The 56392-nt window shown below is 68.1% G+C and carries 53 protein-coding genes, 1 tRNA gene and 1 pseudogene (2 of these 55 running past the window's edge); 30 read left to right on the forward strand and 25 right to left on the reverse strand.

Features of this window, described 5'->3' with window-relative positions; genetic code table 11:
- Positions 1–428, forward strand: partial view of a TetR/AcrR family transcriptional regulator gene (locus GNX95_RS15470; protein ID WP_163508132.1) — the 3' portion only. It extends 169 nt beyond the left edge of the window; only the last 428 of its 597 coding nucleotides appear in the window; the start codon falls outside the window, past its left edge; the stop codon is at positions 426–428.
- A 76-nt stretch (positions 429–504) separates the two neighbouring features.
- Positions 505–1020 carry a hypothetical protein gene (locus tag GNX95_RS15475; protein WP_163508133.1) on the forward strand — a complete coding sequence of 172 codons (516 nt, stop codon included), beginning with the start codon at positions 505–507 and terminating at the stop codon, positions 1018–1020.
- Here GNX95_RS15475 and GNX95_RS15480 read toward each other — a convergent pair.
- The gene (locus GNX95_RS15480; protein ID WP_163508134.1) at positions 1010–3073 is read right to left on the reverse strand and encodes an ATP-binding protein; all 2064 of its coding nucleotides are present in this window, start codon (positions 3071–3073) and stop codon (positions 1010–1012) included. The two genes, GNX95_RS15475 and GNX95_RS15480, sit on opposite strands and share 11 nt — an antisense overlap.
- 176 nt (positions 3074–3249) lie before the next feature.
- Positions 3250–4410 carry an FAD-dependent monooxygenase gene (locus tag GNX95_RS15485; protein WP_163510046.1) on the reverse strand — a complete coding sequence of 387 codons (1161 nt, stop codon included), beginning with the start codon at positions 4408–4410 and terminating at the stop codon, positions 3250–3252.
- Positions 4411–4520: 110 nt separating this feature from the next.
- Here GNX95_RS15485 and GNX95_RS15490 point away from each other — a divergent pair.
- A pseudogene (locus GNX95_RS15490) lies at positions 4521–6140 on the forward strand (NAD-dependent malic enzyme).
- Positions 6141–6618: 478 nt separating this feature from the next.
- Positions 6619–7353, forward strand: a complete 735-nt coding sequence (locus tag GNX95_RS15495; RefSeq protein WP_246281652.1) for a class I SAM-dependent methyltransferase — start codon at positions 6619–6621, stop codon at positions 7351–7353.
- Here GNX95_RS15495 and GNX95_RS15500 read toward each other — a convergent pair.
- Positions 7324–7776: a nuclear transport factor 2 family protein gene (locus GNX95_RS15500; protein WP_163508135.1), complete on the reverse strand. Its 453-nt coding sequence runs from the start codon at positions 7774–7776 to the stop codon at positions 7324–7326. The two genes, GNX95_RS15495 and GNX95_RS15500, sit on opposite strands and share 30 nt — an antisense overlap.
- A 64-nt stretch (positions 7777–7840) precedes the next feature.
- On the opposite strand from GNX95_RS15500, the gene GNX95_RS15505 reads away from it, so the two are divergent.
- Positions 7841–8239 carry a hypothetical protein gene (locus GNX95_RS15505; protein ID WP_163508136.1) on the forward strand — a complete coding sequence of 133 codons (399 nt, stop codon included), beginning with the start codon at positions 7841–7843 and terminating at the stop codon, positions 8237–8239.
- Here GNX95_RS15505 and GNX95_RS15510 read toward each other — a convergent pair.
- From GNX95_RS15510 to GNX95_RS15520, 3 genes are read right to left on the reverse strand one after another with little or no spacing between them, the layout of a single operon-like run.
- A complete protein-coding gene (locus tag GNX95_RS15510) occupies positions 8224–9906 on the reverse strand; it encodes a right-handed parallel beta-helix repeat-containing protein (RefSeq protein WP_222853688.1) in 1683 nt (560 codons plus the stop codon). The two genes, GNX95_RS15505 and GNX95_RS15510, sit on opposite strands and share 16 nt — an antisense overlap.
- The gene (locus GNX95_RS15515) at positions 9903–10556 is read right to left on the reverse strand and encodes a helix-turn-helix transcriptional regulator (protein ID WP_163508137.1); all 654 of its coding nucleotides are present in this window, start codon (positions 10554–10556) and stop codon (positions 9903–9905) included. The genes GNX95_RS15510 and GNX95_RS15515 overlap by 4 nt, the downstream gene beginning before the upstream one ends.
- Positions 10553–12052, reverse strand: coding sequence for a hypothetical protein (locus GNX95_RS15520; RefSeq protein ID WP_163508138.1), 1500 nt, complete (start codon positions 12050–12052; stop codon positions 10553–10555). Before GNX95_RS15520 ends, GNX95_RS15515 begins: the two co-directional genes overlap by 4 nt.
- A 166-nt stretch (positions 12053–12218) precedes the next feature.
- Here GNX95_RS15520 and GNX95_RS15525 point away from each other — a divergent pair, with 166 nt between their 5' ends.
- Both GNX95_RS15525 and GNX95_RS15530 read left to right on the forward strand, forming a co-directional pair.
- A complete protein-coding gene (locus tag GNX95_RS15525; protein ID WP_246281653.1) occupies positions 12219–12905 on the forward strand; it encodes a response regulator transcription factor in 687 nt (228 codons plus the stop codon).
- A complete protein-coding gene (locus tag GNX95_RS15530; RefSeq protein ID WP_222853689.1) occupies positions 12902–14170 on the forward strand; it encodes a sensor histidine kinase in 1269 nt (422 codons plus the stop codon). Before GNX95_RS15525 ends, GNX95_RS15530 begins: the two co-directional genes overlap by 4 nt.
- A gap of 4 nt (positions 14171–14174) precedes the next feature.
- Here the strand turns inward: GNX95_RS15530 and GNX95_RS15535 are convergent, their stop codons facing one another.
- Positions 14175–15839 (reverse strand): serine/threonine protein kinase, encoded by a 1665-nt coding sequence (locus GNX95_RS15535; protein WP_163508139.1) that lies wholly within the window; start codon positions 15837–15839, stop codon positions 14175–14177.
- 136 nt (positions 15840–15975) lie between these two features.
- On the opposite strand from GNX95_RS15535, the gene eccD reads away from it, so the two are divergent.
- Genes eccD through GNX95_RS15585 form a run of 10 tightly spaced genes read left to right on the forward strand, consistent with a single transcriptional unit; the run spans position 15976 to position 29939 of the window.
- A complete protein-coding gene (eccD, locus tag GNX95_RS15540; protein ID WP_163508140.1) occupies positions 15976–17358 on the forward strand; it encodes a type VII secretion integral membrane protein EccD in 1383 nt (460 codons plus the stop codon).
- Between the two features lies 1 nt (position 17359).
- On the forward strand, positions 17360–18775 hold the full coding sequence (gene eccB / locus GNX95_RS15545; RefSeq protein WP_163508141.1) for a type VII secretion protein EccB: 1416 nt from the start codon (positions 17360–17362) through the stop codon (positions 18773–18775).
- Complete coding sequence (locus GNX95_RS15550; RefSeq protein ID WP_163508142.1) at positions 18772–20796, forward strand: fibronectin type III domain-containing protein; 2025 nt, start codon at positions 18772–18774, stop codon at positions 20794–20796. Before eccB ends, GNX95_RS15550 begins: the two co-directional genes overlap by 4 nt.
- Before the next feature lie 54 nt (positions 20797–20850).
- On the forward strand, positions 20851–22728 hold the full coding sequence (locus GNX95_RS15555; RefSeq protein ID WP_163508143.1) for a fibronectin type III domain-containing protein: 1878 nt from the start codon (positions 20851–20853) through the stop codon (positions 22726–22728).
- 2 nt (positions 22729–22730) lie between these two features.
- Positions 22731–23696, forward strand: a complete 966-nt coding sequence (locus tag GNX95_RS15560; RefSeq protein WP_163508144.1) for an AAA family ATPase — start codon at positions 22731–22733, stop codon at positions 23694–23696.
- Positions 23697–23698: 2 nt separating this feature from the next.
- Complete coding sequence (locus GNX95_RS15565) at positions 23699–24841, forward strand: DUF58 domain-containing protein (protein WP_163508145.1); 1143 nt, start codon at positions 23699–23701, stop codon at positions 24839–24841.
- Positions 24838–26979 (forward strand): transglutaminase domain-containing protein, encoded by a 2142-nt coding sequence (locus GNX95_RS15570; protein ID WP_163508146.1) that lies wholly within the window; start codon positions 24838–24840, stop codon positions 26977–26979. Before GNX95_RS15565 ends, GNX95_RS15570 begins: the two co-directional genes overlap by 4 nt.
- A complete protein-coding gene (locus tag GNX95_RS15575) occupies positions 26976–27329 on the forward strand; it encodes a YbaB/EbfC family nucleoid-associated protein (protein ID WP_163508147.1) in 354 nt (117 codons plus the stop codon). The genes GNX95_RS15570 and GNX95_RS15575 overlap by 4 nt, the downstream gene beginning before the upstream one ends.
- A complete protein-coding gene (locus tag GNX95_RS15580; protein WP_163508148.1) occupies positions 27329–27649 on the forward strand; it encodes a hypothetical protein in 321 nt (106 codons plus the stop codon). Before GNX95_RS15575 ends, GNX95_RS15580 begins: the two co-directional genes overlap by 1 nt.
- Positions 27642–29939 (forward strand): TPR repeat domain-containing protein, encoded by a 2298-nt coding sequence (locus tag GNX95_RS15585; RefSeq protein WP_163508149.1) that lies wholly within the window; start codon positions 27642–27644, stop codon positions 29937–29939. The genes GNX95_RS15580 and GNX95_RS15585 overlap by 8 nt, the downstream gene beginning before the upstream one ends.
- A 93-nt stretch (positions 29940–30032) precedes the next feature.
- On the opposite strand, the gene GNX95_RS15590 is transcribed toward GNX95_RS15585, so the two are convergent.
- Positions 30033–30407, reverse strand: a complete 375-nt coding sequence (locus tag GNX95_RS15590) for a YbaB/EbfC family nucleoid-associated protein (RefSeq protein ID WP_222853690.1) — start codon at positions 30405–30407, stop codon at positions 30033–30035.
- A 19-nt stretch (positions 30408–30426) separates the two neighbouring features.
- Between GNX95_RS15590 and mycP the strand changes: the two genes are divergently transcribed.
- Positions 30427–31683, forward strand: a complete 1257-nt coding sequence (gene mycP / locus GNX95_RS15595; protein ID WP_163508150.1) for a type VII secretion-associated serine protease mycosin — start codon at positions 30427–30429, stop codon at positions 31681–31683.
- Between the two features lie 48 nt (positions 31684–31731).
- Here mycP and GNX95_RS15600 read toward each other — a convergent pair whose 3' ends face one another.
- Positions 31732–32028, reverse strand: a complete 297-nt coding sequence (locus tag GNX95_RS15600) for a hypothetical protein (protein WP_163508151.1) — start codon at positions 32026–32028, stop codon at positions 31732–31734.
- An 11-nt stretch (positions 32029–32039) separates the two neighbouring features.
- Entirely contained in the window at positions 32040–32357 is a 318-nt protein-coding gene (locus GNX95_RS15605) for a WXG100 family type VII secretion target (RefSeq protein ID WP_163508152.1), read from the reverse strand.
- Positions 32358–32530: 173 nt separating this feature from the next.
- Here GNX95_RS15605 and eccCa point away from each other — a divergent pair, with 173 nt between their 5' ends.
- The 3 genes from eccCa to GNX95_RS43200 are packed head-to-tail and all read left to right on the forward strand — an operon-like array spanning position 32531 to position 38195.
- On the forward strand, positions 32531–36511 hold the full coding sequence (eccCa, locus tag GNX95_RS15610; protein WP_163508153.1) for a type VII secretion protein EccCa: 3981 nt from the start codon (positions 32531–32533) through the stop codon (positions 36509–36511).
- A 34-nt stretch (positions 36512–36545) separates the two neighbouring features.
- Complete coding sequence (locus GNX95_RS15615; RefSeq protein WP_163508154.1) at positions 36546–36881, forward strand: hypothetical protein; 336 nt, start codon at positions 36546–36548, stop codon at positions 36879–36881.
- The gene (locus GNX95_RS43200) at positions 36882–38195 is read left to right on the forward strand and encodes a hypothetical protein (RefSeq protein ID WP_163508155.1); all 1314 of its coding nucleotides are present in this window, start codon (positions 36882–36884) and stop codon (positions 38193–38195) included.
- A gap of 42 nt (positions 38196–38237) precedes the next feature.
- On the opposite strand, the gene GNX95_RS15625 is transcribed toward GNX95_RS43200, so the two are convergent.
- From GNX95_RS15625 to GNX95_RS15635, 3 genes are read right to left on the reverse strand one after another with little or no spacing between them, the layout of a single operon-like run.
- Positions 38238–38894, reverse strand: a complete 657-nt coding sequence (locus GNX95_RS15625) for a response regulator transcription factor (RefSeq protein ID WP_163508156.1) — start codon at positions 38892–38894, stop codon at positions 38238–38240.
- Between the two features lie 41 nt (positions 38895–38935).
- Positions 38936–40108, reverse strand: a complete 1173-nt coding sequence (locus tag GNX95_RS15630; RefSeq protein WP_163508157.1) for a cytochrome P450 — start codon at positions 40106–40108, stop codon at positions 38936–38938.
- Between the two features lie 9 nt (positions 40109–40117).
- Positions 40118–40807, reverse strand: a complete 690-nt coding sequence (locus GNX95_RS15635) for a TetR/AcrR family transcriptional regulator (protein WP_163508158.1) — start codon at positions 40805–40807, stop codon at positions 40118–40120.
- A 165-nt stretch (positions 40808–40972) separates the two neighbouring features.
- Between GNX95_RS15635 and GNX95_RS15640 the strand changes: the two genes are divergently transcribed.
- The gene (locus tag GNX95_RS15640) at positions 40973–41632 is read left to right on the forward strand and encodes a sensor domain-containing protein (protein WP_163508159.1); all 660 of its coding nucleotides are present in this window, start codon (positions 40973–40975) and stop codon (positions 41630–41632) included.
- 90 nt (positions 41633–41722) lie between these two features.
- On the forward strand, positions 41723–42208 hold the full coding sequence (locus GNX95_RS15645; RefSeq protein WP_163508160.1) for a pyridoxamine 5'-phosphate oxidase family protein: 486 nt from the start codon (positions 41723–41725) through the stop codon (positions 42206–42208).
- On the opposite strand, the gene GNX95_RS15650 is transcribed toward GNX95_RS15645, so the two are convergent.
- Together GNX95_RS15650 and GNX95_RS15655 are read right to left on the reverse strand one after the other, a co-directional pair.
- Positions 42209–42838 carry a hypothetical protein gene (locus tag GNX95_RS15650; protein ID WP_163508161.1) on the reverse strand — a complete coding sequence of 210 codons (630 nt, stop codon included), beginning with the start codon at positions 42836–42838 and terminating at the stop codon, positions 42209–42211.
- Positions 42839–42957: 119 nt separating this feature from the next.
- Positions 42958–43527 carry a TetR/AcrR family transcriptional regulator gene (locus GNX95_RS15655; protein WP_163508162.1) on the reverse strand — a complete coding sequence of 190 codons (570 nt, stop codon included), beginning with the start codon at positions 43525–43527 and terminating at the stop codon, positions 42958–42960.
- An 86-nt stretch (positions 43528–43613) separates the two neighbouring features.
- On the opposite strand from GNX95_RS15655, the gene GNX95_RS15660 reads away from it, so the two are divergent.
- The gene (locus GNX95_RS15660) at positions 43614–44378 is read left to right on the forward strand and encodes an SDR family oxidoreductase (protein WP_163508163.1); all 765 of its coding nucleotides are present in this window, start codon (positions 43614–43616) and stop codon (positions 44376–44378) included.
- Positions 44379–44398: 20 nt separating this feature from the next.
- Here GNX95_RS15660 and GNX95_RS15665 read toward each other — a convergent pair whose 3' ends face one another.
- Positions 44399–44716 (reverse strand): hypothetical protein, encoded by a 318-nt coding sequence (locus GNX95_RS15665; protein WP_163508164.1) that lies wholly within the window; start codon positions 44714–44716, stop codon positions 44399–44401.
- A gap of 118 nt (positions 44717–44834) precedes the next feature.
- Between GNX95_RS15665 and GNX95_RS15670 the strand changes: the two genes are divergently transcribed.
- Both GNX95_RS15670 and GNX95_RS15675 read left to right on the forward strand, forming a co-directional pair.
- Entirely contained in the window at positions 44835–45707 is an 873-nt protein-coding gene (locus tag GNX95_RS15670) for a DUF5753 domain-containing protein (RefSeq protein ID WP_222853691.1), read from the forward strand.
- A gap of 20 nt (positions 45708–45727) precedes the next feature.
- Positions 45728–45940, forward strand: coding sequence for a DUF397 domain-containing protein (locus GNX95_RS15675; protein WP_163508165.1), 213 nt, complete (start codon positions 45728–45730; stop codon positions 45938–45940).
- A 217-nt stretch (positions 45941–46157) separates the two neighbouring features.
- Here the strand turns inward: GNX95_RS15675 and GNX95_RS15680 are convergent, their stop codons facing one another.
- Positions 46158–46784: a TetR/AcrR family transcriptional regulator gene (locus tag GNX95_RS15680; RefSeq protein ID WP_163508166.1), complete on the reverse strand. Its 627-nt coding sequence runs from the start codon at positions 46782–46784 to the stop codon at positions 46158–46160.
- A 100-nt stretch (positions 46785–46884) separates the two neighbouring features.
- On the opposite strand from GNX95_RS15680, the gene GNX95_RS15685 reads away from it, so the two are divergent.
- Complete coding sequence (locus GNX95_RS15685; RefSeq protein WP_163508167.1) at positions 46885–47562, forward strand: hypothetical protein; 678 nt, start codon at positions 46885–46887, stop codon at positions 47560–47562.
- Here the strand turns inward: GNX95_RS15685 and ligD are convergent.
- The 3 genes from ligD to GNX95_RS15700 are packed head-to-tail and all read right to left on the reverse strand — an operon-like array spanning position 47559 to position 49743.
- Positions 47559–48572 (reverse strand): non-homologous end-joining DNA ligase, encoded by a 1014-nt coding sequence (ligD, locus tag GNX95_RS15690; protein WP_163508168.1) that lies wholly within the window; start codon positions 48570–48572, stop codon positions 47559–47561. The two genes, GNX95_RS15685 and ligD, sit on opposite strands and share 4 nt — an antisense overlap.
- Before the next feature lie 50 nt (positions 48573–48622).
- On the reverse strand, positions 48623–49003 hold the full coding sequence (locus GNX95_RS15695; RefSeq protein WP_425483899.1) for a VOC family protein: 381 nt from the start codon (positions 49001–49003) through the stop codon (positions 48623–48625).
- A complete protein-coding gene (locus GNX95_RS15700) occupies positions 49000–49743 on the reverse strand; it encodes an arsenate reductase/protein-tyrosine-phosphatase family protein (protein ID WP_163508169.1) in 744 nt (247 codons plus the stop codon). The genes GNX95_RS15695 and GNX95_RS15700 overlap by 4 nt, the downstream gene beginning before the upstream one ends.
- Before the next feature lie 28 nt (positions 49744–49771).
- On the opposite strand from GNX95_RS15700, the gene GNX95_RS15705 reads away from it, so the two are divergent.
- Positions 49772–51004: an APC family permease gene (locus GNX95_RS15705; protein ID WP_163508170.1), complete on the forward strand. Its 1233-nt coding sequence runs from the start codon at positions 49772–49774 to the stop codon at positions 51002–51004.
- Between the two features lie 4 nt (positions 51005–51008).
- Entirely contained in the window at positions 51009–51890 is an 882-nt protein-coding gene (locus GNX95_RS15710; RefSeq protein ID WP_163508171.1) for a TIGR01777 family oxidoreductase, read from the forward strand.
- Here the strand turns inward: GNX95_RS15710 and GNX95_RS15715 are convergent.
- The 3 genes from GNX95_RS15715 to GNX95_RS15725 are packed head-to-tail and all read right to left on the reverse strand — an operon-like array spanning position 51808 to position 55177.
- Entirely contained in the window at positions 51808–52908 is a 1101-nt protein-coding gene (locus GNX95_RS15715; RefSeq protein WP_163508172.1) for an SGNH/GDSL hydrolase family protein, read from the reverse strand. The two genes, GNX95_RS15710 and GNX95_RS15715, sit on opposite strands and share 83 nt — an antisense overlap.
- On the reverse strand, positions 52905–54290 hold the full coding sequence (locus tag GNX95_RS15720) for a DHA2 family efflux MFS transporter permease subunit (protein ID WP_163508173.1): 1386 nt from the start codon (positions 54288–54290) through the stop codon (positions 52905–52907). Before GNX95_RS15720 ends, GNX95_RS15715 begins: the two co-directional genes overlap by 4 nt.
- Positions 54287–55177, reverse strand: a complete 891-nt coding sequence (locus tag GNX95_RS15725; RefSeq protein WP_163510054.1) for an alcohol dehydrogenase catalytic domain-containing protein — start codon at positions 55175–55177, stop codon at positions 54287–54289. The genes GNX95_RS15720 and GNX95_RS15725 overlap by 4 nt, the downstream gene beginning before the upstream one ends.
- 71 nt (positions 55178–55248) lie before the next feature.
- On the opposite strand from GNX95_RS15725, the gene GNX95_RS15730 reads away from it, so the two are divergent.
- The gene (locus GNX95_RS15730; RefSeq protein WP_163508174.1) at positions 55249–55860 is read left to right on the forward strand and encodes a TetR/AcrR family transcriptional regulator; all 612 of its coding nucleotides are present in this window, start codon (positions 55249–55251) and stop codon (positions 55858–55860) included.
- 91 nt (positions 55861–55951) lie between these two features.
- Here the strand turns inward: GNX95_RS15730 and GNX95_RS15735 are convergent.
- Positions 55952–56028 (reverse strand) — tRNA-Thr (locus GNX95_RS15735).
- Between the two features lie 248 nt (positions 56029–56276).
- Positions 56277–56392 carry the 3' portion of a hypothetical protein gene (locus GNX95_RS15740; protein WP_163508175.1) on the reverse strand. It continues 241 nt past the right edge of the window, so the window shows 116 of its 357 coding nt (coding positions 242–357); the start codon falls outside the window, past its right edge — the gene reads right to left on this strand; its stop codon occupies positions 56277–56279.

Here is a 56392-nt window from a genome sequence, read left to right on the forward strand (position 1 = left end):
CGTCCAAGGAGAGGATGGTCCTCGCGGTGCTGGCCGACCTGGTCGTACCACTGGCGGAGGTGCCCGATACCGGAGCGCTGTACACCGACGTACGTGCGACCGTGGAGGCGGTCACCGCCTGGATCACCCACCCCAAGTTCGGGCCGATACTGCTCGACCTGGCCGCCGAAGGCACCAGGAACCCGGCGCTGGCCGCGGCCGTCACCGAGGCTATCGGTGGTCCCCGCCGAGAGCGCGCGTTCGCCACGCTGCGCCGCGCGATCGACCGCGGCGAGCTGCCGGCAGACCTCGACCTGGAGTTGGCGGCCGACTTCCTCGCCGCGCCGATGGCCTGGCGGATCGTCGTACGGCGCGCGCCCACCGGACCCAGCTATCTGGACGACGTCACCGAGATGATCGTCCGTGCGATCGGCGGCACGGCGCCGTGACCGAACGTGCAGGTTGACAGCCATTCGAACGGGTGTTCTACAGTCGTGGCGGGGCTGTGCGTTGGGGGAGAGCGAAGTGGATCCAGAGTTTGTGGCGAAGATCGCCGGTGCCGGTTGGGTCCGGCAGCGGCAGATCGCCGAGAGCGTGGTCGGTCTGGTGCTGTCGCGGCCGGCGGACGACACCGCGGCGGGGTTGGCGGCGTTGGCCGCTCACGAATACGGCGACACCGGAGCGTTGAGGGCCAGGATCGAGGAGCTCGGCGACCACCCGCGGGCGCAGCAGCTGCGCGTGTTGGCGGCCGCGTTGGACGACGATCCGGCGCGAGCGGCGCGGCGCAGCGTCGAGCTGGCGGTCGAGTTGCTCGGGCCGATGCGGGTCGAGCAGATGGTGGAGCGGATGTTCGCGTTTCCGCCGCGGCTGCTCAAGCACACGCCGCCCAGCGCCTGGTACGTGGCCGATCGCGAGCCGACCCAGCAGGAGATCGTGGTCGCCTTCCAGAACAACGGCAAGTTCTGGTACGACGCGTCCGGCAACGGTCCGTACGGCGGCGACCCCACCCAGGCGATGGAGATCTACGCGCTCACTCAGTAGTGCGGACCAGGCTCGCCAGCGTGGCGCGAGCCTTCGCATCACCGAGCTCGGTGCTGGTGGCCAGCGCACTCTGCCAGGCCAGCCGCGCGTCCGCCGGCCGGCCGAGCGCGCGCAGCGAGCGGCCGGCGTGCATCAGCGTCAGGGTCTCGTTGCGCCGATCATGGCTCGCGCGGTGCAGCGCGAGCGCCTGCTCGTAATAGCGGACCGCTCTGGTGTGCCGGCCGAGCGAGCCGTACGCGCGGCCGAGGTTGGCCAGCGAGATCGCCCGTACGGCCGGCTCGGCCCGGCGCCGGTCGCGGCCGAGCTTCAGCGCGCGCCGCCAGCAGGCGATCGCCTTGCCGAAGTCGTGCCGCTCGAAGTGCAGCGTGCCGATGCTGTCCAGGATGTAGACGGCGGTCCGCCGGTCGTCCAGCCGTTGCGACAGCGCGAGGCCGGCGGTGCAGTGCGCCAGCGCCGGCTCGTACGCACCGGTCTCGGCGTAGAGCAGGCCGAGGTTGCCGAGCACCTTGGCCTCCCCGAACAGGTCGCCGGCGGCTCGCAGGTCGGCCAGCGCGGACACGTAGGCCTGCTCCGCCTCGGCGGTGTGGCCCATCTCGGCGTAGGCGTTGCCGAGGCCGTTGCGCAGCAGGCCGCGCAGGCCGCGGTCGCCGAGCCGGTCGGCCGCACGCAGCGCCGCGTCGTGCAGGTCGCGAATCTCCCGCAGAGTCCGGCAACGCCGCAGGTATGGCTGCAGAGCGACGACGATCGCGCACGAGTGCTCCGGCCAGCCGTGGTCGGCGGCCCAGCCGACGATCGCGGCCAGTGTCGGGTATTCGTCGTCGCACCACTGCCGCGCCGCCGCCTCGTCGGCGAAGGCGAGCGGCTCGACCGGCTCGGCCGGGGTGATCCGGTCGAGCACGCGGCCCGGCGAGAACAGCGCGTCGGCGGCGTAGACGGTCCGCAGATACCAGCCGAGGATGCGGTCGAATGCCGCCGACCGGTCCCGTGGATCGCCGTCCTGGTGTGCCTTTTCCAGCGCGTACGCGCGGAGCAGGTCGTGCAGCTCATAGCGTCCTTCGCCACGCTGCTCCAGCAGATGCGTGGTGACCAGTCCGTCCAGCCGCGGCCGTACGTCGGCGACCGGTTGGCCGACCAGCGCGGCGGCGGACAGCAAGGTGATCTCCGGTCCCGGATGCAGCCCGAGCAGCCGGAACACTCGCGCGGTGCCGTGGTCGAGGCTGTCGTAGGACCAGGAGAACACCGCACGCAGGTCGGTGCCGTCACCGTCGCCGGCGTCGAAGCCGTCCAGCAGGTTCTCGTGCTCGCGCAGCGTGCTCACCAGGTCGGCGAGCCGGATCGACGGATGCCGGCCGGCGCGTTCGGCGATGATCCGCAGCGCCAGCGGCGTCTGTCCAGCCAGTGTCGCCAGCGCGGCGGTGGCGATCGGCTCGGCGGCCGTACGGTCGGCGCCGACGACCCGGCGTAGCAGCGCGATCGAGTCGCGGTCGGTGAGCTGGCCGAGGCTGATCCTGGCCACCGAGTCCCTGGCCGCCAGGCCGCGCAGCTGGTTGCGGCTGGTGACCAGCGCCATGCAGCTGGACGCCGGCAACAGCGGCCGCACCTGGTCGGCGTCGTAGGCGTTGTCCAGCAGCACCAGCATCCGGCGGCCGCTGGTGGCGGCCTGCAACAGGGCCCACCGTGACTCCACGTCCGGCGGCAGTGTGCCGGCCTGATAGCCGAGGCTGTGCAACAACATCTCCTGCGCGAGCACCGGCGGCAGCGGCGGCGTCATGCCATAGCCGCGCAGGTTGACGTAGAGCTGGCCGTCCGGAAACTCGGCGGCGGACCGGCGGGCCCAGTGCACCGCCAGCGCGGTCTTCCCGATGCCGCCGCTGCCGTCGATCACCGCGACGGCCGGCCGGCGCTGCGAGCGGTCGGCGAGCAGCCCGGTCAGGGTCGCGAGATGTGGCGTACGGCCGACGAACGGCGCCACGTCGGCCGGCAGCTGCCGCGGCGGTTGGCAGACGTCGAGGGACGTGCCGTCGAACCAGCCATCCGGCATCTGTCCGTCCACCGATCTCGTCCTCGCATATCCTCCAGGCACCATAGAACCGGTGCCCTTTCGTCGTCCTGTCATCCGCGCGGAAATGACGTACGTAATGTTTCGCTTACATCCTCGGCGGACCCGCACGGCGCAGCAGAGCGCCTGGACTCCGTTGTCCAGGCGCTCGCTGTTTTAGGGCTAAAATGCTACCGCGCCAGCAGGCTCGGACGCGGATATTCCGGCAGATCGATGTCGGACGCGAAGTCGTCGGTCATCTTCATCATCATCGCCATCATGATCTTCGAGCGGAAGGTGAGGTTGCGCAGCCAGATCCGCAGCCGCGACCTGGGTGCCAGGAACGGACCGGCGCTGCCGAGCTTGGCCACCTTCGCATACCGGCGAAACTTCTCTTCGTAGTTGGCGAAAGCGGCCACGTGGTCGCCGCCGGCCGCGGCCAGCTCACCGGCCAGGACGTACGCGCCGACGATGGCCAGGCCACTGCCGAACCCGCCGAGCGTGTTGCCGTAACCGGCGTCGCCCAGCAGCACGATCCGGCCTTTCGCGTAGCTGTCCATCCGCACCTGGCTGAGCGAGTCCAGATAGAAGTCCGGCGAGGCCGGGACTTTGGCCAGCATCTCAGGAATCCGCCAACGGCCTCCCTGATATGCGCGCAACAGCACGGCTTTCTGTTGGTCGGTGTCGTAACGGTCGTAGTTCACCTCCGGTGAGCCGAAGACGAAGAACGCCGGCGCTTTCGTGCCGCCGATGGCGACCATCCGGCCGGGCTCGTTGTACATCAGGCCGTCGCCTTCGATGCCCAGGTTGGCCAAAGCGTAGTAATAGCCGAGAAACTTCACGTACGACGACTCCGGTCCGAAGGCCAGCCGGCGGACGTTGGAGTGGATGCCGTCGGCTCCGACCACCAGGTCGAAGGTGCGCGGTGCGGACTTCTCGAAGGTCACCTGCACGCCGGTGGCGGTCTCGGTCAGCGAGGTGATCGAGTCGCCGAAGACATACTCGCAGTCGTCCTTCGTACGGTCGTAGAGGATCTCGGACAGGTCGCCGCGCAGGATCTCGACCTCGCCGCTGATGAACTCGGCCGGCATGACCGCCAACCGCTTCTCGTCGGCGTCGATCATGGTCAGGGACTGGCCGCCGGTCTGCCGGCGCAGGATCTCGTCGAGGATCCCCATCCGCTCCAGGACCTTGCGGTGTGTGTGGCTCTTGAAGTCGACGGCCTGGCCGCCGCGGCGCAGTTGCGGCGCCTTCTCCACCACGGTGACGGTGCAGCCGTAGCGAGCGAGCCAGAAGGCGATTGCCGGGCCGGCGATGCTGGCACCCGACACGAGGACTGTGGTGTTCTTCATGGCGGTGTTTGTCATGGCAGGAAGCATCGACCGCGGCGCTGACAGTCCGTCGACAATCCGCTGACAGTCGCGCGGGCCCCTGTCAGCGCGGGCTGTGGCAAGGTCGTGCCATGAGCGAGCAGCGGATGACCGGACAGGCGCGGCTCTACGACGCGCTGACCACCAAGGGGACGGCCTTCACCCGGGATGAGCGGCGTGAGCTCGGCCTGCTCGGCCTGCTGCCGATCGCGGAGAAGACGATCGACCAGCAGGTGGCGCACTGCTGGGACGAGTTCGGCCGCAACTCCACCGATCTGGACAAGCACGTTTACCTGCGTGCCCTGTAGGACCGCAACGAGACGCTTTTCTACCGGTTTCTGAGCGAGCACATCGCCGAGGCGATGCCGATCATCTACACGCCGACGGTCGGTGAGGCGTGCCAGCGGTTCAGCCAGATCTATCGCCGGCCGCGCGGACTTTTCGTGGCGTATCCGGATCGCGCGCAGTTGCGCGAGGTGCTGCGCAACCGGCCGCAGCAGGATGTCGACGTCATCGTGGTGACCGACGGCCAGCGCATTCTCGGCCTCGGGGACCAGGGCATCGGCGGCATGGGGATCCCGATCGGCAAGCTCTCGCTCTACACGCTGATCGGCGGCATCGACCCGGCGCGTACGCTGCCGATCGTTCTCGACGTCGGCACCGACAACGCCGACCTGTTGGAGGATCCCCAGTATCTGGGCTGGCGGCACCGGCGGATCGGCGACGAGGAGTATGACGCGTTCGTCGACGATTTCGTCGCGGCCGTACGCGACGAACTGCCCGATGTCTTGTTGCAGTGGGAGGATTTCGCGACCGCGCACGCGTTGCCGATCCTGGACCGCTATCGCGACCGGTTGCTCACCTTCAACGACGACATCCAAGGCACCGCCGCCGTCGCGCTCGGCGCCTTGTACGGTGCGACGCGGGTCGCCGGCCGGCCGCTGGCCGAACAGCGGGTCATCATGCTCGGCGCCGGGTCGGCCGGCATCGGCGTACTCGACATGATCCGCAAGGAAATGTGCGCGCAGGGACTGACCGACCAGGAAGCCGCCGACCGGATCTGGGTCGTCGACATCAACGGCCTGCTCACCACGGCCCGGACGGACCTGTCCGAAAGCCAGCGTCTTTACGCCAAGGCACAGGAAAACTGGGATCTCGCCGAGGTCGTACACCAGGTCGACGCCGGCATCCTGCTCGGCCTGTCGACCGCCGCTGGTGCGTTCACCGAGCCGATCGTGCGTGAGCTGGCGGGAAAAACCGATCGGCCGATCATCTTTCCGCTGTCGAATCCGACCAGCAACGCCGAAGCGCGGCCGAGCGAGCTGGACGAGTGGACCGGCGGTCGCGCGCTGGTCGCCACCGGCTCGCCTTTCGCTCCGGTCGTGCGCGATGGTGTCGCTCGGCGGGTGGCGCAATGCAACAACGTCTACATTTTCCCGGCCATCGGCCTGGCCGTGACCGCCGCGCAGGCGACCCGGGTCACCGACGAGATGATGCGCGTCGCCGCCCGTGAGCTCGGCGAGGCCTCGCCGGCGCTGGTCGATCCGGCGGAGCCGTTGCTGCCGGCCTGGCAGGACGTGCCGGACATCGCCGTCCGGATGGCGCACGCGGTCGCGATGCAGGCGGTCGCCGACGAGGTCGCGCCGGAGCGTACGCCGGAGGACCTGGCCGAGCGCATCAACGCGACCCGCTGGACACCCGCCTATCGCTGAGAGCGGGTGGATTCCGTCACTCGCCGACTGCCGCCTTTCCTGTGGCGTTCATCGACCGCCGTGTTTTTGGTGTCGTTGAGCGTTGAGCGGCGTGTTTTCCGTGGTGTTCGTTGGGCGCCGCGTTTTCTTCGTCGGTCGCCGAGTGCCGCCTTTTGGGTGTCGTTGAGCGTTGAGTGGCGTGTTTTCCGTGGCGTTCGGCGAGTGGTGTGTTTTCTGCGTGGTTCGTTGGGTGTCGCGTTTTCTTCGTCGGTCGCCGAGTGTCGTGTTTTTGGTGTCGTTGAGCGTTGAGTGGCGTCTTTCCTTCGTCGCTCGGCCAGTGGCGGAGTTTGGTGGGGTTCGGCGGGGTGGTGCCGTGGAGCGCTGGTCGGCCGGGGTACGAGCGCAACGACTCCGGTCAGACCGCGAAGCCGGACGTTCGACGTCCAGCGCTGCCGATCGTGGAGGATAAATCGGTGGACAGGCGGGTTATGTTGGCGCCGTGCGACAAGAGGACATCTGGGACAGCGTGGCGGCGCAGGCGTACGACACTCCCGGCACCGGCATGTTCGCCGCCGACGTTGTCGGCGCGACGGTCGACCGGCTGGTGGAGCTGGCCGGCGGCGGCGAGGCCCTGGAGTTTGCCATCGGTACGGGCCGGGTGGCCGTGCCGCTGGCCGAGCGTGGCGTCAAGGTGACCGGCATCGAGCTGTCGACCGCGATGATCGAGCAACTGCGCCAAAAAGTCGACGAGGCGACGATCCCGGTGGTCGTTGGCGACATGGCGACGACGGCGGCGCCAGGAGAGCACGCGCTGGTCTATCTGGTCTTCAACACGATCGGCAACCTGCTGACCCAGGCCGAGCAGGTCGAGTGTTTCCGCAATGCCGCGCGGCATCTGACGCCCGGCGGCCGGTTCGTCGTCGAGCTCGGCGTGCCGGACCTGCGCCGGCTGCCGCCTGGCCAGCCAGGCGTGGTTTTCGCGACGGACGAGGGATACATCGGCGTCGACTCCTACGATCCGTTGCGCCAGCATCTCGTGTCGCATCATTTCCATTTCGGCGACGACCGGCAGGCACGGGTTTTCCGTACGCCACAACGCTATGTCTGGCCCGCCGAGCTCGACCTGATGGGGCAGCTGGCCGGTTTCCAGCTGGAGAGCCGGCACGCCGACTGGCGCGGCGCGGAGTTCACCGCGGAGTCCCGGTCACACGTCTCGGTTTACCGGCTCGCCTAACGTGATGTTGGGCCGCTCGTTGTCCCAGATCATGTTCATGATGTGCCAGTCGCCGGCCTGGTCGCGAAACAGCTGGATGCTGTTGATGCCTTTGCGTTCCGGCGCCGGGCCGGCCGGCGTGTGCCGTGCCTCGTACGCACTCCAGACATGTGCCATGTTGCCGAAAACGTCGATCCGCCGGCTCGTCTCCACCTCGTAGAAGTCGACGCCGGACAGAAACGCCGCGGTGCTGTCCACATAGTCGTCCACCGACATGATCGCGACGGCCGGGTTGCCGGCCTGGTCGACGGACGTACGCATCAGCCGGCCGTCCGGGTGCAGGAACGTCCGCAGCCGGTCCCAGTCGCGCGGTCCGGCCGGCCCGGAGATCGTCGCATAGAGGTCGGTGACCAGCCGGCCGATCTTCTGCTCGTCGTCGCTCATGCCGGCGAGCATAGATCTCCCGCGTTCGGGACCGCTCCCGGGAGCGATCGGTTACTGTCCGGGTATGTCCGGGAAGCGTGGAGTGCCGAAGGTCCTCTGGGCCGCCGGCATCATCATGTATCTGCAGGCCGTGACCTCGATGTACGTCGCGTCCGTGCAGCTGGGCGAGGTGATGCGGCAGGTGCGCGGCGGCGAGGAGCTGTCCGGGCTGACCTATCTGGCCTTCGTCCTCGACCCGGTCGTCGCCGTGCTCCTCGCGGTCGCGGCGACCGCGTTGATCACCTCGCAGCGGTCGGTGGTGCGGTTGTTCGCCATCATCCTGGAGGCGGTCGGCATCGCGGAGGCGGCGATCAACCTGTTTTCCGGACGGTTGCAACCAATGCTGGCGATCGTCATCGCCCTCGTCGTCATCGGCCTCCTGCTCGCTCCCAACATCCGCGGCGCGAGCTACGACACGCGGTGAGCTGACCTGGCGTATTCGGCGGCGGCCGCGATGTCGGCCGGCAGCAGCGTACGCAGTTCGGTCGCGTCCGGCATCCGGCCGAGCGAGCGCAACCGTTGCGACTGCGATTTGCGTGCCGCCTCGAAAAGTCGCCGCGCCTCGCGCGCGTTGCCATAGTTGGGACTGTTGGCGATCGCGGCGAAATGCCCGGTCAGGATCGGCTGTGTCGCGCCGTCGAGCTCGTAGTCGCCATCGCCGGCCATCCGTCCGATGATCTCCACCAGGTCTGCCGGCGAGTAGTTGTCGAACTCGATGGTTTTGGAGAAACGCGAGGCAAGACCGGGGTTGGCGTCCAGGAAGTTGACCATCTCGGCGGTGTAGCCGGCGACGATCACGGCCACCTCGTCGCGGTGGTCCTCCATGAGTTTCACCAGCGTGTCGATGGCTTCCTGACCGTAGTCGTTGCCGCTGCCGATCTGCCGCGACAGTGTGTACGCCTCGTCGATGAACAGCACACCGCCTTTGGTCTCCTCGAACACCGTGGCCGTTTTCTCCGCCGTGTGACCGACATACTGGCCGACCAGATCGCGCCGGGACACCTCGCGGAACTGCCCGCCGGTGAGGACTCCGAGCGACTGCAACAGTTTCCCGTACGTGCGCGCCACCGTCGTCTTACCGGTGCCGGGAGCGCCGGCGAAAATCAGGTGGTGGCTGACCGAGCCGACCGCGAGGCCGGCGCTGCGCCGCCACTCGTTGACCTGGATTTCATCGATCACGGCACGCACTTCGGCCTTGACACCGGCCAGGCCGACCATGTTGTCCAGATCGAGCAGCAATGCCTCCAACTCGTTGCCGATGACCGTGCTCGCCGCCGCGGCCTGCTCGATCACCTCCGGCGACGCGCCAGGTGCGATGCGGATCGCCGGCGACGCGGTGTTGTCGATGCGGCAGCGGTCGACGACACCGGCGCAGCCGGTGCCGAAGTCGATGCCGACGCCGCGTACGTCATGGATCGTCGTCGAGCGGATCGTTGGATTGCTTTGCTGCGCGACGGAAATCCCGTCCCGGCCGGTACGTGACACGTCGCAGTTCTCGATGACCGGCTGCGCGTACTGGTAGACATAGACGCCGCGCTGACCGCAACCGCTGATCGTGCAGCCGGCGATCGCCGGATCCGCACCGAAACCGACGACCACGCCGTCGCCGGAGATGTTCTCCACCGACGTGCCGCTGATCCGGCCGGAGGTGCTGTCCAGCACGATCCCCTCCGCCGCACCACTGATCGTGCAGTCGCGCAAATCCGTCTCCGGACAGTTGCGAACGCTGATCGCAGGGCCGACCGGTGCGCTGACGGTGCAGCCTTCCATGGTGAGTTTCGCGCTGTCAGCGTGGATCCCGCCGACGCGGCCGCGCAGCTCGATGCTGCGCAGGGTTAAAGAGCCACCGCGTGCGCACAGCACCGGCCAGTCGCAATCGCGGCCGTCGAGCACGACGGTCGCGCCGATCGCCGCACGCAGCGTGAGTTTACGGTCCAACAGCTCGAAAGTCTCCGCGTACGTGCCCTCCGAGATGGTCAGCACACCGCCGTCCGGCGCGGCCTGCATGGCCTCGCCGATCGTCTGGAAGGTGCCGTGTTGGTTCGGTGCCACCAGAAGATTGCGTGGAGCCTCGTCCACCGTGGAGGTCACCGGTCGGTCCCGTCGGTGATCCAACCGCGCTGCGCCGCCTTCGCGCCGGCCTGGAACCGGCTGCGCGCGCCGAGCAGGTCGTTCATCTCCGACACCATCCGGCGTACGGTCCGCACCGACAGCTCCATCCGCGCGGCCGCCGCTTCGTCGGTGTTTCCTGAGTAGAGCAAGGAAAGCAGCTTCAAATGTTTGTCGGACAGCGGCCGCGGGTCCGGCACGTCGTACGGGTCCAGCGCCACCGCGTCGGCCCACACGCGCTTGAAAAGCTCGGTCGTCGTGGTGATGACGCTCGGCAGCCGGATCGGTGTCACGCCGGTCGGTCCGGTCGGCATCATGGCGACCGTGCCGTCGATGATCAGCGCGTCCATCGGCACCGCCGGCACCGACCGGATCGACGCACCGGCCTGCGCGAAGGAAACCAGCTGGCCGGCGAGCCGCGGAGCCGTCCGCGCGTTGTCCGGCACAAGCATCCGATAGCGTACGCCACGGCGTACGTTTTCCAGGTCTATCTGCGAAATCGCGCCGATCGGGCACTGCGTCCTCGCGGCCGCACTGGTACGCATCACCAGGACCTCGCTGGTGGCCGAGGCCAGCAGCGCGCCGATCCCGCTGACCGGCCGGCTGGCCGGACGTTCGATAACCGCGGTCATGAGACGAAACCTCCGATCGGAAGCGAGGTGGCGAGCCCGGACAGGTGTTCGCCGTCCAGCCGGGTCAGGGAAACCCCGCACGGCTGCAGCAGCGGTCGCAGAGCCACCGAAGTGTCGTGGATGGCTTTTTCGTTGGTGGCGGCCAGCCGGAGGATGGCGCCGGCGTGCACCGCACCGAGGTCGGAGCGGGCGAAACAGGTGAGCGTGACCGCGACGCCGGCGTTGCCGCGGTGCCGTACGAGCAGGCCGTCGGTCAGCCGGCGCGCGGTCGGGTCGTCGAGCTTGTCCCAGTTTTCCAACCGGAAACAGGCCTGCGCGACCATCCCAGTGGCCAGGAACTGCCAGTATTCCCGCACTTCCCGCCGGCTGCCGGTGACGTGCGCCAGCGCCGAGATGGTGCCCAGTGCCGCGCTGTCGTTGAGTCCGTCGGTGCTGATTCCGGAGCGGCGCAGGGCTTTCCGGATCCGCCGCAGCGCGTTTCGCAGGCCCAGCGCCAAATCGTGGTCGACCGGTGTGTCGGCGGTACGCTCGGCGTGTACGGCCAGCCAGAGCCGGGTCGGCTCGCCGGGTTTGGTGCCGGAGTGGAAAACCGTCTGGATGCCGAACTCGGTCGACACGCCGGTCGAACTGTCCGGCTCCGGCAGCAGCGCCGCCGGCGCCGGAAACTTTCGCACCAGCTCTGGAGAAACCTCCTCCGGCCGGATGAGTACGGTCAGGCCGCGGCGTTGGCTCAGCACCATCACCGAGTCCTGTCCGGTGTCCATGGTGTGGATCGACGTCCCGGGCAGCAGCCGTTCCAGCAGCGCGAGCGCGCGGGACTCGGCCATCGGCAGGTCGAACCGCCGCGACCGCAGCCAGAACCGGCAGCGCAGGCCGAGATGCTGATAGAGCCAGCGACGTTTGACGCGGACGAGGGTCATGGCCAGCAGGACGATCGCCGCCACGCTGACCGCGACGATCACCGGCCACGGCTGGCGGATCGTGAACAGTACGGCGAAAACCGCGATCTGCCAGCAGACCGCCTGGGTGGCGGTGAGCTCGCGGAAGAGGTCCGCGGCCCGCGGCTTGACCTTGGTCGGAGTCGGCGCCGGATCCGGCGCCGGAGCCGCCGGCGGCCGGTGCGGCTGGGGTCGCAGGATGGGCTGTGCAATGGGTTGTGCGACCGGCATCGGAGCCGGCGCGGGGACCGGGACCTGCGCGACCCGCGGCCGCGTCGCGGTGGCGCCGCCGATGACCGTACGCGTCGCCGGCGCCTGCTGCGTCGGCTGATAAAGCGCCTGGTAGGGAGCCGGTTGAGCGGTTTGGTAGGGACCGACCTGTTGCGGCGCGACCTGCTGCGGCGCGGCCGGGGGAGGTGGCGGTGCGGGCTGCACCAGCGGCTCGGTGGCCGCTGATACGACCAGCAGTGGCCGCGGCGCCGGTGCTGGCGCGGGGCCGGGCCGGCCGATCCGCTGCGGTCCAGAAGCGGGAGCTGACCTGCGGTTATGGTCGTCCACGGAAAGCCTCCCTGGCGTTCTGTGCGTACCGGTATGCGCGCGGCAGGTTCCTGCGTCGCGGTTGCCGTGCACCGAGTACGGGGAGCAGCATGTGCCGTGTCTCCGTTCGTCGCGGTCGGATGGGTCAGTGTCAGCGCGCTTATGATTGCCCGGCCAAGCTGAGGAAATGATGACGATGGGGAGCGAAGTGCGGATATTGGTCGTGGAGGACGACGACGACATGCGGCTCGCCGTCTCCGCCGAGCTGACGTCCGCCGGTTTCGAGGTGACCCCGGTCGGCGATCTCGCGGCGGCCGCGTCGGCGCTGTCGGCGCAGCCGTACGTGTGCGCGGTCTTCGACCGGATGCTGCCGGACGGCGACGCGATCGACTACGTGCACCGGTTTCGCGTGTCCGGCGGCGCGGTGCCGGTGCTTTTCCTCACCGCGCGCGACCGCAGCTCCGATGTCGTCGACGGTTTTGCCAGCGGCGCCGACGACTATCTGGTCAAGCCGTTCCGGATGGCCGAGCTGACCGCGCGCGTGCACAACCTGGCGCGCCGCTCGGCCTCCGGCCGCTCGACGGTGTTGCGCTTCGCCGACATCGAGCTGGACAGCGCTCGCCGCGAGATCCGCCGCGCCGGAGTTTTGCTGACGTTGTCGGCGAAGGAGTTCGCGGTGCTGGAATATCTGATGCTCCGGCCGGAGCAGGCGGTGCCCCGCGCCGACCTGATCGAGCACTGCTGGGACGAGCAGACCGACCCAAAGGCCAACGTGGTCGACGTGATCGTCGGCCGGGTACGGGAAAAACTGCACGAACCCAATGTCATTCATGCCGTGCGCGGCATCGGCTATCGGTTCGGTGCGCAGCAGTGAAGGGCTCGGCGGCGGAGCGGCTGCGCCGGCTGCGGTGGATGCTGACGGCGATTTTCACCACGCTCAACGCGATCGGCCTGATCGTGCTGGCGGTGGCTTTCCTGCGCACGTACGCCGACCAGCAGCACAAGCTGCTGGAGGCCGATCTGCTCAAGGTGACCTCGACGGTCTCCCGTCTGGTCTATTACGAGAACAACACGGTCATCACGGCCGCGATCGGCGAGGACGACATCAGCCGGCAGTGTCCGCAGTTCGCCGTGCTGCCGAGCGGATCCACGAGTTTCTCCGGCTATTTCAGCAAACGCACCTGCGTGACGATGGATCCGAAGGTGCTCGCCGGGCTGGCGTACGACTCGACCCAGGCCGGCACGACGTTGACCGGTTTTCGCCGCGCGGCTGACGGCCGGCCGGTGTGGGTGGTGGCCTATCCGGTGCGAAACGGTGCCGGAGAATACATCGCGGCGGTGGTGGCGGTCGCCGACGGCGAGCCGACCGAGTCCGCGTACGACCTGCTGGTCGTCGCCGTGGTCGGCGGTTGTCTGCTGATCATCGTTTTGCTTGCGGTGAGCGGATATTTCCTGTCCGGCCGGGCGATCCGGCCGGCCGCGGTCGCGCTGGAACAGCAGGAGATCCTGCTCGCCGAGACCGCGCACGACCTGCGTACGCCGGTGGCCAGCCTGCGCGCCCTGGCGGAGACGGCATTGCGGCATCCGGACCAGGGGGCGGCATTGTTGCCGCGTACGGTCGCGTTGGCCGGCCGGATGGGGGAGATCATCGACAGCCTGCTGATGCGCGCGCGGCTGGCCGCAGGCCTGGACAAGCTGGCGTTCGAGCCGGTGTGGCTCGACCAGCTCGTCAGTGTCGTGGTGGAGGAATCCGCCGAAGCGGGGTCCAACGTCACCGTCGCCGCGGCGCCGACCCGAGTGATCGTCGATCCGGCGCTGGTACGCCGAGCGGTCGGCAATCTCCTGGAAAACGCGCTGCATTATGGCCGCGCACAACCGGATCAGGCGGCCATCGTGCACATCACCGTGGCCAGCGGCCGGGTCACCGTCGCCGACCACGGCCCCGGTGTCAGCGAGGAAATCGCCGAGTCGGTGCTCGACCGTTTCCAGACCGGCAGCGGATCGACCGGTCTGGGGTTGTCGATCGTACGGTGGGTCGCCGAGGTGCACGGCGGCGTACTGAACGTCTACAACGCCGACGAGGGTGGCGCGATCTTCGAGCTGGACCTCGGGAAAGCCACCTCGACGCAGCTCAGCTGACCGCTCACTCCTTGCAGACCGCGCCCCGCAACGGCTTGGGTTTGCTCTGGTAGACAACGACATCCGAGCTGCTGCTGTCGACACCCTGGATCAGGAAGCAGTATTTCCGCGCCGGATCCACCGCGATGTTGATCGTGTGTGCGCGCTTGGCCAACACCGCGGTGGTCGGACCGTTTTCCTGCGCGACGACAACGGCGAAGTCCATGTTGGTGGCCGTACTCGTCCAGCTGAGCACCACCTGGTTGCCCAGATCGGTGGGATTTGCCAGCTCCAGCTTGACATCTTTGACCGCGCTGGCGGTCGGCGCCGGCGTCGAGCTCGGCAGCGCACGGGGTGTCGTCGGCAGCTCCGGCGGCGATGCCTGCAGCAGCAACACCAGCGGGATGGCGATCGCCGCGACCACCGCGGCCGCCGCGGTCACCAGACCGTACGGAATGGACCGCCGGTTGGCCGGCGGCGGATCGTACGGCGGCGGGGTTTTTTGCCGACTCGGCACAGGTTGGCTCGGCGCCGGTTGTGGCTCGTCGACATCATCGGCGTACGACGGTGGCGGCTGTTCGAAGTTGTCGGCGAACGCCGCGGCGGACTTGCCGTCGTCATTGTCCAGATCGTGTTCTGGCGTGCCGGTCGGCTCTTCGAAGTCGTTGAACTCCTGCGCGGGAGGTGGTGGCGTCTCGACCGGAACAGGTGGCGGCTGGATCTCCGCCACCACCGACGGCGGCTTGCTTTCCGTTACGTCGTCAGGATCCCCGGCCGGCGGCAGCTTGTCGATCGCGGCGATGATCCGCAACGCGTCCTGGAATCCGGCGTACGCCGCCTTGCCGGACGGCGCCGGTTGCGGCGGCGCCGGCCGTGAGCCGAGCGGGTTGCGCTGCGGATAGGGCTCCACGTTTCGCTGCTGATAGGCCATCAACTCGGCGAACCGGTCGGCCACGAAAGCCGCCGACGCCGGCCGGTTGGCCGGATCTGCCGCCAGCAGGCCGGAAACCAGGGCCGTCAACGGCGCTGGTACGCCCAGAAAGGAAACCGGCGGCACCGGCTCGCGCAACACCCGCAGCAGTCGCTCGCCGAGATGTTCGCCGAGCCGGCCGGGATGTGGCGACCGGCCGGTCAGCGCGAAATGCAGCGCCGCGCCGAGGCCGTACAGGTCCGTACGCGGATCCAGTACGTCGTCGCGCAACGACTCCGGCGGCAGGCTTTCGACGCCGTGCATGGGATCGCGGGTGAAAGCGCGGCGCAACGACAGGCCGAAATCCGAGACGACCGGCTCACCGGTCGGCCGGAACAGGATGTTGTCCGGGTTGACCGCGCCGTGGATGACGCCGACCGCGTGTGCCGACGCCAGCGCGGCGGCCGCCGCATAGCCGAGCACGACGACGTCGGCCGGCGGCAGCGGGCCGCGCCGTTGTACGAGCGCGGTCAGCGACTGCGTACACAGCTCCATCCGGATGGCGTGCCGGCCGTCCGGCAGCTGCTCGATCCGGAACGGCACCAGCACCGACGGCATCCGCAGCTGGCCGAGCTGGCGAAACTCGCGATCCGCCGCGGCCAGCGTACGGCGATCGAAACGGGACGGAAAAACCTTGAGCGCGGACGGAAAACCGTCCGAGTCAGCCCGGAAGACCGTGCCGACCGGGCCGGCACCAAGTCGCGTGAGTTGTTCGTTCATGAGCCCCAGCCGTGGTGTCCGCAAGCTGCAACGGCCCTTCCACCGGCCGCCACTGGCCCGATGATAGGTCCGCGCACCGGTGCTGGAAGCACGATCGGCAGCATGCTGCCGCTGGCAGACGGACGGACTAGGGGCAATGAACACAGTAAATCTCGTCAAGGTGACGGTCGCGGCACCGTCCCGCCGGATCGACCTGGCGCTGCCGGAGCGGTCGCCGCTCGCCGAGTTGCTGCCGGGTTTGTTGCGCCACGCCGGCGAACAGCTGCCGGACGACGGCGTGCCGACCGGCGGCTGGGCCCTGTGCCGCGCCGACGGTACGCGGCTGGACCGGTCGAAGACGCTGGCCGCGTTGCGGATCGTCGACGGCGAGGTGTTGCACCTCGTGCCGTCGCGTACGGACTGGCCGGAGTTGGAATACGACGACCTGGTCGACGCGATCGCGAGCGGCTCGGCGCGCGCGTCCAGCGTCTGGACACCGAGACACACCAGATGGGCAGGTTTCGCCGCCAGCGGCGTGCTTGGCGGGCTCGGCCTGCTCGCCGTACTCGCCGCCGGACCGGGTTGGATCGCGCCGGCGCTGGCCTCGCTCGGCGTCGCCATCACGTTGCTTGCGGCCGCGATCGGGCTGGCGCGCGCTGCCGGTGACGCGGGTGCCGGTGCGGTGTTGGCGACGTTGGCACTGCCGTACGCTTTTGCCGGCGGTGGCCTGCTTTTTGCCGGCGACCGGCCGCTGTGGCAGCTCGGCGCCGCGCACGTACTCGCCGGCAGCGCCGCGCTCTTCCTCGCCGCGATCGCCGGTTTGCTTGGTGTCGTCGACAAAGCGCCGGTGTTCACGGCGGCGGCGATGACCGGCATGCTTGGCATTGTGTCCGGTTGGGCCGCGACCAACGACGCGGTCGGTGGTGCCGGCGCGGCGGCGATCGTCGCTGGTTTCGGCCTGATCGTGTCGCCGGCTTTCGCGCCGCTGTCGATCTGGATGGCGCGGATGCCGATGCCGGTGCTGCCGCGTACGACCGGAGACCTGCTCAACGACGATCCGCTGCCGCCGCGTTCTTCGGTCTATGCCTCGGTTTTGCGCGCGGACGCGTTGCTGACCGGCCTGGTCTGGGGGCTCGCGGTCGTCACGATCGTCGCCAATGTGCTGGTGATTGTGCGCGGTGGCACGGCGGGGGTCATCCTGTCCGGCATTCTCAGCGTCGGTTTTCTGTTGCGCGCCAGGCTTTATCCGATCCTGCGCCAGCGCGTCGCGCTGCTCGCCGCCGGCCTCGGCTGCCTGGCCGGTTTCACCTGCTGGCTGCTGGTCGCCACGCATGCGTATCTGCTGACCGTCGATCTGCCGGTGCTGCTGGCGCTCGCGGTTTGCGTGGCGCTGCTGGCCAGATGGCAGAGCACGCACAACCTGAGTCCGTATCTGCCGCGTTGGGCGGAAATACTGGAGATCCTCGTCGTGCTCGCGGTCGTGCCGGTGACCTGCGCGGTGCTCGGTCTGTACGCGCTGATCCGCGGGCTGGCGGGCTGACATGGCGTCCAAACGCGACCAGCTGCAGGCACACCAGTTTCAGGTGCAGCGCGCGGTTTCCGCGCTCGTCCTCCAGGAGACCGACCCGGAGCAGCCGCCGTTTCGCCGGGTCAGCGGGGCGGCCATCGGCGCGGTGGTGCTCGGGGTGATCTCGCTGGTGATCGCCGGCGTGTTCGGCCTGATCTTCCCCGGTGGCAACAAATCCTGGCAGGACGGCAACTCGATCATCGTGGAGAAGGAGACCGGCACCAGGTTCGTCTATCTGGACGGCCAGCTGCATCCGATGGCCAACTACGCGTCTGCCGTGCTGGCACTGGGAAAAAAGGCGGACGCGCTGAGCATTTCCGGTAATTCCCTGGTCGGTGTGCCGCGTGGACCGGTGATCGGCATTCCGGACGCGCCGGATTCGTTGCCTGGACCGGACAAGGCGCTCGGCGGCTGGTCGTTGTGCTCGCAGCCGACCACCGGACCGACCGGTGCGTCGGTGGCCAGCTCGGTGCTGCTGGTCGGCGCGAATCCGTCCGGCGGCACGCCGGTGGGTGGCGGCGCGGTCCTCGTACGCACCTCGGACACCGGCCCGCAATATCTGCTCTACAACGGATATCGCCACCAGATCGACAGCGCCGAGACGGTACGTGTGGGCCTCGCGGTCAGCTCGGTGCCGGTCGTACGCGTCAGCCCCGCGCTGGTCGAGTCGCTGCCGCAGGGCGAGCCGGTCGGTCCGATCGCGGTGGCCGACCTGGGAAAGCCGTCGGACGCGGTGCCCGGGCGCGGTGACCTGAAGGCCGGCCACCTGCTCACCATGCAGACGCCGAGCGGCGCGACGCAGCATTACCTGGTCGAACGCCACCAGCTCACGCCGATCACCGAGCTGGCCTACGACATCCAGCTCGCCTATCCGCCGACGGCGACGGCATACGGCGGCGCTCCCTTCGGTTTGTCGATTCCGCCAAGTCTCGTCGCCGGTGCGACCATCGGTACGCCCAAACAGCTGACCGAGGCCTCGCCGCCGACCGTGCGACCGGCGTTCGTACCGGCAACCGATCTGACCTCCGTCTGCCTCGGCTTCACGTCCGGTTCGTTTGTCCCGAAAATCACCGTTTCACCGGGCCTGCCGCCGCGTGACCTGCTGATCGCGACCGCCGGTCGTACGGCCGGTGGCGTGGCGCTGGCCGACTATGTCTACGTGCCGCCGGGCCAAGTGGGAATTGTCGAGGTAATGCCGAGCGAAACGGCACAAGCGGGTACGCTCGCTGTCGTTACCGACCTGGGTGTCGCCTATCCGCTGGATGCGCCGGATGTGATGTCGTGGCTGGGATATTCGACGGTCAAACCGGTGCGCGTACCGGCCGGCCTGATGGCACGGCTGCCGCAGGGGCCGGGGCTGTCGCACGAGGCAGCGTTGCAACGGGCGTGAGCGGCGCCAAGCTGGTCGCTTCGTCGGCGCGAAAGTCGCGGCTGTCCGGCCGGCCGTGGCCGCTGGTGGCCGCGCTGACCGCGAGCGTCGCGATGGTCGCCGCCGCGGCCAGCGGTGCCTCCAGTCCCGGCTCGGACATGCGGTTTCATCCAAGCGGCCACTGGGTCTACAACTCCGCTTTGCAGACGGCTTTTCATATCGACGGCGCGACAACGAACATCGACGCGCGCGTGCCGGTCGCCGGTGAGCCCGGCAGCCAGGTCGTGCAGGACGACACCAACGGATACGTCGTCGGCAGGAGCCGGATCACCCGGTTCGGCAAGTCAAACCTGAGAGTGCAGGGTTCGCTGCCGACTCCTTCGGACGAGACGCCGCTGGCGATCGAGGCCGCCGGCGGGCCGTATCTGGTCTATCGGCAGGCCGGCAAGATCGTACGGCTCGGCGAAAACACCACGGTCGTCACCGTTGGCGAGCGGATCGGCGATCCGGTGGTGACCGGCGACGGCACGCTCTGGCTGTTGCGCCGGAAGTCGGGTTTGGTGTGTACGTTGGCAAAAGGCTCGACGGCCACCTCCACCTGCCCGGCCAGGCTGCCGGCCGGACACTCCGGTGCGCTGACCACCGTCGGCGACAAGCCGCAGGTGCTCGACACGACGGCAGGACTGTTGCACGCGGTGAGCACGCAGGGTTTGGGTGCCGGAAAACCGGTTGGCGTCGAGGTTTCCGCCGATACGCGCGTCGCGCCGACTGACAGCGGTGGCCGGTTGGCGCTGTTGGATCCGTCGACCGGTCGGCTGTCTTTCGTTGACACACAGGCAAAACGGCCGCCGGTCAATATCGAGCTCGGCAAAGGCGATTTCGAGGGTCCATTGTGGACCGACAGCACGGTCGTGGTGGTGAACCGTACGACCGGCACTTTGCAGACGTACGACGCGCAGGGTCATGCCAGGACCAATCGGAAGATTCCACCGAGCGAGGGTCAGCCGAGCATCGCGCGCGGCGCGGATGGCCGTGTGTATGTGCAAAACGGCGCCGGCACACATCTGTTGATCGTCGACGAGGACGGCCAGGTCGCCGACACGCCGGTGTCCGGCGGTCCCGAGCCGAGCGGTGCGCCGTCGCCGAGTCCCAGCCAGCCCGCGAAAACGCCGACGCGGCACGAGGCGCCGCCGCCGACCGCTGGTCTGCCGGCCAGCGCGCCAGGCGCGCCGCAGTCGGTGACCGCGTCCGCCGGCAACCGCGCAGCCACGGTCAGCTGGCAGGCCGCGGCCGCCAACCGCGCGGCGGTCACCGGCTATGTGGTGTCGTGGCCAGGCGGTTCGCGCGTGGTCAGCGGCGCCGCGCGGCATGCGACGATCTCCGGGTTGACCAACGGACAGAGCTACACGTTCAGCGTTTCCGCACGTAACAGCGCTGGTGAGGGCCCGGCGGCGTCGGCTGATCCGGTGACACCTCGCGGCGCGGCGGCGGCGCCGCGCGGCGTGACGGCGTCGGTGTCCGGCGGTGCCGTGACCGTACGGTGGCAGCAGCCTGACCTCGGTGGCGGGACGCTGCGGCACTACGCGATTTCGGCGACCGGGCAGGCGAGTCGTACGGTCACCGGCACCAGCGCCACCTACAGCGGCCTGGCCAACGGCCGCTACACCTTCACCGTACGCGCGGTGACGAGCAGCGGCGGTCAGACGTTGACCGGCGCGGCCGGCTCCGCCGCGGTCACCGTCACCGGTCCGACGATCCACATCGAGCGGCGGCCGGAAGCCGGGGCACCAAACTGCACCACCTGCTTCTACCTCTACATGACCTTCACGGATTTCCCCGCCAACACCAGCTTCGACGCGCAGATTTTCGCCGAGGCGACCGGCGGCGACTACGACTCGCCGTGCCACGTGAAGACGGATGCGAGCGGCTCTGCGATCTGTGATCGCGACACGCGTGACGGGGTGCCGAAGGGCAACGTGTATGTGTATGTGAACCTGCCGGACGGCCGGCGGATCACCTCGAACGAGATCTATTGGAGTTGACATTGACATGCCACGGGGGACCGGTCCCGAGGGCGGTGCTCTAGCGTGCGTCGGGTGATCCGGGAGAACGCGCCTGGCAAGCTGGTCGCCTCGTCGGCGAAGAAGTCGAGCCGAGGCCGCCGGCCGTGGCCGATGGTCGCCGCGCTGACGGCGAGTGTCGCGATGGTCGCCGCGGCGGCCAGCGGCGCGACGATGCCGGGGTCCGACATGCGGTTCCATCCGACCGGCCACTGGGTCTACAACACGGCTTTGCAGTCGGCCTTTCACATGGACGGCGCCACGACGAACTTCGACGCGCGCGTGCCGGTGGCCGGTGAGCCCGGCAGCCAGGTCGTGCAGGACGACACCAACGGATACGTCGTCGGCCGCAACCGGATCACCCGCTTCGGTAAGTCGAACCTGCACGTACAGGGGACGCAGACGGCGCCGTCGGACGAGACTCCGTTGGCGATCGAGGCCGTTGGCGGTCCGTATCTGGTTTACCGGCAGTCCGGCAAGATCGTACGGCTCGGCGACAAGACGACGGTCGTGTCCGTCGGCGAGCCGGTCGGCGATCCGGTCGTGACCGGCGACGGCACGCTGTGGCTGTTGCGCCGGCAGTCGGGTTTGGTGTGTACGTTGGCAAAAGGCGCGACCGCCACGTCGACGTGTCCGGCCAAGCTTCCGGCCGGTCATTCCGGCGCGCTGACCACCGTCGCCGACAAGCCGCAGGTGCTCGACACGACCGCGGGTCTGTTGCACGCGGTGAGCACGCAGGGTCTGGGTGCCGGAAATCCGGTTGGTGTCAAGGTTTCCGGCGCCACTCGGGTCGCTCCGACGGACAGCAACGGCCGGCTGGCGTTGTTGGATCCGGCCACCGGTCGGCTGTCTTTCGTTGACACACAGGCGAAGCGGACGCCGGTGAACGTGGAGCTCGGCAAGGGTGACTTCGAGGGTCCACTGTGGACTGGTGGCACGGTCGTGGTGGTGAACCGTACGACCGGCACTTTGCAGACGTACGACGCGCAGGGGCACGCCAAGGCCAACCGGAAGATTCCGCCGAGCGAGGGTCAGCCGAGCATCGCGCGCGGCGCGGATGGCCGTGTGTATGTGCAAAACGGTGCCGGCACGCATCTTTTGGTGGTGGACAAGGACGGTCAGGTCGCGGACGCGCCGGTCGTCGGCTCGCCGGATCCGAGCGGTTCGCCGTCGCCGGGTCCGAGCCAGTCGAGCGAGCCGCGTCCACAGCCGTCCGTACAGCCGTCCGTACAGCCATCGGCGCGGCCGCCGGTCGAGCCGAGCCATGAGCCGCCGAACACCGGCCGGCCGAATCCAGGCACTGGCAGCACACACAAGCCGTCGCCGAGCCATTCGTCGCTGCCGGCGAGTGCGCCTGGCGCGCCGGGTTCGGTGTCGGCAAAGGCGGGCGACGCGTCGGCGACGGTGAGCTGGAGTGCCGCGGCGGCCAACCGTGCGACCATCACCAACTACGTCGTGACCTGGTCAGGCGGATCGCGTACGGTCAGCGGCTCGTCCCGCCGCGCGACGATCTCCGGCCTGACCAACGGCCGTGGCTACACCTTCAGTGTTTACGCCAAAAACAGCGTCGGTCGCGGCCCGGCGTCTTCGGCTGATCCAGTCACTCCGGTGTCGCCGAAGAAGCCGAAAATCCACATCGAGCGTGGATCGAGCACCAGCAGCGACAACTGCGAAAAGCCAAGTTGTGCGTGGATCGACACGACATTGACCGGCTTCGAGCCAAACACGACCTATTCCATCACCGCGATCGGAAATGGCCGGGACTTCAGCGAGCCGTGCACCACGACGACAGACGAAAACGGCGACGCCACCTGTAACAAGACCCGATACGACGTGTCCGGCGCGCAGGTCTACGTCTACACCGACACCGACACGTACGGCCGCATAACGTCCAACACGATCACGTGGGAGTAACCGTGAACCAGGCCGAATACGCGGCGCAGCAGGTCTACGAGCGCATTTCCAGCAACGTGCAGGCGGTCGTCCGCGGCAAGCCACAGGTGGTGCGGCTGGCCATCTGCGCGTTGCTGGCCGAGGGACATCTGCTGATCGAGGACGTGCCGGGCCTGGGAAAGACGACGATCGGCCGCTGCCTGGCGCGCAGCATCGGCGGCACGCTCAGCCGGATCCAGTTCACTCCCGACCTGCTGCCCGGCGACATCACCGGCGTGCAGGTCTATCACCAGAAAAACGAGCGTTTCGAGTTTCATCCCGGTGGCGTCTTCGCCAACGTCGTGCTGGCCGACGAGATCAACCGTGGCACACCGAAAACGCAGTCGGCGCTGCTGGAGGTGATGGCCGAGCGGACCGTCACGGTCGACGCCGTACGCCACGAGGTGCCGCGGCCGTTCCTGGTGATCGCCACCCAGAACCCGATCGAGATGGAGGGCACCTACCGGCTGCCGGAGGCGCAGCTCGACCGCTTCCTGATGCGCCTGGAGGTCGGATATCCGGATCTGCAGACGGAAATGATGGTGATCCGCGGCGAATGTGCCGGCTTCGGGCCGGAAACGCTGTCGCCGGTCGTCACCATGGCCGAGCTCTACGCGGCCGTGCAGCAGGTCAAGTCGTCGCATGTGGACGACGCGATTCTGCAGTATGCGGCGGAAATCGTGGCCTTGACGCGTACGCACGCCGACCTGCGTTACGGCGCGAGTCCGCGCGGCAGCATCGCACTCGTCCGCAGTGCGCAGGCGCTGGCCGCGACCTACGGTCGCGGATTCGTGACACCGGACGACATCAAGGAAGTCGCCGGTCCGGTGCTCGGTCACCGGCTGATCCGCACGCCGGAGGCCGAGCTCAACCAGCGGCAGACCGCCGCGATCGTCGCGGAGGTGCTGGAACACACGCCGGCGCCGACCCGAGTCGCCGCGGAGGGCTAGGAATGGCCAGGCTGACCGGTCGCGGCATCGCGCTGCTCGTCGCCGCGGTCGCGCTTTTCGCCGCTGGCCAGTGGTTGCTTGGCTTTCCAGTCCTGGTCGTGGTCGCGGTGATCGGCTTTGGCCTGGTGTTGGCCGCATTGCTGGTCGGCACGCACCGGCCGAAGGTGACGGTGACCCGCGAGGTCTATCCGGACCGCGTGCAGCGCGGTGGCGCGGCGGTCGGCCGGTTGCGCGTACACAACCCCAACACCCGTTGGCAGGCCGGGTTTTCCGCTCGTGACCGGGTCGGCACGATCGTGCGGCAGGTGGTCGTACGTCCGCTGCGGCGCGGCGCTTCGGCCGACTACAGCTATGAGCTGCCGACCGACGTACGCGGCCGCCACGTCGTCGGTCCGCTGACGCTGGACCGCGAGGACGCGCTCGGTCTCGGCCGCGGCCGGGTCACCACCGGCGACACCGCGACGCTGTGGGTGCAGCCGAAAACCTGGCCGATGCGGCCGATCGCGGCCGGCCGGCTGCGTTTGCATTATGCCGGGCCACAAACGGCGTACTCGCTGCGCGGATCGCTGGACCTGCGCGAGGTCCGCGAGTACGTGCCGGGTGACGAGGTGCGACACCTGCACTGGAAAGCCAGCGCGCGCACCGGGAAGCTGATGGTCCGCGAGTACGTCGACCCCAACCTGCCGCGGTTCACCGCCTTGCTCGACACCCGCGCCGACCGGATGCCGGCCGAGCTTTTCGAGGACGCCGTCGACCTGACGGCTTCTCTTGTCATTTCGGCGATCCGCGCCGACTATGGCTGCCGGCTGCTGACGACGTGCGGCGTCGACATCCAGGCCGAGCCGGCGGCACAGCGGACCGGCCGGCAGTTTTTGGACACCCTGAGCGAAATCTCGCTCGCGACCGACGAACGACCACTGCTGCCACGCGAGCTGGCCGGCGCCATGGGCGGCGGACTTGTCCTGGTGCTGTCCGGCATGTCGGAGGCCGACCGTACGCAGATCGTCGCGGCACGCGAGCGTTTCGCGACGGTCATTGTGATCGCGATCGGTGCGGCGGTCGAGCCGGTGCCAGGCGTACAGACGATCCTCGCGCGGTCGGCCGCCGAGGCGGTCGAGCGCTGGAACACGGTGGTCACTCGATGAAAGCACGCGTCGTCGCAGCGCTGGTGGTGGCCGCCGCCGGAGTCGCCGGACTGTTCTTCGCGCCGGTTTTCGGCCTGCTGCCGCTGTTCCTGCCGATCGTCGCGGTCGCCGTCGCCTGTTACGCCGCGGTCGAGCTGTGCACGCGGGTCGCTTTCCTGACCGCGTGGAGGCCGCTCGTCGTGCTGGTCTTCGGTCTGCTCGGAGTTACCGAGAGCGTGTTGTGGCCGACGACGCTTTTCGGCCTGCCGACGGGTGAAACCGTACGCTCGCTGGTCGTCGGCGTGACCCAGTCGTGGCAGCTGACGCTGCAGTCGACCTGGCCGGCGCGGCCCGATCCAGAGCTGCTTTTGTTCGTGCCACTGGCCGTTCTCGGCGCGGCGGTGCTCGGCCTGGAGCTGACCAGGTGGGCCCCGGCCGCGCTGCTGCCGAGTCTGGTGATCGTCGGTTTCAGCCAGGCATACCAACCGCTCACCGGTTGGCTGGCCGCCGGCGGCGCGGTCGGCTATGCCGTGGTGGCGGCCGGTGTTCTGTTGATGTCGCGGGAAAACCTGCGGTCGGTCCGGCAGCCGCGCGCGTGGGCGCCGGCGGCGATCCTGGCCGTGGTCGGGACGGTCGCGGTGACCATGCTGGATCCGGTCACGCCGGCGGTTTCGTTGCGGCAGAACCAGGTTTCCGCGCTGCCCGCGGTGGTGAGCAGCCCGCTCGACGACCTCGCCGCCGCGTTGCGCCGGCCGGATGTGCCGGTGTTTTCGTACACGTCGGACGGAAAGGTCGACCGCTGGCGACTGGTCGTGCTGGAAGGCTTCGACGGCGCCAGCTGGACTCCGTCGTCGGACTTTCGCCGGATGGGCAGCACGGTCAGCCTGCCGCCGACCGTCACCGTGCCGACGGTGAAACGAAAAGCGTCGGTGTGGCTGCCCGGCTGGGACGCGCCGTTCATCCCGAGCCAGTCGCTGCCGACCGCGATGACCGGCCCGGCGCCGTGGCTGGACCAGGACGCCGGCGTGCTGCTGGTGCCCGGCCAGGCGCGCGATGTCCACTATGGACTGACCTGGCAGGAGCCGGTGGTCGACGCCGCCGCGCTGTCCGGATCCGGCGTCGACTCGCACGCCGACAGCGGTTTCGCCGGGGTGGGGACGATTCCGGCCGGCATCTCGGAGCTGGCGAGCACCGCCGTCCATGGCATCCGACCGTCGTTTCAGGCCGCGCTCGTGCTGGAACGATATCTGCGCGACAACTACAAAGTCGCGACCGGCGCGTCGCTGCCGACCGGTGCCGGCTGGCCGCAGCTGACGACTTTTCTGTTGAAGAGCAAGCGCGGCACCAGCGAGCAGTTCGCCGCCGCGTACGTGGTGCTGGCGCGGATCCTCGGCATTCCGGCGCGGATCGCGGTCGGCTATCGCGGCGAGGTGGCCGCGCCGGGCCTGCCGGTCACCGTGCACAACCGCGACATCCTGGCCTGGCCGGAGGTCGCCGTCGCCGGCGTCGGCTGGGTCCCGCTCGACCCGACGCTCAGCGCCGCCGGCTCCGGCACCGCCGCCCGTACGGACACCGGCCTGGCCGCCGCGGCCGACCAGGCCCGCCAGAACCTGCCGCCGGCCACCGAGCTGCACGATCCGCCGATGCCGGACGACCCGGCCGCCGCGCCGCCGACCTTGCCGGATTTTCGTTGGCTGGTGCCGGTTTCCCTGGTGCTGCTGGTGCTGGTCGTGCTGGTCTTGATCGGCATTCCGGTGGCGAAAGGAATGCGCCGCACGCGGCGTCGCCGCGTGACCGGCTCGGCCGGTGTCGTCGCGGCCTGGGCCGAGGCGCGGGATTTGTTGCGGTCACATGGAATGTCGGTGACCTCCGGCATGACCGCCCGTGACGTCGCGGCGGTCTGCGACCGCAACGGTCCGCCGGTCGGCGAGCCGCTGCGCGTACTCGCCGTGCTGCTCGACTCCGCGCTGTGGTCCGGCGAGACCTTGCAGGGCGGCGCCGTCGAAGCCGCGTGGGACGCCGTACACCTGATGCGGCGTGGACTTTCCCAGCAGCCACTGCGATCTCGCCTCCTGGCCGCCTTCCGTCCGGTCGGCTGGTGGCCGCTAGCTGCCACCTCGTTCCGCCGCCTGAGGAGCCGCCGCACACTACCGGCATGACCGAGCCGAGGCACGTTTCCAGCGCGGGTGCGGAACTGGCCGACATCGCGGAGACCGCGGAATCGGCGGACGGGCTGATCCAGGTGACCGTCGGAGGACGCGGTGAGTTGCGATCTCTGTGGCTCGACCCGAGAATCTACCGGCTGCGCGACGCCGCCGAGCTCGCCGAGGAGATCCGCCGCACGATCGCCTCGGCCGTCAGCGCGGTCCGGCGACGCGCGTACGACCTGCTGAAATCCGGCCTTCCGCGGGACACAACCGCGGACACGGTCGACCTGTATTTCGATCCGGTGCTGTCCGAGCTCGATCGGATAACCGGCAGCCACCGCGCGGAGTCGAGGAGCCGGTAATGCCTTACGACCTGCACATGGAGACCGCGGCGGCTGGTCAGAACGCGCAGAATCTCGGCACGATTTCCAGCGCGATCCAGCAGGCTTGGACGACCGCTCACGCCGCGATCATCTCGGCCGAGGCCGGCTTGGGCAACGGCGAACTGGGAATACTGTTCATGTCCAAGTACCGGCCGGCTGCTGACGCGGTCAACGACGCCACCCAGCGGCATACCGATGCAGGCGTACGGCTTTCGGTGGCGGCGAAGGAAAGCGTCAACACCTACCAGCTGGCCGACGAGGCCTCGCGGCAGAAGTTCAGGGAGCTCACCGGTGCCTAGCCTGCCGGCTCCGCCAGGAGCGAGTCCGCCGGGATCGCTCTGGGACGAGGTGGTCAGGCGGCTCGGCAAGGATCCGCGACCGCTGGACAGCGAGGGCTCGGCGCGCGGGTTGGAGCAGGACTGGAACAACGCGAAGGACACGATCACCACTGACAGCAAGCAAATCAACGCGCTCGCCGGCCAGGTGCCGACAGCGCAGGACGACGGTCCGGGCCGGATCCTGCAGAACAGCATGATCCAGATGGTTGAGCAGCTCGACCAGACCGCCAACCAAATGGCCGGCCGCGCCGCCTCAGCCGGCCGGTACGCCGGCGTGCTGAACAGCATCAACGTGTCCATCCGGGACAACATTCAGCGCAACCAGAACGCGTACGACACAGCGATCGCCTCAGGCGTACGCGGATATGCGGCGGCGCGCCAGATCGCGAACGTCGTCGCCAGCGCGATCCAGACAACACTGGACTGGGCCAGGACCACCCTGGAGTCCGACGAGGCCGCCGATCCGACCGCCTCCACCATCCCGCCAGGTGGCCAGCACAGCGCCGCGGACATCCTGAAACGGGCCAAGGACGGCAACGCCTCGCCACAGGAGATCCAGACAGCGCTGAATCTTCTCAAGCAGGTCAACGACAGCGCGGCCGACGGCAAGCTCGACAAGACCGAGATGAACTTCCTGGACCAGACGATCGGCGCGCTGGACAAGGACTATCTGCAGCTGGCCGGCAAACTCGACAGCGCGCCGGACGCGAACAAGATCCTCGGCAACAGCCTTGTCGTCCTGGGGAACAAGGACCTCGGCGGTGGTCTGCTGTCCTCCGGTGCCGGCACACAGAACTCACCGCAGTTCGGTCTGCCGCCTGGGCTCAGCCAACTGGTCACGCAGAACCAGGTTGACGTGCGTGAGGACGCCAATCTGGGAACCGGGAACTCGACGACGACATATTCCCTGAAGGACGAAGCGGGATTCCGCGGCCTGTCGACGCTCCTTGGCGCATCCACTATGACCGGCAGCGCCGAGTTTTCGCAGAACCTCACGAAACGTACGGCCGAGATCGCAGCAGCGCAGCTGAGCAGCATGAAGTCAGGAGTCGGTGACTCGCATTCCGCCGCCGGCCTGCTCAACGATCGAGTCGCACTCTCCAAGGACATGCAGAACGTGTTGTCGGCGTCGACGCGTAACCACGAGGCCGATGCCGATCTTCTGCAGCATGACCCAAACGTGCTGAGAACCTTCGCGAAATTCGACTGGGATGACAAAGGTGCGGCCGCGTCCGGCCTGATGACCTGGATTGGCGAGGACGGAAAACTGCCGCCCGACACGGCCGCGTACAGGCTTGCGCGGGATGCGTCGATCGGCGTGTTCGACACGCTGCAGGACCGTGGCGGATACGAGGACCTCTTCTACGGAGCCAAACACAACACCGAGTTGGCTGGCGGACTCGAACAGGTCGCACGAGGCAACTTTTCCGCATTCGCGAATGGAAGCATCCCCGATCTCGGTGATCCGGGTTTCAGTCCGCAGGACCGTATCGACAGCCGGACTGGCGCATTGCAGATCGGCGCTACTGACGCCAACAACCTGCTGTCGGTCGTCGCAGCCGCGCCGGACAAGTTCCATGACCTGGCAACGGCGGCTGGTACGTACGACGCGAAAATCCTGGACGACGTCGTTGCCGGGCGGCTGAGTCCGACCGCCGGAGCTCTCCAGACCGCGACCCTGGACGGCCAGCTCAATGCCGCGTCCGGCATCGCGCACAGATACGACACGTCCCTGCCCGCGGACTCCGTCAGCACCAACTTCTGGATCAACTCAGGTAAGAACCTCTCGCATTTGTTCGCGGACACCCACATCGGACCGACGGATGCGAGAGCTCTCACGAAGTTCGCCTTCGCCGAAAGCGCCGAGATCGCCAACCAGTTCGGCGGCACCTCCGCAAGCGATCCGACCCAGCCGCATCGGACCATCAACGACGACCAGTTGGGGAGAGTGACGCAGGGCGCCTATGACTACCTGAGCGCGACCGTCCGATCGGGTCATTATCCGGCCGAGCTCGCGCCGTACGTCAGGGATTACCACGGACACAAGTATCTGGCTGACATTAGTTTCATAGCCAGGGATCAGTCGGGGCAGCGGCTACTTCGAGAGGCCGCGATGCACAGTAGCCAGGGCGCGAGCTACGTTGCCGACTATTCCAACACCGAGTTCCAGTCGACGCAGACCTCCGAACGCCCGCTGAACGAGGTGCCGAAGAAGCCGGACCACAGTTGGGATTGGCTGAACGGCGGATAGGCCCGAAGTCTGCGGCCGTGAACTCGACGTTGTCGACATCTCCTCCGGCGTGTCGGCGTCCAAAACGTCGAGTTCGTAGGCCAGGAGCGAAGGTTATGCGGACTCCTCGGGGAAAAGTTCACCGGAGCGCACCGCAAGGTCCGCCTCGAGGAGCGTGGCGGCGGACTGGATCGTCGCGTTGATGGTCGCGGCCAGTGCCACCGAGTCGGCCGTACGATAAATCCGCTCGTCCAGCTCCAGCTCAAGCAACTCGCCCCGCGCGTTGACGGTCGCGCGTACGAGGCCGTCCGGTGAGTCGGCGGTCGCCGACATTTTCGCCGCCTCGTCGCGAAGCGTACGCAGGCGATTGGCGATGTCGGCGATCGACGCGTAATAGCTGGCGGACATGGTGGCGATGGTGTCACGACACCACCAGCCAAACCGGCCCGCTGACCGGTAGCTGTCAGCGCCACCAGAACCGTAGGCCACCAGGGAATCATCGACAAACATGAGGAAACTTGTCGCACTGCTGGTGACATCGGTCGCCTTGTGGTCGATGGCCGCGCCGGCCGCCGCCTCGCCGCCGGACGGCGCGTGTACGAATCCCGACCCGGCGCGGCCGGTGATCAGCCAGCTGCCGTGGGCTCAGCAGTTGTTCGATCTCGGCCGCGTGTGGCCCTATTCGACCGGCGCAGGCATCACGGTCGCGGTCGTCGACTCCGGTGTGGACGCGGACCATCCACAGCTGCGCGGAGTGGTTGACGCCGGCCGGGATTTCTATCTGGTCGGCAGCCTGCCGGGCAATTACGACTGCGCCTCACATGGTACGGCGGTGGCCTCGATCATCGCGGCGCAGCCAAAAGTCGGCATCGGGTTTGCCGGAGTGGCGCCAGGAGCGCGCATTCTGCCGGTACGCGTGGTGGCCAACGCGCAGTCGGACTCCGGCGAGTCGACACCGATAGATCCGAACATCGTCGGCAAAGGCATCCGGTACGCGGCCGACCAGGGTGCCGACATCATCAACCTTTCGCTGTCGGGATCGGGAAACTATCCGCAGATCCGCGACGCGATCAGATACGCGCAGAGCAAGGACGCGTTGGTGGTGGCCGCGGTCGGCAACCGCCAGTCGCAGGCACCGGGAAGCATTTCCTTCCCAGCCGCCTATCCGGGCGTGGTCGGTGTCGGCTCGATCGACATCGATGGTGCGCGTGACAACGACTCGCAGGTCGGCAGCTTCGTTTCTCTTGTCGCGCCAGGAAAAGGCGTGGTCGCGGCCAACAGCGTCAATGGTCACCGATATTGGGAAGGCACCAGCTTCGCCGCGCCGTTCGTGTCCGGCGCCGCCGCACTGGTACGCGCGGCCTGGCCGAAGCTCAACGCGCAGCAGGTCGCGCAGCGGTTGATCGCGACAGCCTCAGTCGCTCGTGGCGGCACCAAAAGTCCGCAGTACGGCGCCGGGATCGTCGATCCCTATCGTGCGGTCACCGACGGCCTGGACGGCAAGCCGCGTACGCTGGCGCCGGTCACCATCAGTCCACCGGATCCGAAAAAGGTGAGCGAACAGCGATTCTGGTGGCAGGCCGGAGCCGGCGCCAAAATCGCCACCGGCGCGGCGGTGCTCGCGGTCGTGCTCGTCGGCATCATGGCTTGGTTGCTGCCGCGCGGAAAACGCCGCCGCTGGCGGTCCGGCCGTACGACACCGCCGGCCGCGCGGGCCGCGCGCGAGGAGCCTCCTGAGCAGATTTTCCTCTTCCCCGTCAAATAGAGAAATAACCCCGTCCACCATTGGACGGGGTTATTTCCTGACCGCGGATCAGATCTGGACGTTCCGCAGCCGGCTCACCGACGAGGCGACCGCGGTGTGCAACTCGTTGTGCGCTTTGCCCATCCCGCCATCGATAAGCTGGAGCATGTGCTGGTGCGCGTTGTGCATCTGGGCCCACGCCTGGTGTACTTCGCTGCTGGTGGCACCGGTGGCGTCGGCGAGGTCGGGGGCGAGCTGATGGAGCACCCGCTGCCAGTTGTCGGACTCCTGCTGGATCTGGGACAGCGCCTGCCGCACGTTGTGCTGTGCGGCTTGCAGCATGCCGAAGTCAGCCTGGATACGCATGCTGTTCCTCCTTACGTGGTGATGGGGCTCGCCCCGAGGGCCGCCATGAATCCATGTCGGGATGCGTCGTTGGCGGCCTCGTACGTGTTGGCCGTGAAGTTGAGGCCATCACCATGCTGACCGAGCGCGTTGATCAGCCGTGCCGCACCCTGCTGCCAGTCCATGTTCGCCGACTGCATCGCGTCGGCCCAGCTGCCGGACGTGACTCCCTGCAGCGCAAGGATGTGACCGTTGAGCGTCCTGGCGTGGCCTTGGACGGCCTGTGCCGTGGTGTGCGCCATCTGCCCGCTGTGCAGGACAGACTCGGTTACACCGTTCACCCTGTCCATCAAGAACTCCTTTCCGTGATGGAACGGTCCGACTCCGATTCGGCCCGCGAGGAGAAAAGTAAGTCCGCGAGCCTGGCATAACGGGCCGGTCGGCACGTTCCTGCCAGACCGGCTCTGTCGCCGCGTACGACCGCCACCATCGACTTTGTCCCAGGTAACGAGGAGGTCCGAAGGTGGCGACCGTCGTCGTACGCCGGCCACTGCGCCGGCCGGCACCGGAGATGCCGTCCGGTGAGCTGATTCTGGAGGCGCCGCCGGAGATTCCGACGCCAGGCGGCCGCCAGTGGCAGCAGATGCTGATGATCGTGCCGATGATCGCGATGATGGCGTCGATCATCCTCATCTCGACCATCAACTCCGGCACCAGCGCCACGAATCCGCTCCGGTACGTGACGTTCGGCCTTTTCGGCGCCGCGATGCTCGGCATGCTGCTGTTGCTTTTCCTCAACGGCAGCGGACCGAGCAAGCGCGAGATGGCGGTCGCCAGGCGCCGCTTCCTGCGCGGCCTTTCGCAGCACCGCGTACGCGTCGGACGCACGGCCGACCGCCAGCGCGAAGCGCTCACGTACGTGCATCCGGATCCGGATTCGCTCTGGTCTTTCGCCGACAGCTATCGGCTCTGGGAACGCCGGCGCACGGACGAGGACTTCGGCGCCGTACGGATCGGCGTCGGCCGGCAGGGCCTGGCGACAGCGCTCGTACCACCGGACACCCAGCCGCTGGAGTCGCTGGAACCGTTGTCCGCACTGGCATTGCGCCGTTTCATCACCACCTACACGACCATCGACGAGCTGCCGCTGGCGCTCGCGATCACCGGTTTCAGCCGGATCCACGTGGACGGCGACCGCGACCGCTCGGTCGGCCTGGTCCGCGCGATGCTCGCGCAGCTGGCGACTCTCCAGTCACCGGACGACCTGCGGATCGCCGTATGCGTCGGGCCGGAGCAGCTGCCGGAATGGGAATGGGTCAAGTGGCTGCCGCACGCACTGCACCCGGACCGTGTGGACGCGCTCGGCCCGCTGCGGCTGGTGGCGCCGGCGATCCCGATTTTGGAAGTAATGCTGGAAGGCGTGCTGGCCGACCGGCCGCGCTTCGACCCCACCTCGGCGGCGCCGACCTCCGGTCCGCACCTGGTGGTCGTGCTGGACGGCGGCTCGTTCGCCGGCTCGGACCACCTGGTCACCTCCACCGGTGTCGAAGGCGCCACGGTCATCGACCTGACCACCGTGCCGCCGCGCTCGCCGGACCGTTCCACGCTCATCCTGTCGGTCACCGAGGACGGCACGATGACCAGCTTCACCGCTGACCTGGACGCGGAAATCGAGCTCGGCATCGCCGACACGATGACGCAGCCGTGCGCCGAGGGGCTGGCCCGGCAGCTGGCGCCGCTGCGGTTGACAGCTGGTACGCGCGGCGAGCAGCCGCTCAGCTCGGAGCTGGGCCTGGCCGAGCTGCTCGACCTCGGCGACCCGTTTGCCTTCGATCCCAACGACACCTGGCTGCCGCGGCCCAACCGCGACCGGCTGCGCGTACGGTTTGGCATCAAGCCGGACGGTACGCCGGTCGAGCTCGACCTGAAGGAGTCGGCGCAGGACGGCATGGGGCCGCACGGCCTGCTGATCGGCGCGACCGGTTCCGGAAAAAGCGAGCTGCTGCGTACGCTCGTGCTGGCGCTGGCCATCACGCATCCGCCCAACACGCTGAATTTCGCTTTGATCGACTTCAAGGGCGGCGCGACCTTCACCCGCCTGGACAAGCTGCCGCACACCAGTGCGGTGATCACCAACCTGATCGACGAGCTGCCGCTGGTCGACCGGATGACCGAGGCACTGAACGGCGAGCTGATCCGCCGCCAGGAGCTGCTGCGTGCCGCCGGCAACTTCTCTTCCTTGCGTGACTACGAAAAGGCGCGTGTCGCCGGTGCGCCGCTGGAAGAAGTGCCGACGCTTTTCGTTATCTGCGACGAATTCAGCGAGCTGCTGTCGGCTCGTCCTGACTTCATCGACGTTTTCGTGCAGATCGGCCGCGTCGGCCGCTCGCTCGGCGTACACCTCCTACTGGCCAGCCAGCGGCTGGAGGAAGGCCGGCTGCGCGGCCTGGACACGCACCTGTCCTACCGGATCGGCCTGCGTACGTTTTCCGACATCGACAGCCGCGTCGTGCTCGGTGTCAACGACGCGTTCACGTTGCCGCGCGCACCGGGTCACGGATTTCTGCGCTATGGCGACGAACCGATGGTGCGCTTCCGGTCCGCGTACGTGTCCGGCGTACACCTGCCCGGCGAGCTGCGCTCCGGCAAGTCGAGCTCCGGTGAGCCGATCGGCCTGCAGGAGTTCACCACCGCGTACGTGCCGCCGCCGGTCGACGAGGAGGACGTCGAGGAGACCGAGGAGATCGACCCGGACGAGGCGATCGGCGAGAGCCTGATGGACATCCTGGTCGACCGGTTCCAGGGCAAGGGCACGCCGGCCCACCAGGTGTGGCTGCCGCCGCTGGGAATCTCGCCGTCGCTGGACCAGATGCTCGGCCAGGTCGGCACCATTCCAGGCCGCGGTTTCGGTGCGCTGGACCAGAATCTGCACGGCCGGCTGCGCGCGGTCGCCGGCGTCGTGGACCGGCCGCTCGACCAGCGCCGCGACCCGCTGGTGATCGACCTGGCGGACGCGGCCGGACACCTGCTGGTGATGGGTGCGCCGCGGACCGGCAAGAGCACGGCGCTGCGTACGGTCATCACCAGCCTGGCCCTCACCCACACGCCGCGAGAAGTGCAGTTCTATTGCCTCGACTTCGGCGGCGGCTCGCTCAGCTCGATCCGCGGCCTGCCGCACGTCGGTGGCGTGGCCAGCCGGCAGAACACCGGCGCGGTACGCCGCAGCGTGGCCGAGGTCGTCGGCGTACTGGCCGACCGCGAGGCCCGCTTCGCCGAGCTCGACGTCGACAGCATGGCGACCTACCGCGCCAGGCGGGCCAACGGCACGATCGCCGATGACGACTTCGGCGATGTGTTCCTCGTGGTCGACGGCTGGCCGACGCTGCGCAAGGACTTCGAGGACCTGGAAGACCTGCTGATCTCGGTCGCCACCCGCGGCCTCGCGTACGGCGTCCACATCATGGCCAGCTGCTCGCGGCCGTTCGACCTGCGCCCGACCATGCGCGACCTGTTCGGCAGCCGGATCGAGCTGCGCCTGGGCGACCCCGGCGACAGCATGATCGACCGGCCGACCGCGCTGAAGGTGCCGGAGAAGGCACCTGGCCGCGGCATCGCCACCACCCGGCACGAGCTGCTGGTCGCCCTGCCGCGGCTGGACGGCGGCAGCGATCCGGCCAGCCTGCCGGAGGCGGTGACCGCGCTGGTCGAGGCGGTCGCCAGCGGTTGGCCAGGCGAGTCGGCGCCGGAGGTGCGGATGCTGCCGGGCAAGCTGCCGTACGCGTCGCTGCCGGCCGACGAGGACGGTGGGCGCCGGTTTGCCATCGGCATCGCCGAGCAGGATCTTGGCCCGGCGTACCTGGACTTCAACGTCGACGCACACGCCCTGCTGTTCGGCGACTCCGAGTCCGGCAAGACCACCTTCCTGCGGACGCTGGCCAGGCGGATCGTCGCGGCCAACACACCGAGCCAGGCACGGCTGCTCGTGGTCGACCACCGGCGCGGCCTGCTCGGCGAGGTCGGCCCGGACCACCTGCTCGGCTTCGGCAGTGACCTGACCGCCACCACGCAGCTGATGGCGGACGCGGCGGCGGCGATGAAGCAGCGGCTGCCCGGCCCGGACGTGACACCGGAGCAGCTGCGGTCGCGGTCGTGGTGGCGGGGACCGGAGCTGTACGTGCTGGTCGACGACTACGACCTGGTCGTGTCGCCGATGAACAACCCCTTCGCGCCGCTGCTCGACTATCTCGCGCAGGGCCGCGACATCGGCCTGCACGTAGTGATGACGCGGCGTACCGGTGGCGCCGGACGCGCGCTGTTCGAGCCGTTCATGTCGCGGCTGCGCGATGTCGGTACGCCTGGCGTCCTGCTGTCTGGCGACAAGGACGAAGGCCCGCTCATCGGTGGCGTCAAACCCGAGGTGCTGCCGCCGGGACGCGGCCGGCTGATCGCCAGGAAGGGGGCCCCACAACTGATCCAGCTGGCCTGGCTGGATCCGGCCGAGTAACGGCGCCGGGTGAACCGGGAGAGAAGGAGGAGGAATGCCAGACAAGATCAGCGGCCTCACCGAGGCCATGGAGCAGTTCAATCCCCAGCCTCCGACGATGGACACCAGCGGTGTCCAGCTGCCGTCCGGGGGGATGGAGGAGTTCCAGCAGATGATCCAGCAGGTGAAGCAGGCCTTCACCAAGCTGGGCGACTACGTCTCGGATGCACAGAAGGGCTTCCAGGCGTACAAGGACATCTCGCAAGGCGCCGCGAGGCTCTACCTGGCGCACAACGACCGCGCGGCGATCGCGCTGGCCAACACGTCCAAGGTCGACTCGCCGGTGCTGCGTGGACCGACACAGCACGTCGTGCCGTTTGGAGGAAGTTAGATGGCCGACTACGGCTCAATGTCCGTTGTCCAGTTGCAGCCGCTCGTCCAGCAGACGCAGCAGGGGATCGCGCAGCTGGCAGAGGTCGTCAAGAAGTGGGACGCGACGGCCACCGCGCTCGAGTCGTCCGGCAACTCGTTGACCAGCCAGACCAACGCGTTGCACGGCAACTGGGACGACAGCGGCGGCGACACGTTCGCCGCGTCGTCCACGGCGGACGCGACTGACCTGAAGAAGACCGCCGACAAGATGAAGTCGGCCAACGTCGCGCAACAGCAGCAGCAGCTGAGCCAGCTGGCGCAGCAGGCCATGACGGCGATCGAGAACTTCATGAAGTCGCCGGCGGCACTGCTGACCGCCATGCTCGCTCCGCCGCCCGCGGAGGTGCTGGGACCGGTCACGCAGCTGGCCCAGGCGCTGCCGAAGTTTGGCCAGGCGATGGTGCAGGCCGTGCAGGACGCGCAGGGGAAGTGGCCGCAGGCCGGCGGCTCGCAGTCGCCTGGTGGCGGCAGCCCGTCGGCATCACCAGCCAGCGCCGGCGGTGGTGGTGGCGGCGGAGCTGGTAGCGGCGATCAGCAAGGCGGCGGCCAGCAAGGTCAGGGCCAGGGGCAGGGCCAGGACGGTCAGGGCCAGGACCAGGGTGGCGGTGGCGGCGGCGGTGGAGACCTCGCCGGCCAGGACCCGTCACTGCAGGGTGGTACGGCGACACCGACGTTGCCGCCGCCGACGACCACACCCCTGCCGACCACTCCGACTCCGCCGCCGAGCACTCCGCTCACGCCGTTCGCGCCGATCGGCGGGTTCGGCGGTGGCGGCAAAGGCATCGGTGGCGGCGGTGCCGGCGGCGGTGGTGGCGGTGGCATCGGCGGACCGAAGAACATCCCGGTCGCGGCGGCGCCGATCAAGGCCACCGCGGCCCCGTCGGTCGGCACGGCGCCGTCGCTGTCCGGCACTGGTACGCCCGCGTCTTCCGGCACCACCGGCGCGACCGGCGGCTACAGCGGCATACCGCCGATGATGCCGTTCGCCGGACACGGTGGCGCCAACGGCGTGCCGAAGTCCGGCAACGGACCGCGCTCGGTCACCGGCCGCGGCCCCAAGCCGTCCTCGCGCGTACCAGGCCTGCCGCCGAGCCTGCAGGGCAAGTCCGGCACGGTCGACCGCAACGCCTTCGGTACGCCGGCGAAGCCGACCAGGCGCGAGCGGGTCGAGGACACCGGCACGTTGCAGCTGCTCGATGAGGAGATGTGGCAGGTCGACGAGACCCCGGCGGCAGGCAATGACGCCGCGCCGGTGCGCCGACTGCTGCAATAGACGGCCTACGCCGTGTCCTCTAATGCCCCGGAGGACACGGCGTCAGGTCGCCAGCCGATAGCCGACGCCTTTCACGTTGAGGATGATCGGCGGGTTGTGCAGCTTCTTGCGCAGCTGCGTCATCAGTTGTTGTACGGCGTTGGGGTCGGTGCCGATGTCCCAGCACTCGTCGATGAGCGTCGGCACCGACACCGGCCGCGGATGGTGGCGCATCAGCAGTTCCAGCACCGCGAACTGCCGTTTCGTCAGCATCAGCAGGGTCCCGGCGCGGCGCACCTCGCGCCGGCCGGGATCCAGCTCCAGGTCGCCGCAGCGCAGCACCGGCGGCGGACCGGAGACGACTCCGCTGTGGCTCAGCCGGCGTACCCGCGCGACCAGCTCGGCCATGTCGAACGGCTTGGTCAGGTAGTCGTCGCCGGACGCCAATCCCTCCAACAGGTGCGGCACCTGCGTCATCGCGCCGGTCAGGAACAGCACCGGCACCCGCCAGCCGGCGGCCCGCCGGTCGCGTACGAACGGCAGCGAGTCGCCGGTCGGCAGCCGCCGGTCGAAGATCGTGCAGTCGTACGCGTTGACCGACAGCGCGAAGTCGGCGTCTGGCAGGTCTGCCACCACGTCGACGGCAAACCCCGCGCCGCGCAGCGACAGGTGCAAGGCGTCGCGCAGGTCGCTCTCGTCTTCGACCACCAGGATCCGCATGAGGATCTACGGTAGCCAACCGCGTACGGACCGCTCCCGAGCTAGGCGCGCTCGACCTCCAGTGGCAGGTACGTGACGCCATACATGCCCTGCGTCTCGCGGAACTTCACCGCCGACCGGTCCGCGATCCGGATGTCCGCGAACCGCTGGAAGATCGCCGTCAGTGCCACGCGCGCCTCGAGCCGGGCCAGCGGCGCGCCGAGGCAGAAGTGGATGCCGTGGCCGAAGGCGGCCTGCCGGTTGGGGTCGCGGTGGATGTCGAAGCGCTCCGGGTCGGCGAAGTGCCGCTCGTCGTGGTTGGCGCCGAGCAGCCAGGCCATCACCATCTTGTCGGCCGGGATCGTACGCCCCGACAGCTCGACGTCCTGAGTGCTCACCCTTGCCACGAAAAGGAAAGGCGATCGTACGCGCAGGATTTCTTCGACCGCGGCTGGTACGAGCGAGGGGTCCGCGCGCACTTGCGCGGCAGAGTCCGGATTTTCCTCGAAGCAGAGCATCGCGTTGCCGAGCAGCATCGTGGTGGTGATGTGGCCGGCGAGCAGCAACAGCCGCGAGAAGTTGACGATTTCGGTGTCGTCCAGGCCTTCGCCGTCGACCTCGGCGGTGACCAGCTTGCCGAGCAGGTCATTGGTGGGGTTGCCGCGCCGCCTGGTGATGTGCTCCAGCAGATACGCGTTGAGGTTTTCGGCTTTCTTCTGTGCCTCGTCCAGCATTTTCGGGTCGCTGAAGTCGCCGGTCTGGATGGACAGCAGTTCGTCCGACCACGATTTCAGCTGCGCGCGGTCACTTGCCGGCAGGCCGAGCAGCTCGGCGATGACGATGACCGGCAGCGGATAGGCGAGTTTTTCCACCAGGTCAAAGCCAGAGCCGTCGATGTCGTCGATCAGGTCGTTGGTGACCTGGGCGATCCGCGGCTCCAGCGACGCGACGACTTTCGGCGTGAACGCGGTGCTCACCAGCCGGCGCAGTTTGCGGTGCAGCGGCGGGTCGGCGGTGATCAGGCTGCCTTTCGCGCCCTCCTCGACCTGCGGCATGATCCTGGTGAAATCCGAGGAAAACACCGGCGGGTCGGTGGTCACGGCCTGCACGTCGTCGAAGCGGAAGACGTGATACATGCCGTACGCGTCGACGGCCACCGGCTCGTCGTCGCGCATCTCGCGTAACCAGCCGAGCAGTTCCCGGCCGCCATCGACGACCGAAGGTGGTTGTTTCATGGCTTCTCCTTAGGAAACCTGTGAGTCGACCAGCGCCTGCTCCAGCGCGTCGACCATTTTCTGGAAAGTCTCGATGGCGGCCCCGTGCAGCCGCGGCAGCCGGCGCCGGTCCGGCCGGCGGGTCGGACCGATCATCCGGTCGACCGCGTCCTCCATCAGTCGCGCGCGGTCGTCCACCGACGACTCCGGCCGCAGCGGCAGGTCGTGCAGCACATAGAAACCGACCGTGCTGGCGTCCATCAGATAGAACAGGTCGGCGTTGGTCAGGTCGTCGCGTACGAACCCGTTTTCCCGCATGAGCGCCAGATAGCTGTCGTAGAAGCCGGCCGCCGAGGTCAGCTGCATCGGCTGCGGGGCGGCCTTGACCAGCTCGCCGAGCACCTCCATGTCGCCGGTGAACATCGCCTTGGCGATCGGCCGGGCCATCACCTGCCGGAACGTCTCGGCGGCCATCGGACCGGGCAGGACAAACGTGACGTCCTCGCGGATCCGGTCGAGGATGGCGCGCGCGAGCTCCATCGCCTCGCGCATGAACACGCCGTAGAAGACCTGCTGCTTGGTCTTCCAGTGCAGATAGACAGTGCCCTTGCCGACGCCGGCCTCGCGCGCGATGTCCTCGACGGTGATCTTGCGATATCCCCAGCGCAGCAACAACTCCGTCGCCGCGTCGAGGATCCGCGTCCCCCGCTCGTCGAGCATCCGCCCGCTCCGTCCTGACTGGTGACCAGATTTCGCATCCGGTCATGAGTCAGCGTACGCCTGCCGGGTCGAGCCGGCAACGGACGCCTGCTACCTGAGGTGGAACCGGCGATGGGCACTCCCGGGGGACGTGGTCGGCGGCTTCGCGTTCGTAAGCTCTCCACCATGACCAACACCGCATCGACCCCGGTGCTCTCCGGGGAACACCGGCCGCTGTTGCGCCGGACCGGCCTGGACACCGCCTACGGCATCGGCAACTTTCCGGTGGCGGTCGTACGTTTCGTCGTACTCGTCACGCTTTTCGCGGTCGGCATCGGCACGGCGGTGATCGGCATCGGCGTGCCGATTCTGGTTTTCGCGCTGCTGGTGGCGCGCTGGTTCGCCGACGTCGAGCGGCACTGGACCGGCCAGGTCAGCGGCCGCCCGGCGCCGCGGCCCGCGTATCGCAGCGCGGACGGCCGAAAAGGCCTGGAGCGCATTCTCTTCCCGATCACCGAGCCGCAGAGCTGGCGCGATTTCCTTTACGGCGTTTTCGCCTTCGTCCCGTCGATCGTTGCGTTCGTTCTCACGATCACCTGGTGGGCCGTCGGCGTCGGCGGCACGCTGTATTTCCTCTGGGGTTGGAGCCTGCCGGCCGAGAGCCACGGCCTGGCTTATCTGATCGGCCTCGGCAGCTCGTACGGCATCAACGTGATGCTCAACACCGCGATCGGCCTGGTTTTCCTGGCGACCGCGCCCCTGGTCGTACGCGCGCTGGCCGGCGCCAACACCGCGATGTCCCGGGTGATGCTCACCACTGACTGGATCGGCTCAGCTCAGAAGTAACAAAGATGTGCCAGTGTCACAAAGATCTGCCTTCTGTCGCCGGCCCGGCCGCTGCTGGATCATGGCGGCGACGGAAGAGGAGGGGTCGAGATGGATCCACTGACGGTGACCCAGGGCTATGGACCGGGACGCGGACCGGGGCCGATCGCGCAGCCCGAGGACAAGCTCAGCGAGCTGCTCGGCTCGCAGGATTTCGGTGTGCTGGCGACGGTGAAACGCGACGGCACACCGCATCTGACCACGATGTCCTACAGCTGGTCGCCGGAGGAGCGACTGATCCGGATCACCTCGGTGGACGACCGGATCAAGGTGCGCCACATCCGCAACGATCCGCGTGCCGCGTTGCACGTGTCGACCGCCGACCACCTCGCTTTCGTCGTGGCAGAAGGAAGAGCCGAGGTGTCGGAGGTGACGACCGTCCCCGGCGACGCGACCGGCCGCGAGCTGTTGTCGATCCAGAAGGTGCCGGTCGCCGCCGCGGACGAGGAGCGGTTTTTTCATAACATGGTGGAAGATCGCCGGCTGGTGATCCGCATCCACGTGACGCACGTCTACAGCGGTGGTCTCGGGGTCTGATCAGCGGCGGCGTGTGCCGACCAGCAGCGCGATGCCGGCGGCCACGCACCAGATCATGCCGAGCGTACGGCCAACCGGCAGGAAGACGTTGGCGTAGTAGAAAAACAGCGACAGGATGCCGAGCACGGCCGGCGTCGCCGCCAGATAGCCAAACCACCGGATTCCTTTGGGGAAACCGGCCGCGAGCGAGAGTGCGCCGACGAAAACTCCAAGTGTGACAACGTGAACGGCGCCACCGCTCAGGAAGTTGGCCGTACGCAGGCCGTCGATCACGTCCAGGCTCCAGCCGCCGGCCGCGCCGATCGCGAGCACCCCGGAAAGAACCGCACAGACGATGAGTGCCGCTCCAGCGACGAAACCGCCAATGCTGGCCGTCGTACGCTGCCACCCTGGCTCAAGCCGCCGCGCCGCCGCTGGCACAAACACCAGCAAAGCGATCGAGGCGAGCAGCTGCACGACCGCGACCGACCAGACCGCGGCCGGATTTGCCTGGAAATACGCGACGACCGCGGATGCCGGCGCGGTTGGCAGTGGCAGTGCGGTCGTCGCGAGAAACGCGAGGAGGACGTCGCCGACGGTGAAGAATACGGCGAAAAGAATGCCACCGAGACCGCGCATGTCGCGTGTCATGGAATGCTCCTGTCAGGCGGGCCCGCCGGATGCGAGCCGTCGCCGTCCACCGTCGCGGTGAGAGCCGTTTCGTACGTCGGTTGGCTGTCGACTCTTGGCGTACGTCCGTCGGCGTAGCGTCAGCAGCGGTTGGCGGCCAACACGCGCACTGTCTGGATGACGGCCTCGCGGCGCCGAGCCAGCGCCGCCTGGTCGGTCGACTCGTCGAGGACCAGCCGGCACATCCGCGGCACCGCGAAGTTCCAGGAGATCAGCCCCATGATCGTGAACAGCATGTCCTGCGCGTTGCGGCGCTCGTTGTCGTCCGTGCCGACGACCAGGCGGTCGACCTTCTCCTGGAAGGCGGCGCGCCACTCGTCGTCACCGGTGTCGCCGGCCTCCAGCGCGTCCCACAGCAGCAGCCTGATCAGCTCCGGATGCTCGGCATACCAGTCGAAGATCTGCCCGACCGACTCGGCGACCCCGTCCAGGTCGACCGCGATCGCCATCCGGACCTCGTCGAGTTTCGCGCGCAGGATGGCCGAAAACAGCTTTTCCTTGCTGCCGTAGTAAAGATAGATCGCCTGCTTGTTGGCCCTCGCCGCGGACGCGATCCGGTCGACCCTGGCGCCGGCCAGGCCGTGCTCGGCGAACTCGGCGGCGGCGGCCTCGAAGATCCGCCGCCTGGTGTCTTCCGCGTCATACGCCATGAGGAAATTAAACCATCCAGTTGACTAGTGGCGATCGGTGCGCAAGACTAAAACAACCGGATGGTTTATTTCTGAGAGGACACCCGATGAACGCTCCTATCCCCGTGCGTACGCCGCTGCCGCACGCTCTCGCCGGCTCGACCGCCGTACTCATCGGCGGCACCTCCGGCATCGGCCTCGCGACCGGTGCGTTGCTGCGCTCCGTCGGCGCGCGAGTCGTACTGGTCGGCCGCGATCCTGAGCGGCTGAGCAACGCTGTCGCGCGGCTCGGCTCCGACGATGTTCTTGGCGTGGCCGGCGATGCCGGCGACGAGGCGGTCATCGCCGGGGCCTTCGACAAGGCGGGTCAGGTCGACCATGTTTTCGTGACGGCCGGCGGCATGCATGGCGCCGGCCCGGTGGCCGAGCTGTCCGCCGAGGAGATCCGCGCGACCTTCGATGCTCGCTTGTGGCCGCCGTTCGTCGCCGCGCGCATCGCCTCGACACGGTTGCCGGCCGGCGGCTCGATCACGTTCACGTCCGGCTCGCTGGTGGTCCGGCCGATGGCCGGCATGTCCGCCGGCCTGGCCGTGGCCGGCGGCGTCGAGACGCTGACCAGGGCCTTGGCCGTCGAACTGGCCCCGGCGCGGCTGCGCGTCAACACCGTACGCTTCGGCCGGATCGACACGCCGCTGCTGCGTCAGCTGCCCGGACTGGACTCCGACGAGGCGATGGCCAAAGCCGGCGCGACCGCGCCACTGGGCCGCGTCGGCACCCCCGAGGAGGCCGCGGCGGCGGCGCTTTTCGTGATGTCGAACAACAATGTCACCGGTCAGGTAATCACCGTCGACGGCGGCGAGACGCTTGTCTAGGGTCTGTTTCGAAACAGGCCCTAGCACCAGATCAGGCGCACCAGGTCCGGCTTGCTGAACAGCCGGCGTACGCCATCGGCCTCCTGGAAGCGCGCGATGCCGCCTTCCGGGAGGTCGATCACCGCCTCCGTACGCTCCTTTTCGTCCTCGTCGAGGTAGCTGTATTCCAGTCCCCAGCCCACGATCTCGGCGTCGCGCAGCAGATCGCCATCGACGTCGAGTGCACAGACCGCGAAGCGGCGCGGCGCGCTGTCCGTGGCGAGCTTGCTGAGCAGCTCCGGCAGCTCGATCAGCGGCCAGCCGTGCCGCAACTCCTCCATGGCCTGGTTCCCCGACATGGCGTACTCCCTCTCGTCGCGTATCCTGTTCGCGCAACCTTAGCGAGAAAGTTTCTCCTTAACAAGACGCGACACACCCTGAGTGACGTTCTCGCAACTGACGGCTCACGCTGAGAGGATGTCCGGCATGCCACCCACGTCCGACCCGCGCATGATCAAAATCCAACTCGGCATCGCGCTCCATCAACTGCGCGAAGACGCCGGCCTGACCGCCGCCGAGGCGGCGGCCGCGATCGGCGGCAAGGGGCCGAAGCTCAGCAAGATCGAGAACGGCAAGCAGGCCGCCACGCCAGACGAGGTCGAGAAACTCGGCGAGTTGTACGGCGTGACCGCGAAACGGCGCAGATATCTGGTGGATCTCGCCTGGCAGATCCCCAAGCGGAGTCCACGGCGCAGCAGCATGTATCGCGACGCCGTACCAGACTGGTTCGAGCGCTTCCTCGCTCTCGAATCGGACACAACGGCGATGCGTGTGTACGAACTCGCGCTCGTCACGGGTCTGCTGCAGACCGAGGACTACATCCGGTCGACCATCCTCGCCTGGGAGCCGGCAACCGATCCGCGACTCGTCGAACGGCAGGTGGAGACACGGCTGAAGCGACAGTTGGCGTTGACGCGGCCAAACAAGCCGATGGAACTGTCTGTCGTGATGAGCGAAGCGACACTTCATCAGGCAATCGGCAGTCCGGCGATCATGCGAGCGCAGCTGGATCACCTGATCGTCTTGTCCGAGCGGCCGAACCTCCGCCTGCAGATTTCGCCGTTCCAGCCACAAAACCGTATCGTCGCGGTGTCACCGTTCACCTTGCTGCACCTTGCCGGTCAAGCGCTGTCGGCTGTCTACCTGGAGGACGCGCTCGGCGCGACGTACCTCTGGGAACCGGAGGACTACACACGCTACGCAGTGCTCTTTGATCGGCTCCGTGATTCTTCTTTGCCGCCTGACGAATCGCGCACCCTGATCGATAGCATGAAGGAGACCTACAGCTAGCGACCTAAGAGGCGATCTCGATGTCTGCCGTAGTCTTCGCCGAAGCGAATTGGCGCAAATCCACGCGCAGCGGAGGCAACGGCGGTCAATGTGTCGAGGTCGGCCAGGCGCCCGCGTCGATCGGCCTCCGCGACTCGAAGGACCCGACCGGCCCCGTACTCGCCGTCGCCGCACCCCACTTCGCCACCTTCGTCACCGCTGTGAAGGCCGACCACTTCCGCGCATCTCATTAGCTGTAACGCTAAATGTCCGTCTTGTTGGTTTGTGCGATGGTGGCAGGGACGCCTTACTTGCATCAGACGCACGCAAGGGGTCCATGCGAACATCCAGCCGCAGCCGAAGCGTTACCGGTGTGACCACTGTGACTGACAATGCAACTGTGGCGACCCCCTTGATCGCCCGCGAACGTGCCACCATCCACCCAACCGCAGTACGGCGAAAGCGAGCCACCTAACGGCGCGCGTACGCGCCGGCGCGAGCGCCAGCCAGCACCGCCGCGGCGGCCTGCTCGGCGACCGCCTCGTCGATCGGCTCGTGCGTGACCAGCAGCCGATAGTAGATCGGCGCGGCGACGGCTCGGATGACCTCGACCGGGTCGGTGTCCTCCGGCAGTTCCTCGCGCGCGATCGCGCGGCGCGCGATCTCGGCGGCGCGATCGTTGCGCTTGCGCCAAAAATCACGTAGGTCGCCGGCGATCTGGCTGTTGCGTACGGCCTCGGCGATGAGGGCCAGCACCATGTCGCCGGCTGGCAGCTCGGTGTAGACGCGCGTGATCTCGATGGCAAACCGTCGCAGGTCCTCCTCGATCGACCCGGTGTCGGGGATCGGGATCTCCTCCGCGGCCATGCCGTCGAGCCACTCCGCCAACAGTCCACCGGTGTCGCGCCACCTCCGATAGACGGTGCTCTTGGCGACCCCGGCGGTCGCGGCCACTCGCTCGACGGTGAGCTCGCCGTATCCACCGGCGAGCAGTTCGGTCATGGTCGCGGCGACGACCGCCTGGCGTACGCGCTCCGTACGGCCGCGCGGACGCACCGTGCCTGGCGCTGGCGGATCGTTCGTTGCCTCTGGCGACAAATGAAACTCCTGTTGCGTTAGCGATGGGACCTGGCTATCGTACTCCGGTGTAACGCTACAGAAGTTTCGTTAGCATATTTTGTTGGAAGGACCTATCCCCATGGCCATCGCCAGTCCGGCGCGACCGCGCGCCGAACACCGGCAGGACCTCACCGAGCACAACCTGCGACGGCTCGCCGGCCTGACTGGTCTCGCCGCCGCGGTGCTCGTCCTCAGCGAGCTGCCGCTGTACGTCGCCTACTCCGCGCCGACGCCGGACTCGAAGGTGCTGACCCGCAGCCTGTTCGGCTTCCTCGGCCTGGCCAGCATGACCAGCCTGGCCGTCTTCATGGTGAGCCTGCGGCCGCTGCTGTCCAAGGCCGGTTTCGCCGGCCTGCTGGCACCGGTCGCCGGCATCATGTGGGTCGTCGTCGAATTGGTGTCCACCGGGCTTGAGACCGGTGCGGTGATCGCCGCGCCGCAGCCGATCGACCCGACCATCGCGGCCAGCGGCATCTCCATCCTGTACGGCTCGAGCACGCGGCTGATCGAGGCACTTTTTCTGATCGGCTTTGGCGTCGCGGTCTCCAGGCTCGCTCTGCTGCCGCGCTGGGCCAGCATCTCCGCGTACGTCCTGGCCGGCATCAACCTGTTTTTCGTGCCGTCGTTCTACTTCGGCAACGACCCGTCCAACTTCTACGCGGCAAACGGCTGGGGGACCACCGCGTCGATGGGTGGCGTGCTCATGATCTGGATGCTGTGCATCGGCGTCGCCATGCTGTGCAAGCGCAGTAGCTAGGAGATCGGCGCCGTGACCTCCGACGGTCGGCGGTCGGGACGCAGACCGCGCCACGCGGTGTGCCGCAACCGGCCGTCGGAGGTGAACTGGCGATATTCGACCTCGCCGACGATCGAGGGCCGGACCCACCGCGCGTCCTTGGCCCGGTCGCGCGGCACCTCGTTGGCAAACGGCGCCGTCCTACGGCTGATCGCTTCGAGTTTTCCTTGTAACTCAAGTAAAACGCGGTCCGAAAAGCCGGTGCCGACATCGCCGACATAGAGCAGGTCACCGGTGTCCGGGTGGTGCGCACCGAGCAGCAGCGCGCCGATCGTGCCGGCTCGGCGCCCCTGTCCCGACCGCCAGCCACCCACGATGACCTCCTGCGTCTGCGTCAGCGGAAACTTCAGCCATTCCTTGCTGCGCCGGCCAGGCACATACGCCGAGTCGCTGATTTTCCCGACCACACCCTCCAACCGCTGCTCGCGAGCGACATCCAGCAGACCCTGCGGTGTCAGGCCGGCGTCCGACAGCGCGGCATGGTCGTACGACGGCGGCACGGCGATCCGTCGCGGGTTGGCCGGCTCCAGTTTTTCCAGCAGCTTACGGCGTTCCGCGTACGGCTGGTCGAGCAGCGAGCGGTCGCCGAGCCGCAGGATGTCGAAGACGAAATAGCTGACCTTGGTGCGGCCGGTGCCGTGGTTCTGCAGCAGCATGAAGTCTGGCCGGCCGTTGGCGTCCAGGCCGACGATCTCGCCGTCGAGTACGCACGTCTGGCCGCCGTACGCCGGACCGACGGCGCCGTCGAGCTCGGGATAGGCGGCGGTGAAATCGTTGAGATTGCGGCTGTTCAGCGCCATCTCACCGGTCGGCGACAGCCGCATGATCGCGCGATAGCCGTCCGACTTGAACTCATAGCTCCACCGCGCACTGGCCGGCATGGCCTGCTTCAGCTCAGCCGTCGCCGGTGTCGCGAGCATCGGCTCCACCGCGTCCGGTATGCCACGCGGATCCGCCTGCCGCCTTGCCATCGTGCACGTCCCCCCAGGTCAACGCCGTTGTCCAGAGGGTACGCCGTTGGTCAGCCCTGGCGCGGCTCGAACAGCTCGACGAGGTTGCCGGCCGGGTCGGCGACCAGGATCTGCCGGCCGCCAGGACCGGACACCACGTCGGAGACGAAGTCGACGCCGGCGGCGCGCAGCCGGTCGATCTCCGCGTCGAGGTCGTCGGTGGCGAGGTTGATCCGGTTACGCCCGGCGTCGGCGTACGTCTCGGGCGTGGCTTTGGCTCCGGAGCTTCCCGGACCGGCCAGCAGCAGTCGCAGCGGCCCGCGGGTCACCGCGGCGAACGCCGGCGCGGAGATCTCCGGCGGCGCGAAGCCGAGGTGCGTGGTGTAGAAGTCGACCGCGGCTGGCACGTCGTCGACGATGTAGCGAACGCTCGCGACCTGGTCGGATGTCATGATGTCGCCTCCTTGGCGAGGACGGGGATGAGGTGCCGGACACGCGTCTGGATGTCCGCGGCGGTCCGCCGATAGGCCGCGTACGTCCCCTCCCCGGCCGGGTCCGGCATGCTCCAGTGGAGGTGGCGCGGATGGCCGGGGAAGTCCGGACAGACCTCACGCACCTTGTCGCACAGCGTGACGACGAAGTCGAAACGGTGATCTGCCAGCGCATCGAGATGCCGCGGCCGCTGGTCGCCGATGTCGATGCCGAAGTCGTCGCGCAGCAGACGCACCGCATGCGGATGCACCTGCGGTTTCGGATTGCTGCCGGCGCTCGTCACGTCGACATGGTCGGTCGCTTGGCGTAACAGGGCTTCGGCGATCGGCGACCGGCCGCTGTTTCCGGTGCACGAAAACAAAACAGAGACCGTACGGGCCAGCACCGGTGGCGGCGACGGCGTGAGCTGGAGCGCCGGATGCAACGCTGGTCCGGTCGCGGTGAGCAGGCCGGCGCAGCGGTCGAGATCCAGGTGGTAATAGCTGTCTCTGCCGTCGAAGCTGCTGCGCCGCGCGGTCACCAGTCCGCCGTCGCGTAACAGCCGCAGATGGTATGAGATCAGGCTCTGCCGCTCACCGACGCTGTCCACCAGCTCGCGGACCCGGCGGTCACCGACGGCCAGCTCGGTCAGCAGCCGCCACCGCAGCGGATGTGCGCTGAGCTGCACAAACTCCGGGGCCGCTTGACCGTACGCCGTCACCTTGAGCAGGATACATCAAAACAGATTGATGGAGGTGCCGGTGACGACGCTGGCTCGGCGGCTCGGTCTCGGCGACGCCGTGGTGATCGGCCTGGGGTCGATGATCGGCGCCGGCGTCTTCGCGGCCTTCGGTCCGGCGGCGCGGGCGGCCGGCACCGGCCTGCTGATCGGCCTGGCGATCGCCGCCGTGATCGCATATTGCAACGCCACCGCCTCCGCGCAGCTGGCGGCCGCCTATCCGACCTCCGGCGGCACCTATGTCTATGGCCGCGAGCGCCTCGGCGACTGGTGGGGCTTCACCGCCGGATGGGGTTTTGTCGTAGGAAAAACCGCGTCCTGCGCGGCGATGGCGCTGACCTTCGCCACGTACGCGGTCCCCGGCCCGTGGTGGCTGCAGCGGCTGGTCGCGGTCGTCGCCGTCGTCGGCCTGGCGGCGCTGAATTACCGCGGTGTCACCAAAACAGCGCTGGTGACGCGGGTTTTGGTGGCGATCAGCGTGATCGCGCTGGCGGTCGTGGTGATCGGCATCGCGGTGAGCGGTCAACCGAGTGCGGCCAATCTCGGATCGCTCGGGGTTGGTGGACCGTACGGCGTTTTGCAGGCAGCCGGCCTGATTTTCTTTGCGTTCGCCGGATACGCGCGCATCGCGACGATGGGTGAGGAGGTGCGCGATCCGGAGCGTACGATCCCTCGCGCCATCCCGGTCGCGCTGGCGATCACGGTCGTCATTTACCTGGTCGTCGCGGTCGCGGCTCTGCTGGCCATCGGACCGGACCGGCTCGCGGCCTCACCCGCGCCGCTGGCGACCGCGGTCGGCGTTGTGTTGTCGCCGGTCGTACGCGCCGGCGCCGCTTTCGCTGCTTTGGGCGCGCTGCTCGCCCTGATCGCCGGCATTGGCCGCACAACGCTGGCGATGGCGCGAAACCGCGACCTGCCAGGTTGGCTGGCGGCCGTACATCCACGCCATCGCGTGCCGCATCACGCGGAGATCGCGCTCGCGATCGTCGTGAGCGTCCTCGTGCTGGCTGGAGATTTACGTGGTGTCATTGGGTTTTCGTCGTTTGGCGTGCTGATCTATTACGCGATCGCCAACACCGCCGCATACACGCAGCCGGCCGAGCAGCGGCGTTGGCCGCGCGCTCTCAACGTCTTTGGCCTGATCGGTTGCCTCGTGCTGGTCGCTGCGCTGCCGTGGCAGTCGGTCGTCGCGGGTCTGGCGATGTTCGCGGTCGGCCTGATCGGCCGTTTCGTGGTGAGATAGGGCAATGCGGGTCGTCATTGCCGGGTCGAGCGGGTTGATCGGCACCGCTCTGCGTCATGCGTATGAACGTGACGGTGACACGGTCACCCGGCTGGTCCGCCGGCCGCCGGCAGGTCCGGGCGAGCTGCGGTGGGATCCGGCGACACCTGATCCCGCGCTGGTCGCCGGCGCCGACGTGGTGATCAACCTGGCCGGCGCCGGCATCGGCGACCATCGCTGGACTCGTGACTATCGCGAGAAACTGCGCTCCAGCCGGCTTGTTGCCGCGCGTACGATCGCCGCCTCCGCGGCCGCCGCCGACCCGCCACCAGGTGTGCTGCTTTCCATGTCAGGCATCAGGTTCTATGGCATCGACCGCGGCGACGAGCCGCTCACCGAGGACAGCACGCCAGGCGATGTTGGCTTGCTGACGACGATCGCGCGCGAGTGGGAGGTCGTCGGCGAGGCGGCCGGCGTACGCACGTGTTTCCTGCGAACCGGCCTGGTGATGAGCCGCCACGGTGGCCTGCTGCCGCCGCTGCTGCGGCTCAACCGGCTCGGCGTGAGTCCGTGTTTCTGGTCGGGAAACGAGCGCTGGAGTTGCCTGTCGCTGACCGACGCGATCCGCGCGATCCGTTTCCTGGCAACGAATGCGGATGCGTCCGGACCGTACAACATCTCGGCGCCGGAGCCACCGCCCAACCGTGAGCTGATGCGCGTGCTGGCGGCGGCGACCGGCGCACGCGTACGCGTCCGGCTGCCGGCACCGGTTTTGCGGGTGATGTTGGGAAAGATGGCCGACGAGGTGTTCGGCAGCCTGCGGGTCATGCCACGCCGGCTCCACCAGGCCGGCTTCGATTTTCGTCATCCGGACGCCAAAGCGATCGTCCGAGCCGCTCTCGAATGAGCCGAGCGGCTCGTTTTCCCATGCGTACGTGCGCGGCCGGGTCAGGATGGATGCCGTCCGGCAGCGCCTCCGCCTCTTCCGCGCTCAGCAGCTCACGCCCGTCGAGATAGTGCAGTGCTGAGTCCGCGCGGAGATCGACAATCCCAGCGATGAGCGTGCGTACGCTCGTCAATGTCAACGCCCCATCGCCATTCGTGCCGGCCGCGTGTCGGCGGCCGGTTTCCGGATCGAGCACCGTCGGACCGGAGGTGTTCTCCAGCTCGGAAAACGGGGTCGGCGAGACGACGATGACCGGCGTGTGCGGATGCCCGTCGCGGATCGTGTCCAGAAATCCGTGCAGCGCCGGCACAAAAGTGCGCTCGCGCATCGCCGCTTCGCCGACGATGTTGATGCCGACCTTCAGTGTCACCAGGTCGGCCGGCGTGTCGCGGATGGCCCGCGCGACCTCCGGATCGAGCATGGCGCTGCCGGCAAAACCGAGGTTGGTCAACGCCGCGCCGGTCGTCAGTGCGGCGATCGCCGGCCAGGTCAGGGTCGGCGCCGGTGCCTCCAGACCATGGCTGATCGATGAGCCGTAATGCAGCCACGCCAGGCCAGTCGGTGGAGTCGGTGCGAGCAGCGGCGCATCGGCGTCGACCGTACGCAGCTCGACAATCGCGTTGTGTGGCAACCAAATCTCGACATCCTTCTCGCCGGCCGGCAGATCGTCGAAACGGACGATCTCCGTGGCCGGGACGCGAGCGAGGATGTTGCCGTCCACGGCAAGGTCGAACATCGCCGGCTGCTGACCGTCTGGCATGACCGGCAGGGTGACGTGCGCGCCGAGCGCCAACGACCGTGCCGCCGTACGCAGCCGCAGCCGGACCCCGGCCGCCTGCGCGACCACCAGATCCATCAAACGGTCACACAGTCGCGGCCGCGTCCAGGCCGGCAGCCGGCGCGGCCGTACGCCGGTCGGCGTGCGTTCGAGGTCGAGCGCGCCGAGGATCATGACGTGGTCGTGCGGCAGGTGAATCATGCCAGCTCCAGATAGGTGGCCGCCGGTTGCAGCGGGCCGTTGCGAAAGAGGAGGGCGGCCAATACAGCTGTGGCCGCGAAAACGCCGGCGGCGGTCCAGAAAACCACGTGATAGCTGGCAAGAGTCGCTCCGGCGAACGTCGTGGCGAGCGAGCTGAACACGGCCGTGCCGACGGATCCGCCGATTTGTTGCGCGGTGTTGACCATGGCGGAGGCCACTCCGGCCTCGTCCGGCTCGACACCACTGGTCGCGGCGTTTTGCACTGGACCGAAAATCAGTCCGAATCCGACACCGGTGACCAGCAGCGCCGGCAGGACCGCGCTGACATAGCTGGAGGTGGCACCGATTCCGGTCAGCATCGCCATGCCGATCGCGGCGAGCACACATCCGATCGGGACGAGCGGCCGCGGTCCGGTCCGCGGCAGCAGCACCGATCCGGAGAAGACCGCGCCGGCCATCACCAGGCCGATCATCGGCAGGAAGGCCGCGCCGGCCTGGATCGGGGTGAATCCGAGCGTGTCCTGCAGATAGTAGGTGAGAAACAGGAAAACCGCGAACATGCCGGTGCCGGAGATGCCGACCGAGAGATATGCCGTGCCGCGTACGCGATCCAGGATCACGCCGAGCGGCAGCAGCGGATGGCTGACGCGGCGTTGGATCAGCACGAAAACCGCAATGAGCACCACACCCGCGACCACCGGGCCGAGCACGCCGATGCTCTGCCAGCCGTGCGTTTCGGCGTTGCCGAGGCCATAAACGATGCCGACCAGGCCGAGCACCGCAGTGACCGTGCCGGCGAGGTCAAACCGTACGCGCCGCGGCTGGGCGCCGTCGCGAAGCACCGCCAGCGCACCGAAAAACGCGACCGCGGCGATGATGATGTTGACGTACAGGCACCATCGCCACGACAGATGCTGTGTGAGTACGCCGCCGAGCAAAAGTCCGAGCGCGCCACCGGCACCAGACACCGCACCGAAGATGCCGAAAGCGCGGCCGCGTTCACGCGCGTCGTCGGCGAATGTCACCGACACCAAAGACAACGCCGCTGGTGCGAGCAGCGCGCCGAAGGCACCTTGAGCGACCCGCGCGATGAGCAGCAGCGCGAAATCGCCAGCCGCGCCACCGATCGCCGATGCTATGGCAAATCCGGTGACGCCGGCGAGAAACATCCGCCTGCGGCCGAAGAAATCCGAGAGCCGGCCGCCGAGGAGCAGCAGGCTGCCAAACGCGAGCGCATAGCCGGTCACGATCCATTGCCTGTCGTCAATGGAAAAGCGCAGATCGTGTTGCGCCGAGGGCAGCGCGATGTTGACGATGGTCGAGTCGAGGACGACCATCAGCTGCGCCAGGCTCAGGACGATCAGGGCCACCCAGCGGTTCATCGGTCACCGACCAGGATGACGAGTTTTCCGCGCACCTGCCCGCTTTCGCCGGCGCGGTGTGCCTCCGCGACCTCGGCCAGCGGAAATGTCTTTCCGACCGGGATCGACCAGCCGCAGGGCTCGATCAGCTTGAGTGAGTAGAGCGCGCGGCCTTCGTCGCCTTTGCTGAAACGTACGCCATGCTGTTGTGCGCCATCGAAGTCGGCGATCGTGATGACGCGTCGTGCGTCTCCGGTGAGCTCGATGAGCTCGGGCAGGACGCCGTTGCCGGCGACATCAAGCGCGTGGTCGACGGATGCGATCGCGCGTACGCGGTCGGCCATGCCGTCTCCGTACGCGACCGGTTCGGCGCCGAGAGACCGGACCGCGTCATGGCTGGCCGGACCGCAGGTGCCGATCACGCGTACGCCTCGTGACACCGCGATCTGGACCGCGGCGCGGCCGATGCTGCCCGAAGCCCCGTTGACGAGCAACGTGCTGCCGCTCTGGACCCCGAGCTGGTCGAGCGCACGCGCGGCCGTCTCGACCGCGACCGGCAGCGCGGCGGCCGCGGCGAAGTCGAGCGAGGGCGGGATCGGCGCATACCAGGCCAACACCGCCAGCTCGGCCTGCGCGGCGCCGGTGGTGTCGAAGCCGAACACGCGATCGCCGACGCGTACGTCCGTCACGCCGTCGCCGAGCTCGTCGACGACGCCGGCCGCCTCGTGCCCCATGGTCTGCGGCAGCTGCTGGTCCATCAGACCCTGCCGCTTCTTCCAGTCGCTCGCGTTGACGCCGGCCGCTCTGACCGCGACGCGGACCTGGCCGGGACCCGGACGCGGCTCCGGAAGCTCCACGATCTCCAGGACCTCCGGACCGCCGAACCTGCTGAACCGTGCTGCCTTCATGAGTGTCATGCCATGGAGCGTACGCCATTTTTAGAGTCAGCTCCAAGTTTGTGGCTTGGTACACTTCCGGCGTGGCTCGACTCCGTGACCTCAAGAAGGCGCGTACGCACCGGCACATCGCTGACACGGCGGCTCGGCTGTTCGCCGAGCGCGGCTACGAGGCGGTGACGGTCAGTGAGATCGCGCGCGCGGCGGAGGTGGCCGAGCAGACGCTCTACAACTACTTCCCCAGCAAGGAACAGCTGGTCACCGACCGTGAGCAGCAGATTCAGGACCGGTTGAGCGAGCTGATCCGTACGCGGCCGGCGGGGACCAGTCCGGCGGCGGCGATCCGCGACTTCGTCCTGCAGCAGACGGTGTTGGACACGCACGGCCTGCCGGCGGAGGCCGCGCGCGGCACTCTCGGTTATCTGGCCGCCATCAGCCCGACGGTCAACCGGCTGGCTCTGGAGCTGACCGACCGCCTGGCCACCGCGCTGGCCGCCGCCATCAGCGACACGACGCCGATCGCGCCGGAAATCGCGCGGCTGCAAGGCATCGCGCTGGCCGGCGTCTTCCAGATCGTCATCCGTGAGTCGGGCCGGCGCATCCGCGACGGCGAGTCGCCCGCCGCGATCACCGACGCGCTGCACCGCGAGGTCTCGAACATCCTGACCGAGCTGGAGCGCTGGACGGCCGCCTAGCGCATGATCGCCGCGCGACCGGCGCGGCTCGGCATAGCGCCGACCCCGCAGCAGGCCACCTCATGATCTTGAGAATGGCCTGGTCACGTCGTGGAGCCGCCTCGGGGAATCGAACCCCGGACCTACGCATTACGAGTGCGTCGCTCTGGCCGACTGAGCTAAGGCGGCACGGTACTAGCCCGTGCCAGCGAGTGTAACGGAGTACCAGTTTGTCCAGGTGAACCGGGGTCTGCGGCTCGGGGTGGCTCGCTCAGCCGTACCAATGCGTACCAACGCGTATCGCCTGGTTATAGAACCTCTGGGCACACTTCGGGCGCACAAACGGAACGGACCACCTCGTTTGTTGTCGTCGTTTCGGATCGGAAATCCTGCGGTTCTGGGACGTGCGGTTGTCTCGCTGTCTCGCGGCACGGTTCCTAGTCTCTGCTATACGCAGCGTGACGATCTTTGTAACCGTCGCCGATTACACACAGTGAGACGTCGAGGTCGTACTCCGGTGGTTGTTGGCAGGATCCCGCAGGATGTTGACGAT

Source organism: Fodinicola acaciae, from assembly GCF_010993745.1.
Lineage (GTDB): Bacteria > Actinomycetota > Actinomycetes > Mycobacteriales > HKI-0501 > Fodinicola > Fodinicola acaciae.

Excerpts from the sequence above, each read along its gene's own strand:
- GNX95_RS15485 (WP_163510046.1), bottom strand. The coding sequence starts at position 4,410 with ATGAAGAACACCACAGTCCTCGTGTCGGGTGCCAGCATCGCCGGCCCG.
- GNX95_RS15500 (WP_163508135.1), bottom strand. The coding sequence starts at position 7,776 with ATGAGCGACGACGAGCAGAAGATCGGCCGGCTGGTCACCGACCTCTAT.
- GNX95_RS15505 (WP_163508136.1), top strand. The coding sequence starts at position 7,841 with ATGTCCGGGAAGCGTGGAGTGCCGAAGGTCCTCTGGGCCGCCGGCATC.
- GNX95_RS15515 (WP_163508137.1), bottom strand. The coding sequence starts at position 10,556 with ATGACCGCGGTTATCGAACGTCCGGCCAGCCGGCCGGTCAGCGGGATC.
- GNX95_RS15525 (WP_246281653.1), top strand. The coding sequence starts at position 12,219 with ATGATGACGATGGGGAGCGAAGTGCGGATATTGGTCGTGGAGGACGAC.
- GNX95_RS15535 (WP_163508139.1), bottom strand. The coding sequence starts at position 15,839 with ATGAACGAACAACTCACGCGACTTGGTGCCGGCCCGGTCGGCACGGTC.
- eccD (WP_163508140.1), top strand. The coding sequence starts at position 15,976 with ATGAACACAGTAAATCTCGTCAAGGTGACGGTCGCGGCACCGTCCCGC.
- eccB (WP_163508141.1), top strand. The coding sequence starts at position 17,360 with ATGGCGTCCAAACGCGACCAGCTGCAGGCACACCAGTTTCAGGTGCAG.
- GNX95_RS15565 (WP_163508145.1), top strand. The coding sequence starts at position 23,699 with ATGGCCAGGCTGACCGGTCGCGGCATCGCGCTGCTCGTCGCCGCGGTC.
- GNX95_RS15570 (WP_163508146.1), top strand. The coding sequence starts at position 24,838 with ATGAAAGCACGCGTCGTCGCAGCGCTGGTGGTGGCCGCCGCCGGAGTC.
- GNX95_RS15575 (WP_163508147.1), top strand. The coding sequence starts at position 26,976 with ATGACCGAGCCGAGGCACGTTTCCAGCGCGGGTGCGGAACTGGCCGAC.
- GNX95_RS15580 (WP_163508148.1), top strand. The coding sequence starts at position 27,329 with ATGCCTTACGACCTGCACATGGAGACCGCGGCGGCTGGTCAGAACGCG.
- mycP (WP_163508150.1), top strand. The coding sequence starts at position 30,427 with ATGAGGAAACTTGTCGCACTGCTGGTGACATCGGTCGCCTTGTGGTCG.
- GNX95_RS15600 (WP_163508151.1), bottom strand. The coding sequence starts at position 32,028 with ATGCGTATCCAGGCTGACTTCGGCATGCTGCAAGCCGCACAGCACAAC.
- GNX95_RS15605 (WP_163508152.1), bottom strand. The coding sequence starts at position 32,357 with ATGGACAGGGTGAACGGTGTAACCGAGTCTGTCCTGCACAGCGGGCAG.
- GNX95_RS15615 (WP_163508154.1), top strand. The coding sequence starts at position 36,546 with ATGCCAGACAAGATCAGCGGCCTCACCGAGGCCATGGAGCAGTTCAAT.
- GNX95_RS43200 (WP_163508155.1), top strand. The coding sequence starts at position 36,882 with ATGGCCGACTACGGCTCAATGTCCGTTGTCCAGTTGCAGCCGCTCGTC.
- GNX95_RS15625 (WP_163508156.1), bottom strand. The coding sequence starts at position 38,894 with ATGCGGATCCTGGTGGTCGAAGACGAGAGCGACCTGCGCGACGCCTTG.
- GNX95_RS15630 (WP_163508157.1), bottom strand. The coding sequence starts at position 40,108 with ATGAAACAACCACCTTCGGTCGTCGATGGCGGCCGGGAACTGCTCGGC.
- GNX95_RS15635 (WP_163508158.1), bottom strand. The coding sequence starts at position 40,807 with ATGCTCGACGAGCGGGGGACGCGGATCCTCGACGCGGCGACGGAGTTG.
- GNX95_RS15640 (WP_163508159.1), top strand. The coding sequence starts at position 40,973 with ATGACCAACACCGCATCGACCCCGGTGCTCTCCGGGGAACACCGGCCG.
- GNX95_RS15645 (WP_163508160.1), top strand. The coding sequence starts at position 41,723 with ATGGATCCACTGACGGTGACCCAGGGCTATGGACCGGGACGCGGACCG.
- GNX95_RS15650 (WP_163508161.1), bottom strand. The coding sequence starts at position 42,838 with ATGACACGCGACATGCGCGGTCTCGGTGGCATTCTTTTCGCCGTATTC.
- GNX95_RS15655 (WP_163508162.1), bottom strand. The coding sequence starts at position 43,527 with ATGGCGTATGACGCGGAAGACACCAGGCGGCGGATCTTCGAGGCCGCC.
- GNX95_RS15660 (WP_163508163.1), top strand. The coding sequence starts at position 43,614 with ATGAACGCTCCTATCCCCGTGCGTACGCCGCTGCCGCACGCTCTCGCC.
- GNX95_RS15665 (WP_163508164.1), bottom strand. The coding sequence starts at position 44,716 with ATGTCGGGGAACCAGGCCATGGAGGAGTTGCGGCACGGCTGGCCGCTG.
- GNX95_RS15670 (WP_222853691.1), top strand. The coding sequence starts at position 44,835 with ATGTCCGGCATGCCACCCACGTCCGACCCGCGCATGATCAAAATCCAA.
- GNX95_RS15675 (WP_163508165.1), top strand. The coding sequence starts at position 45,728 with ATGTCTGCCGTAGTCTTCGCCGAAGCGAATTGGCGCAAATCCACGCGC.
- GNX95_RS15685 (WP_163508167.1), top strand. The coding sequence starts at position 46,885 with ATGGCCATCGCCAGTCCGGCGCGACCGCGCGCCGAACACCGGCAGGAC.
- ligD (WP_163508168.1), bottom strand. The coding sequence starts at position 48,572 with ATGGCAAGGCGGCAGGCGGATCCGCGTGGCATACCGGACGCGGTGGAG.
- GNX95_RS15695 (WP_425483899.1), bottom strand. The coding sequence starts at position 49,003 with ATGACATCCGACCAGGTCGCGAGCGTTCGCTACATCGTCGACGACGTG.
- GNX95_RS15705 (WP_163508170.1), top strand. The coding sequence starts at position 49,772 with ATGGAGGTGCCGGTGACGACGCTGGCTCGGCGGCTCGGTCTCGGCGAC.
- GNX95_RS15710 (WP_163508171.1), top strand. The coding sequence starts at position 51,009 with ATGCGGGTCGTCATTGCCGGGTCGAGCGGGTTGATCGGCACCGCTCTG.
- GNX95_RS15715 (WP_163508172.1), bottom strand. The coding sequence starts at position 52,908 with ATGATTCACCTGCCGCACGACCACGTCATGATCCTCGGCGCGCTCGAC.
- GNX95_RS15720 (WP_163508173.1), bottom strand. The coding sequence starts at position 54,290 with ATGAACCGCTGGGTGGCCCTGATCGTCCTGAGCCTGGCGCAGCTGATG.
- GNX95_RS15725 (WP_163510054.1), bottom strand. The coding sequence starts at position 55,177 with ATGAAGGCAGCACGGTTCAGCAGGTTCGGCGGTCCGGAGGTCCTGGAG.